Annotated in this window: 38 protein-coding genes; 15 read left to right on the top strand and 23 right to left on the bottom strand. The window is 65.4% G+C overall.

What is annotated here, in order from left to right; translation table 11 throughout:
- Positions 1-108: 108 nt before the first annotated feature.
- From F6X61_RS10345 to F6X61_RS10335, 3 genes are read right to left on the bottom strand one after another with little or no spacing between them, the layout of a single operon-like run.
- A complete protein-coding gene (locus F6X61_RS10345; protein WP_153786552.1) occupies positions 109-2517 on the bottom strand; it encodes a hybrid sensor histidine kinase/response regulator in 2409 nt (802 codons plus the stop codon).
- A gap of 10 nt (positions 2518-2527) precedes the next feature.
- The gene (locus tag F6X61_RS10340) at positions 2528-2977 is read right to left on the bottom strand and encodes a response regulator (RefSeq protein ID WP_153786551.1); all 450 of its coding nucleotides are present in this window, start codon (positions 2975-2977) and stop codon (positions 2528-2530) included.
- A 14-nt stretch (positions 2978-2991) separates the two neighbouring features.
- The gene (locus F6X61_RS10335; protein ID WP_153786556.1) at positions 2992-5232 is read right to left on the bottom strand and encodes an ATP-binding protein; all 2241 of its coding nucleotides are present in this window, start codon (positions 5230-5232) and stop codon (positions 2992-2994) included.
- 270 nt (positions 5233-5502) lie between these two features.
- On the opposite strand from F6X61_RS10335, the gene F6X61_RS10330 reads away from it, so the two are divergent.
- The 7 genes from F6X61_RS10330 (at position 5503) to F6X61_RS10300 (ending at position 11835) form a co-directional block, all read left to right on the top strand.
- Positions 5503-6027 carry a spore coat U domain-containing protein gene (locus F6X61_RS10330; RefSeq protein ID WP_371923683.1) on the top strand — a complete coding sequence of 175 codons (525 nt, stop codon included), beginning with the start codon at positions 5503-5505 and terminating at the stop codon, positions 6025-6027.
- A gap of 29 nt (positions 6028-6056) precedes the next feature.
- Positions 6057-6590: a spore coat U domain-containing protein gene (locus F6X61_RS10325; protein WP_153786555.1), complete on the top strand. Its 534-nt coding sequence runs from the start codon at positions 6057-6059 to the stop codon at positions 6588-6590.
- Positions 6591-6607: 17 nt separating this feature from the next.
- The gene (locus F6X61_RS10320) at positions 6608-7141 is read left to right on the top strand and encodes a spore coat U domain-containing protein (RefSeq protein WP_153786549.1); all 534 of its coding nucleotides are present in this window, start codon (positions 6608-6610) and stop codon (positions 7139-7141) included.
- 3 nt (positions 7142-7144) lie between these two features.
- Complete coding sequence (locus tag F6X61_RS10315) at positions 7145-7648, top strand: spore coat U domain-containing protein (RefSeq protein ID WP_153786548.1); 504 nt, start codon at positions 7145-7147, stop codon at positions 7646-7648.
- Between the two features lie 40 nt (positions 7649-7688).
- A complete protein-coding gene (locus tag F6X61_RS10310; protein ID WP_153786547.1) occupies positions 7689-8462 on the top strand; it encodes a molecular chaperone in 774 nt (257 codons plus the stop codon).
- A 74-nt stretch (positions 8463-8536) separates the two neighbouring features.
- Positions 8537-10864 carry a fimbria/pilus outer membrane usher protein gene (locus F6X61_RS10305; protein WP_371923684.1) on the top strand — a complete coding sequence of 776 codons (2328 nt, stop codon included), beginning with the start codon at positions 8537-8539 and terminating at the stop codon, positions 10862-10864.
- Entirely contained in the window at positions 10861-11835 is a 975-nt protein-coding gene (locus F6X61_RS10300) for a spore coat U domain-containing protein (RefSeq protein WP_256671346.1), read from the top strand. Before F6X61_RS10305 ends, F6X61_RS10300 begins: the two co-directional genes overlap by 4 nt.
- Positions 11836-11962: 127 nt before the next feature.
- Here F6X61_RS10300 and F6X61_RS10295 read toward each other — a convergent pair whose 3' ends face one another.
- The 3 genes from F6X61_RS10295 to F6X61_RS10285 form a co-directional block, all read right to left on the bottom strand.
- Positions 11963-13111, bottom strand: coding sequence for a M14-type cytosolic carboxypeptidase (locus F6X61_RS10295; RefSeq protein ID WP_153786545.1), 1149 nt, complete (start codon positions 13109-13111; stop codon positions 11963-11965).
- Between the two features lie 229 nt (positions 13112-13340).
- Complete coding sequence (locus F6X61_RS10290) at positions 13341-13856, bottom strand: DUF4880 domain-containing protein (RefSeq protein ID WP_153786544.1); 516 nt, start codon at positions 13854-13856, stop codon at positions 13341-13343.
- Positions 13857-14287: 431 nt separating this feature from the next.
- Positions 14288-14602 carry a DUF6124 family protein gene (locus tag F6X61_RS10285; RefSeq protein ID WP_153786543.1) on the bottom strand — a complete coding sequence of 105 codons (315 nt, stop codon included), beginning with the start codon at positions 14600-14602 and terminating at the stop codon, positions 14288-14290.
- A gap of 130 nt (positions 14603-14732) precedes the next feature.
- Between F6X61_RS10285 and F6X61_RS10280 the strand changes: the two genes are divergently transcribed.
- A complete protein-coding gene (locus F6X61_RS10280; protein WP_153786553.1) occupies positions 14733-15389 on the top strand; it encodes a LexA family transcriptional regulator in 657 nt (218 codons plus the stop codon).
- 140 nt (positions 15390-15529) lie between these two features.
- On the opposite strand, the gene F6X61_RS10275 is transcribed toward F6X61_RS10280, so the two are convergent.
- From F6X61_RS10275 to F6X61_RS10260, 4 genes are read right to left on the bottom strand one after another with little or no spacing between them, the layout of a single operon-like run.
- Positions 15530-17482 carry an acetyl/propionyl/methylcrotonyl-CoA carboxylase subunit alpha gene (locus tag F6X61_RS10275; RefSeq protein ID WP_153786542.1) on the bottom strand — a complete coding sequence of 651 codons (1953 nt, stop codon included), beginning with the start codon at positions 17480-17482 and terminating at the stop codon, positions 15530-15532.
- Positions 17479-18294: a gamma-carboxygeranoyl-CoA hydratase gene (locus F6X61_RS10270; RefSeq protein ID WP_153786541.1), complete on the bottom strand. Its 816-nt coding sequence runs from the start codon at positions 18292-18294 to the stop codon at positions 17479-17481. The genes F6X61_RS10275 and F6X61_RS10270 overlap by 4 nt, the downstream gene beginning before the upstream one ends.
- A 3-nt stretch (positions 18295-18297) precedes the next feature.
- The gene (locus F6X61_RS10265) at positions 18298-19905 is read right to left on the bottom strand and encodes a carboxyl transferase domain-containing protein (protein ID WP_153786540.1); all 1608 of its coding nucleotides are present in this window, start codon (positions 19903-19905) and stop codon (positions 18298-18300) included.
- Between the two features lie 19 nt (positions 19906-19924).
- Positions 19925-21088 carry an isovaleryl-CoA dehydrogenase gene (locus F6X61_RS10260; RefSeq protein ID WP_153786539.1) on the bottom strand — a complete coding sequence of 388 codons (1164 nt, stop codon included), beginning with the start codon at positions 21086-21088 and terminating at the stop codon, positions 19925-19927.
- Between the two features lie 310 nt (positions 21089-21398).
- Here F6X61_RS10260 and F6X61_RS10255 point away from each other — a divergent pair, with 310 nt between their 5' ends.
- Positions 21399-23102 carry an AMP-binding protein gene (locus tag F6X61_RS10255; protein ID WP_153786538.1) on the top strand — a complete coding sequence of 568 codons (1704 nt, stop codon included), beginning with the start codon at positions 21399-21401 and terminating at the stop codon, positions 23100-23102.
- Here the strand turns inward: F6X61_RS10255 and F6X61_RS10250 are convergent.
- Together F6X61_RS10250 and F6X61_RS26980 are read right to left on the bottom strand one after the other, a co-directional pair.
- Positions 23044-23319, bottom strand: coding sequence for a hypothetical protein (locus F6X61_RS10250; RefSeq protein WP_153786537.1), 276 nt, complete (start codon positions 23317-23319; stop codon positions 23044-23046). The genes F6X61_RS10255 and F6X61_RS10250 overlap by 59 nt on opposite strands.
- Before the next feature lie 112 nt (positions 23320-23431).
- The gene (locus F6X61_RS26980; protein WP_178125801.1) at positions 23432-23593 is read right to left on the bottom strand and encodes a hypothetical protein; all 162 of its coding nucleotides are present in this window, start codon (positions 23591-23593) and stop codon (positions 23432-23434) included.
- 140 nt (positions 23594-23733) lie between these two features.
- Between F6X61_RS26980 and F6X61_RS10245 the strand changes: the two genes are divergently transcribed.
- From F6X61_RS10245 to glgB, 3 genes are all read left to right on the top strand, one after another.
- Positions 23734-25752 (top strand): alpha-1,4-glucan--maltose-1-phosphate maltosyltransferase, encoded by a 2019-nt coding sequence (locus F6X61_RS10245; RefSeq protein WP_153786536.1) that lies wholly within the window; start codon positions 23734-23736, stop codon positions 25750-25752.
- Positions 25753-25852: 100 nt separating this feature from the next.
- Positions 25853-29170: a maltose alpha-D-glucosyltransferase gene (treS, locus tag F6X61_RS10240; protein ID WP_153786535.1), complete on the top strand. Its 3318-nt coding sequence runs from the start codon at positions 25853-25855 to the stop codon at positions 29168-29170.
- 141 nt (positions 29171-29311) lie between these two features.
- Positions 29312-31525, top strand: coding sequence for a 1,4-alpha-glucan branching protein GlgB (gene glgB / locus F6X61_RS10235; RefSeq protein WP_153786534.1), 2214 nt, complete (start codon positions 29312-29314; stop codon positions 31523-31525).
- Positions 31526-31595: 70 nt separating this feature from the next.
- Here glgB and F6X61_RS10230 read toward each other — a convergent pair whose 3' ends face one another.
- From F6X61_RS10230 to F6X61_RS26975, 11 genes are all read right to left on the bottom strand, one after another.
- The gene (locus F6X61_RS10230; RefSeq protein WP_153786533.1) at positions 31596-32555 is read right to left on the bottom strand and encodes a hypothetical protein; all 960 of its coding nucleotides are present in this window, start codon (positions 32553-32555) and stop codon (positions 31596-31598) included.
- Between the two features lie 481 nt (positions 32556-33036).
- Positions 33037-34113, bottom strand: coding sequence for an autotransporter outer membrane beta-barrel domain-containing protein (locus F6X61_RS10225; protein ID WP_153786532.1), 1077 nt, complete (start codon positions 34111-34113; stop codon positions 33037-33039).
- Positions 34114-34442: 329 nt separating this feature from the next.
- Positions 34443-35237 (bottom strand): endonuclease/exonuclease/phosphatase family protein, encoded by a 795-nt coding sequence (locus F6X61_RS10220; RefSeq protein WP_153786531.1) that lies wholly within the window; start codon positions 35235-35237, stop codon positions 34443-34445.
- A gap of 133 nt (positions 35238-35370) precedes the next feature.
- The gene (gene glgX / locus F6X61_RS10215; RefSeq protein ID WP_153786530.1) at positions 35371-37524 is read right to left on the bottom strand and encodes a glycogen debranching protein GlgX; all 2154 of its coding nucleotides are present in this window, start codon (positions 37522-37524) and stop codon (positions 35371-35373) included.
- 126 nt (positions 37525-37650) lie between these two features.
- On the bottom strand, positions 37651-37893 hold the full coding sequence (locus tag F6X61_RS10210) for a DUF2934 domain-containing protein (RefSeq protein WP_153786529.1): 243 nt from the start codon (positions 37891-37893) through the stop codon (positions 37651-37653).
- 17 nt (positions 37894-37910) lie between these two features.
- Positions 37911-40685, bottom strand: a complete 2775-nt coding sequence (locus tag F6X61_RS10205; RefSeq protein WP_153786528.1) for a malto-oligosyltrehalose synthase — start codon at positions 40683-40685, stop codon at positions 37911-37913.
- Positions 40682-42751, bottom strand: a complete 2070-nt coding sequence (gene malQ, locus F6X61_RS10200) for a 4-alpha-glucanotransferase (RefSeq protein ID WP_153786527.1) — start codon at positions 42749-42751, stop codon at positions 40682-40684. The genes F6X61_RS10205 and malQ overlap by 4 nt, the downstream gene beginning before the upstream one ends.
- Complete coding sequence (gene treZ / locus F6X61_RS10195) at positions 42748-44490, bottom strand: malto-oligosyltrehalose trehalohydrolase (RefSeq protein WP_153786526.1); 1743 nt, start codon at positions 44488-44490, stop codon at positions 42748-42750. The genes malQ and treZ overlap by 4 nt, the downstream gene beginning before the upstream one ends.
- A 14-nt stretch (positions 44491-44504) precedes the next feature.
- Entirely contained in the window at positions 44505-46064 is a 1560-nt protein-coding gene (gene glgA, locus F6X61_RS10190) for a glycogen synthase GlgA (protein ID WP_153786525.1), read from the bottom strand.
- 421 nt (positions 46065-46485) lie between these two features.
- Positions 46486-46944 (bottom strand): DUF4440 domain-containing protein, encoded by a 459-nt coding sequence (locus F6X61_RS10185; protein ID WP_153786524.1) that lies wholly within the window; start codon positions 46942-46944, stop codon positions 46486-46488.
- Between the two features lie 92 nt (positions 46945-47036).
- A complete protein-coding gene (locus tag F6X61_RS26975; protein WP_178125800.1) occupies positions 47037-47204 on the bottom strand; it encodes a DUF6026 family protein in 168 nt (55 codons plus the stop codon).
- A 201-nt stretch (positions 47205-47405) separates the two neighbouring features.
- Here F6X61_RS26975 and gnd point away from each other — a divergent pair, with 201 nt between their 5' ends.
- The 3 genes from gnd to F6X61_RS10170 all read left to right on the top strand — a co-directional run bounded on the left by gnd (position 47406) and on the right by F6X61_RS10170 (position 51909).
- Positions 47406-48389, top strand: a complete 984-nt coding sequence (gnd, locus tag F6X61_RS10180; protein ID WP_153786523.1) for a phosphogluconate dehydrogenase (NAD(+)-dependent, decarboxylating) — start codon at positions 47406-47408, stop codon at positions 48387-48389.
- Positions 48386-49894: a glucose-6-phosphate dehydrogenase gene (zwf, locus tag F6X61_RS10175; RefSeq protein WP_153786522.1), complete on the top strand. Its 1509-nt coding sequence runs from the start codon at positions 48386-48388 to the stop codon at positions 49892-49894. The genes gnd and zwf overlap by 4 nt, the downstream gene beginning before the upstream one ends.
- Positions 49895-50097: 203 nt before the next feature.
- A complete protein-coding gene (locus tag F6X61_RS10170; RefSeq protein ID WP_153786521.1) occupies positions 50098-51909 on the top strand; it encodes a glycoside hydrolase family 15 protein in 1812 nt (603 codons plus the stop codon).
- Positions 51910-51972 lie beyond the last annotated feature (63 nt).

Raw genomic sequence — 51972 nt, 5'->3', positions numbered from 1 at the left:
GGGCGTCGCCAAGCGGTAAGGCAGCAGGTTTTGATCCTGCCATGCGTTGGTTCGAATCCAGCCGCCCCTGCCATTTTCTCTATCTCTACGCAGTATCACGCTATCGCCTCAGGGCGATTTTTTCGTTTCTGTTCCCCGGTTTTTCAGCAGCTCGGCCAGTGCCAGGGCCAGCACGTGTTCGTGCACCGGTTTCTGGATCAACAGGCTGTTCGGCAGCTCCATGTTGTCCAGCTCGGCGTAGCCGGTGAGGAACACTACCGGCAGTTTCGGAAAACGTTCGCGGGCCGCCAGGGCCAGTTGCGCGCCATTGAACTCTGGCATGGCGAAGTCGGTGAGCAGCAGGTCGGTGCGTTCGTCGATCTGGGCCAGGGCTTGTTCGCCGCTGTGCGCCTCGCGTACCTGGTAGCCCAGGCGGCGCAACAGATCGCCAATCAATTCACGTACCAGATGGTCGTCATCCACCAGCAGGATGTGGCGGTTGCCGCCATCGGCCAGCAGGCTGCAGGCCCTGGACGGGTCCGGCTGCGCGGCGCTGGCCTGTACCCGGACGGCGGGCAGGTACACGCTGACCTGGGTGCCGCGCCCTGGTGTGCTCTGCAGGCTCACGCCGCCACCGGATTGCTTGGCGAAGCCGAATACCTGGGCCAGGCCCAGCCCCGAGCCCTTGCCGACGCCCTTGGTGGTAAAGAACGGCTCGAACACCTTGGCCGCGACCTCTTCGCTCATGCCGCAACCGCTGTCGCGAATGCTCAACATCACGTACTCACCGGGCTCCGGGTCTTGCGGGTTGCGCGGCGGGGCGCTGATACGGGTGTTGCGGGTGGCCAGGGTCAGTTGGCCGCCGCCGGGCATGGCATCGCGAGCGTTGATCGCCAGGTTGAGGATGGTCATCTCGGTCTGGGTCGGGTCGGTGAGCGCTTGCCACAGCTGGGTGTCGAGCTCCAGGCGTACCGAGATGCTGCCACCCAGGGTACGTCGCAGCAACTCCTCCAGCCCGGACAGGGTCCGGTTGAGGTCCAACGCCACAGGCTCCAGGCGCTGCTTGCGCGAGAATGCCAACAGTTGCGCGGTCAACTTGGCGCCGCGCTCGCCGGCCTCGCGAATGTTCTGCAGACGCTTGCCGGCGTTGTCCAGCCGGCCGTTATCCAGCTCGTTCTGCAGGAAACTGGCGCCGGTGAGAATGACCGTCAGCAGGTTGTTGAAATCGTGGGCCACCCCGGCGGTGAGCTGGCCGACCGCTTCCAGCCGTTGCATCTGCTGCAGCGCGGCCTCGACGCGCTCACGTTCGGCAATCTGCTCGCGCAGGCGTTCGTTGGCCTCGGCCAGCTCCAGGGCGGCTTCGCGCTCGCTGCTGATGTCGCGGGCTACTACGTGCAACAGCGTGTCGTCCGCCACCACCACCCAGGACAGCCAGCGCTGTTGGCCGCTGGCGTGCAGGATGCGACCGATGAAGCGTGCACTGCTGTGGCCGAGCGACAAGGTGGCGAGCTGTGCGAGCAAAGCATCCTGATCATCCTCAGGCAGCAACTGCAGCAGCGAGATCTGCCCCAGGCGTTCACGGCTGAAGCCCAGGCAGGCCTCCCAGGCCGGGTTCAGCGCCACGGGGGTGAGGTCCTTGTTCAGTACTGCCAGCAAGTCCTGGGACAACTCCCAGGCGCGGTCGCGCTCGCGGGTGCGGCGCTCGACGCGCTCACCGAGCATTTCATTGAGTTGCTCCAGGGCACGGGTGGCCTGGCGCTGGTTGTGGATGTCCTGCAGCACCCCGGAAAACCGTACGCAGCGGCCTTCGCTGAACTGGGTCTGGCCGCTGGACAGCAGCCAGCGTGGCTCCAGGCCGCCGGGCTGGGCGATGCGGAACTCAACCCGGTAACTGCCATCACTGTCCGGCTGCATGGCTTGATCGACCGCCTCGCGCACCCGCGGCAGGTCATCGGGGTAAACGCCGGCATAGAACAGGTCGAGGTTCATTGTGGTGTCGAGCGGCACGCCGAACAGCATCTTGCAGCGTTCATCCCAACGCATCAGGCCATCCTGCGGCTGATAGTCCCAGGTGCCCATGCCAGCGGCGTCGATGGCGAAGCGCGCGCGTGCCTGCACATCCGCCAGGGCTTGTTCGGCGTGGCGCCGGCGTTGACGCTCCTGCACTTCGCCCAAGGCCCGACGCACGGCCTTGGGCAGCAGTGGCAGGTTCTTCTTCAGCACATAGTCGGTGGCACCCAGGCGGATCATCTCTACTGCGTGTTCTTCGCCGTAGATACCGGAGAGGAAGATGAACGGTACGTCCGGTGCCAGGCGCTGGGCCGTGGCCAAGACGTCGGCGCCGGACGAACTCGGCAGCACGCAGTCGCAGAGGATCAGGTCGAAGCGGCCTTCGCGCAGGGCCTGCTCGGCACCGACATGCTCGAACACCCGCTGTGGCTGCACCTGCAGCCCGCTGCGCTCCAGGCGTAACAGGATCAGTTCGGCATCCATGCTGCTGTCTTCGACCATCAGCAGTTTCAACGGTGTTTGCTGCATCGTGCCGGCCTCAGTGGTTCAGGTGCTTCGCGCCGGGCGCGGGTTCGTCGAGCAGTGCCCAGAACACCTTGAGGCCGGCGATGGCGCTGACGAAGTCCTTGAACTCCACGGGTTTGACCAGATAAGCGCTGACGCCCAGTTCATGGGCGCGCTGCAGATCGGGCTGTTCCTGGGACGAGGTCAGCATGACGATCGCAATGCTGCGCAACTGCGGGTGGGCGCGCACCTGCGCCAGCACCTCCAGGCCATCGACCTTGGGCAGTTTGAGGTCGAGCAGCATCACGGCCGGGTTACCCTCGGCACGCCCGGCGTAAGTGTTGCGCCGCAACAGGTAGTCCAGGGCATCGGCACCGTCGCGCAGGACGATCACTTCGTTGGCCAGCTGGCTGCGCTCCAGTGCCAGCTGGGTCAGCTCCAGGTCCCTGGGATTGTCTTCGACCAGCAGGATGGGCTTGAGCATGATCGTCAGCGGCCTCAGGCAGTCGTCGGTTGGTGAGGGAGGGTGAAGTGGAAGCTGGCGCCCTGGCCGAGCCGGCCGGTGGCCCACACCCGGCCATCGTGGCGCTCGATGATCCGCCGCACGCTGGCCAGGCCGATACCGGTGCCTTCGAACTCCTCCATGCGGTGCAGACGCTGGAACACGCCGAACAGCTTGTCGACATAGGCCATGTCGAAGCCTACCCCGTTGTCGCGCACGTACACCTCGGTTTCGTGGCGGTGGCGCACGGCGCCGATCTCGATATGGGCGGATTCGCGGCCACGGCTGTACTTGATGGCGTTGGCGATCAGGTTGTGCAGGACCATGTTGATGAACGCCGGGTCGGCGATCACCCTGGGCAGTGGCGCCACCGTCCAGCTGATCGTTCGCCCGGCGTAGTCCGGTGCCAACTCCGTGCGGATCACCTCGACCAGCGCATTCAAGTCGACATCGCACAGGCGCAGCGCCGAGCGGCCCATCTGCGAGAAGTTGAGCAGGTTGTCGACCAGGGTGCCGGCAAACTGCGCGGCCTCCTCGATATGGCCGAGGAAGCGCTTGCCACGCTCGGTCAACTGCGCGCCTTCGACCTCGCCCAACAACTCGCTGTAGCCGGCGATGTGCCGCAGCGGTGCGCGCAAATCATGGGACACGCTGTAGGAGAACGCCTCAAGTTCCTGGTTCGAACGCTTCAGCTCGCCCGCCAGCTGCGCCAGTTCCTCGGCCTTGCGCAGGACAATGCCCAGCACCGCGCCGCGCAGTTTGGTCGCGGCTTCGATAATCAGCGGGTCCCAGGCGGCACTGAAATCACGGACTTCCTGCTGCCAGCAGTCGAAACTGTGCCGGGGATTGAGGTTGCCCAACGGGCCTGCCTGTTTTTCCGGGCGCCCGGCCCAGTTCACCGTGTGTGCCTGTTCGGGACGGAACCACAGCAGGTAGTGCGATTGCAGCTGCGAGATGGCCACCGCCAGCACGCCGGCGGCATGCTCGGCCAGCTCTGGTAGCGCTTCGACGTCGCGGCGTGCATTGTCGGTGTGGAACAGCGTCTCGTCGCCACGCTCGCCCAGCCAACGCACCAGGGCATTGACCTGCGCCGCCGGTGGCGTTTTGCCAATCAGGTCGCAGCGCTCGGCGCTGATGATCGCCGCGCCCGAAGCCCCGGCAAACTGCAGCATCACCTCGGGCAGGGCCAGCAAGCCTGCGCTGACGCTGTCGTGGTCGGCCATCGACGTGACCATGCGCACGATGTGCTGGCGCAGGTCGAGTAGCCGGCGCGTGCTGGCGTGCTGTTCGTGGGCTTCGATCTGCAGCGACAGCACATTGGCCAGCAGTTCGCAGGCGGTGCGGGTCTGCACGCCAGCCGCGCGGGGTTGGTCGTGGTGGCAGGAGATCAGCCCCCAGAGCTGGTCATCGACCACGATCGACAGCGACATCGAGGCCTGGGTGCCCATGTTGCGCATGTACTGCAGGTGCACCGGCGAGACGCTGCGCAACGTCGCGAAACTCATGTCCAGGGCCTTGCCGGTGCGCGGGTTGGTGGCAGGCAGCAGCGGGGAGGGCTGGTAGTCGGCGTCCTCGATCACCCGGATGCGGTTGATGCGGTAAAGCTCACGGGCCTGGCGCGGGATGTCCGAGGCCGGGAAGCACTGGCCCAGGTAGCGCGGGTAGCCGGGGTCGGCGTCCTCGGCGAGCACCGTGCCGGTGCCCTGGGCATCGAAACTGTAGGCCTTGACCCGGCCGAAGCCGGTGATGCGCTTGATCTGCCGCACCGCTCGCTGCAGCAGTTCTTCGATGCTGGTGGCCTGGTGCAAGGTGCTGATGAACGCACGTACCAGCGGGTAGTAGTCGCCTTGCTGGGCGTCCGTTTCGCGACAGGTTTCGAATTCGAGGATGAGCACCTGGTCGTGGCGGTGGGCCAGCACCCGCAGCGTGGCCTGGCAGGGCGCTTGCTCGTGCAGGCGCACATCACCGATATGAAAGGGGAAGACTTCGTCAACGGGCAGGCGGCCCAGCTGGCGACGCAGGTCGAAGGTACTGTCGAGTAGTGTGGGCAGGGCCTGGCCAAGCAGCTTGCTGGCTGACCTGCCCAACCATTGCTTGATGTTTTCGCTGGCCTGCAGGATGCGCAGGTCATGCTCGTCCAGTACCAGCAGGAAGCCTTGGGGCTGGATGCTGCCAGGCACCTGAATCGGTTCCTGGGCGCAACGCTCGATGGCTTGGTCGAGCGGGTCAGGGGTGATGCTCAAAGGTATCTCCTGCAGGTTCCGTCCATGCACGAAACATGAAGGTAACAGAAGGCTGGATGTTTTTGTCGGAACAAGGTGTTTTGGCGTGTGGGACGTACTGATGCACGCCCGGGGGCAGGGTGAAATTTCTCAGAGATTGACGCCTGTTTCCCACGCCTTGCCAGCCCTTTTCATTAATGCCAAAGAGGGGGATCCCGCGGCTGTTCGGATCCGATCGCGCTGCTACGCTCAAGCTCAACCCTTCCAGACAAGGATCGACCGCTGATGCAACGCTTGATGGCCGCGCTGTTGGGCCTGTGGTTGAGCGGCAGTGCCGTGGCTGCAGAGTTTCTCGTTGACGTGCAGGTACGCGTGCAGCGCGGCTGCATGCTGGTCGGCCAGCAGCGCGAGGCAGGTGCCCAGGCCCTCGGGGTGATCGACCTGGGCAGCGCAGCCCGGCTGGACGGACCGGACTCGCCCTTGAGTGGCGCATTGTTCAGCCAGCGCCCGCCGCGCCTGGAGTGCAACCCCGATACCCCCTATCAAGTGCGCGTCGATGGCGGCCAGCATGGCGGCACCGGTGCGCTGCGTTACCTGGCCAGTGACGACCGCCAGGCCAAGCCGATCCCGTACCGCCTGTACCGCGACGCCGCCTGGCGCGAGCCGCTCGAGGTGGGGGTGGCGCAGTCGGCGCGGGTGCCGGGCAGCGGTTCGGTGGAACTGCCCCTGTTCGCGCGGATCGACAGCCTGGCCTGGGTGCCGCGCGCAGGCCTGTACGCCGACCTGCTCAAAGTCACGGTCACCTGGTGAGGAGCCACGCCACCATGCACAAGGACGCGCTGCAACGCACTTCGCTACTGCTGCTCACCCTCGGCCCGCTGTTGTTGCCCAGTGGTGCCGCCCATGGCACCAGCACCGGCTTCATCCAGGCCCGCCTGGTGATCAGTGCTGCCTGCCAGATCGACAGCGGCCAGCAGCCGGCGTCGCTGGGCAACCCCGGGCTGATCGACTTCGGCGCCCGCGGGCCGACCTGGGACCAGCCGCTGACCAGCCGGGTGGACGAGGCAGGCGGCGAGGGCAGCCTGCAGATCAGTTGCTCGCCGCAGGTGCGTGCGTTCAGCGTGCGGATCAATGGCGGGCTCAATGGCAGCGACGGCGTGCGCCGGCTGAGCAATGGCCGTGAACTGATCCCCTATCAACTGGCGGTCGACCCCAGCGGCAACGGCCGCTATGTGGTCGGCCAGGCCCGTACCTTCACCATCAGCGGCACGCAACAGGTGCCTGTGCCTATCTACGGCGTGGTGGTCGCGCAACCGCGCGCGCTGCCTGCCGGGCTGTACCGCGACACCCTCAGGGTGACACTGGACTGGTAACACGCAAGGAGACCCTCATGCCCATGCACATGACTCGCTGCATCCTCGTCGGCCTTGGCCTGGCGCTGGCTGCCCAGGCCCAGGCGGCCACCGTCACCGGCACCATCAGCTCGACCCTGACGCTGACCGCCGCCTGCCAGGTCAACGGCGTTGGCGGCACTTCGGGGCTGAACTTCGGCAACCTCAATTTCGGCACCCAGGATTCACTGTTCACCACGGCCAACGGGCAAGTGCTCGGTGGTGGCGGCGGTGCCATGAGCATCCTCTGCTCTGCGGGCACGATACCGGTGATCAAGGTGCGGGCCGGATCCCACGACGGACAGTCAACCGGCGGTACCCGCGCGCTGGCCGATGGCTCCGGCAACTTCGTGCCCTATGACTTCTATACCGACGCGGGGCACACGACCCCGCTGGCGATCGACGGCACCATCACCCTGCCGACCAGCACCGGCGTGGCGCAGACCGTCAACCTGTATGGCCAGGCGCGCGGCAAGGCGGGCCTGCCGGCCGGGGTGTACACCGACACGGTGGCGGTCGAGCTGAGCTTCTGAGTCATGCCGAGCGCATGGCGGCTGGCGGGTGCAGGGCTGGGCCTGTTGTTGGCGCAAGGCGCGTTGGCCGCGACCGGCAGTACCTTCCAGGTGAGCGCGCAGATCGTTGCCGGCTGCCTGGTGGTCGGCGGGGTGACCACCTATGGCGTGCTGGACTTCGGCACCAGTTCGGCATTGTCCACGGCCACCTTGAGCACTTCGCTCGGCGGCACCACGGTGACCTTCCAGTGCACCCCCGGGGTGGCCATGAGCATGAGCCTGGACGGCGGCCAGAACAGCGCCAGCGGCACCCGCAACCTCAAGCGCAGCGGCGGCAGCCAGCTGCTGGCCTACCAGCTGTACCGCGACGCCGCCTTCAGCCAGAGCCTGGCCATCGGCAGCAGCGTCACCCTGAGCTACAGCGACCCGACGGCGATCAAGTTGCCGGTCTACGGTCGCACCACCTTGCCCGGCAGTCTGCCGGCGGGGACCTATACCGATGTGGTGCAAGTGACGGTGAGCTGGTGACGCCAGCGCCGTGAACCAAGGGATGCAGAAGGAGAGGGGCATGGGGGCAAGCGCGAAACTGGCGCAAACGCTATTCGGGATGCTGCTGGTCGGTACCCAGGCCATGGCGGCGACGTCGGTGCTGATCTGGCCGATCGACCCGGTGCTGGAGGCTGAACAGAAGGCCGGCGCGCTGTGGCTGGAAAACCGTGGTTCGGCGCCGGCCAGCCTGCAGGTGCGGGTGTTCGCCTGGCGCCAGGGTGAGTACCAGGAGCAGTTCCAGGCCCAGCGCGAAATCATCGGCAGCCCGCCGGTGGCCAACATCGCGCCGGGGCAGAAGCAACTGATTCGCCTGACCCGCACCGGCAGCTCGCCGGCCGGCCAGGAGCAGGCCTACCGCATCATCATCGACGAAATCCCGTCGCCGCTGCCGGCCGACACCGCCAGTGACGGGCCGAAGGCGGCAATCCGCCTGCAGATGCGCTATTCGGTGCCGTTGTTCGTCTATGGCGAAGGGTTGTGGGGCAAGCCCGACCCGGACGGCAAGCGCAGTGCCGAGGGCGTGGGCAAGCCACAGTTGAGCTGGCGCGCGGTAACGGTGCAGGGCAAGCCCTATGTCGAACTGCGTAATACCGGCCCGGTACACGCCCGGCTCACCGATGTGGTGTTGCAGCAAGGCGGGCAGGACAAACCCCTGGTCGAGGGGCTGCTGGGGTATGTGCTGCCGGGCGCGAGCATGCGCTGGCCGGTGCCGGCCGCACCCGGTGCGGCCAGTGTGCTCAAGGGGCGGGTCAACGGTCAGGAGGTTGCGCAAGCCATCCGGCAAGGGCAGTGACGCGGCATTGAACGAACGACAGGGGCCAGGGAGGACCCACCAATGGTTGGACATCGTGCGTGAATTGGGTGCGGGTGGCAGCGCACCGCGTGTGGCTGGGCCTGGCGGTACTGGTGCCCGGTGCGGGCGTGGCCGACGAATTGCCGCCGCCACCTACCGAGCAGGCCGCCATCACCGATGCCACGCTGTACCTCGACCTGTTGGTGAACCAGGTGGGCAAGGCTGAGCTGGTGCCGGTGCAGCAGCGCGCCGGGCGCCTGTACCTGGACAGCGACGTGTTGCGCGCGGCCGGCATCAAACTGCCCGGCGAGCCCCAGGGCGAGGTGGCGCTGGACGCCATTGCCGGCCTGCACACCGACTACGACAGCCAGAACCAGCGCCTGCTGCTGCAGGTGCCGGCGACCTGGCTGCCCGACCAGCAGGTGGGCGGGCGCAGTCTGTACCCGGCCAGCGATACCCGCACCAGCTTCGGTGCCTTGTTCAACTACGACGCCTACCTTAACGACACCGATGACGGTGGTACTTACCTGGCCGCCTGGAACGAGCTGCGGCTGTTCGACGATTGGGGCACGTTTTCCACCACCGGACAGTGGCGCCAGGCGTTCAACGGTGCGCAAAGCGATACCCGGCAGGGTTTCTTGCGCTACGACACCACCTTCCGCTACACCGACGAGCAGCGCCTGCTGACCTATGAAGCCGGCGACCTGGTCACCGGCGCCTTGCCCTGGAGCACCTCGGTGCGTATCGGTGGCTTGCAGCTGTCCCGCGACTTCGGGGCGCGTCCCGACCTGGTCACCTACCCGCTGCCGGCCTTCGCCGGTGAGGCGGCGGTGCCCACCTCGCTGGACCTGTTCATCAATGGCTACAAGAGCAGTACCACCGAGCTGCAGCCGGGCCCTTACACCCTGACCAATGTGCCGTTCATCAACGGTGCCGGCGAAGCGGTGGTGGTGACCACCGATGCCCTGGGCCGGCAGGTGTCGACCACCTTGCCGTTCTATGTCACCAGCAGCCTGTTGGCCAAAGGCCTGACCGATTACTCGGTGGCTGCCGGCAGCCTGCGCCGCGATTACGCCGTGCGCGATTTTGCCTATGGGCCGGGCGTCGCCTCGGCGAGCCTGCGCCATGGCCTGACCGACTACTTCACCGTCGAGACCCATGCCGAAACTGCCGAGTCGATGGTGCTGGGCGGCCTGGGCGGCAACCTGCAACTGGGCACCTTCGGGGTGCTCAACGCCGCCGTGGCCCAGAGCCGTTTCGACGGCGACACCGGCCAGCAGGTGGCGCTGGGCTACCAGTACAACAGCCGCCGGCTGGGCTTCAACTACCAGCGCATCGAGCGCCATGGCGACTATGCCGACCTGTCGCTGGTGGACAATCCCTACACCCGGCTGAGCCGGCGCAGCGAACAGGCCACCGTGAGCCTCAACCTGGACAGCTACGGCAGCCTGGGCGCCGGCTATTTCGACGTACGGGCCGGCGATGGCACGCGCACCCGGCTGATCAACCTGAGCTGGAGCAAGCCGTTGTGGGGCAACAGCAGCCTGTACCTGTCGGCCAACCGCGATGTCGGCGACAGCCAGTGGGCAGTGCAGGCGCAACTGGTGATCCCCTTCGACCTGCACGGCACCCTGGCCTTCAGCGCCGAACGCAGCAAGGACGGCCAGGACCTGCAACGGGTCAACTACAGCCACGCGGTGCCGGTGGGCGGCGGCGTCGGCTACAACCTCGGCTATGCCACGGGCGGCACCAGCGGTGACTATCGCCAGGCCGACCTGACCTGGCGGCTGCAGTCGGTGCAGCTGCAGGCCGGGCTGTATGGCAACCCCGAGCAGATGACCCGTTGGGCGGACGCCAGCGGCTCGGTGGTGCTGATGGACGCCGGGCTGTTCGCCGCCAACCGCATCGATGACGCGTTCGTGGTGGTCAGCACCAACGGTTATGCCGATGTGCCGGTGCGCTACGAAAACCAACAGATCGGCCGCACCGACCGCAACGGCCACCTGCTGGTGCCTTACAGCAGCGGCTACTACCGCGGCAAATACGAGATCGACCCGATGGAGCTGCCGGCCGATGTGCTGGCGCCGGAGGTGGAGCAGCGCGTGGCGGTACGCCGCGGCAGCGGCTATCTGCTGGAGTTCCCGCTCAAGCGCGTGCTGGCGGCGAGCCTGGTGCTGGTCGACGGCAACCAGCAGGAGCTCAAGCTGGGCAGCCGGGTGTTGCACCGGGAAAGTGGCGCCGAAGCGGTGGTGGGCTGGGATGGCCTGGTGTACCTGGAGAACCTGTCGCCAAACAATCATCTGCAGGTGGACAAGGCCGATGGCGGGCAATGCCAGGTCGCGTTCGAACTGCCCGACGGGGAGGGGCCGATCCCGCTGATCGGCCCACTGGTGTGCCAGTGAGGGCGGCGGCGCGTTGCGGATGGTTGCTGGCCGGCTGGATACTGCCGGGCGCGGCCTGGGCGCTGTGCTCCTCGGTGGCGACGGCGCCGGCGGCGTTCGGCACGATCAATTCGACCCTGGTGCGCACCACGGTGCAGAGCGCCTCGAGCACCAATGCGGGGCTGCAGTGCACGGGCTCGTTGCTGTCGCTGCTGGCCGCCAACGATCACTTCTATGCCACCATCACCTCCAGCACCAGCGGGCTGGTGGGGCCCACGGGTGACGTGATCCCCTACACGCTGTACGCCAACGCCACCACCAGCTACCCGATCAGTCGTGGCGTGCAGTTCGATTTCGCCCGCAACGGCATCATCGACGCCTTGGGGCTACTCAACGGCACCGTGCCCAAGAGCGTGCCGCTGTACCTCAAGACCGTGATTGGCGCCAACGTGGCGGCAGGCCTGTACCAGGAGACGCTGAACATCGCCTGGAGCTGGAACTACTGCGCGGGTGTCGGCGCCTTGGGCGTCTGTGTGCTGGGGCGGGATATCGGCAGCGGCAACCAGACCCTCACCGTCAGCCTCACGGTCAGCAACGACTGCCAGATCACCAGCCCCAACATCAACTTCGCCAGCGCGCCGGTGGTGGCCGGGTTCGGCACGGTGAACCAGAACATCAGCCTGTCGTGCACCAAGGGCAGCGCCTACACGGTGGGGCTGGATGACGGGCAGAACGTGGCGGGCGGGCGACGGCGGATGAAATCCAGCGCCGGCAACTACCTGGCCTACGACATCTTCAAGAGTGGGGGCAGCGTGCGCTGGGGGGTACTGTCGTCGGCGCGGCGCTCAAGCAGCGATGCCGATGTGAACCCCGGCAATGGCACCGGCACGGGGAGCCAGACGTTCAACTACAACGCCAAGGTGTACACCGACCAGGCCACGCCGCCAGCGGGAAGCTATCTCGACAATGTGATCCTGGATGTGCAGTTCTGAGCCGGGTGTGATCGTGGTTGTGGGAGCGGGCTTGCCCCGCGATTGGCGTCAGATCAGGCAACGATGCCAGGCATTCCGACGCCAATCGCGGGGCAAGTCGCAGCGGCGCACCGCCGCTCCCACGGTATCAGCGCAGGTCGTCGACCATCTTCAGCAGCGTCTCCAGCACCGCCCCCGCCAGCGCCTTCGAGCGCTCGCCGGACCAGCCGGTACGCGGATTCGGCGCATCGTCATGGTCCTTGAACGGCATCTCCAGGGTCAGCGACAGGCAGTCATGGGCTTGGCCCACGGCGTTGCAAGCCAGGGTCATGTTGGCCTGGCCGGGTTCGTCGCGGGTGTAGCCATACGTGGTCTGGAAGTCCTTGGTCAGGCTGCACAGCGTGCTGCGGAATTGCTCTTCCAGTTTGGCGATGCGCGGCGTGTAACCCGGGTTGCCCTCGCAGGCAGCGGTGAACACGTGGGGGATTTCCTCGTCGCCATGGGCATCGACGAAGGCGTCCACGCCATGCAGTTTCATCTGGCTCTGGGCGAAGAACACCTCGGGGCTCAGCTCGACACTGGCGTCCTGCCAGGCGCGATTGAGGTCTTTGCCCTTGAAGTTGGTGCGCAGGTGGCCGAGGAAGGCGCCGTCCGGGTTCATGTTGGGGATCAGGTACAGGTCGGCCTTGGCCAGCAGTTGCTGGATGACTTTATCGTTGGCCTGCAGGCGATCGATCACGCCCTCGATGAACCATTCGGCCATGTGCTCGCCCGGGTGCTGCTGAGCGATGATCCACAGCTTGCGCTTGCCGGCGGCGCCGTCGCCTGCACGCAGCAGCGGGATGTCACGGCCCTGCACGCTGCGCCCGTTGGCCAGCAGCGTTACGCCGGGGATCTGCCGGGCACGTTCGATCAGCTGGTTGTGGCGGGCGCGGGGGTAGGGTTCGAAGTAGGCGAACCACACCTGACCTTGCTCAGCTTTCAATTCGAAGCTCAGCGCCTTGCCGTCGAACTGGCTGGGCACGCGGAACCATGTCTGCTGGTCGTAGGAGGCCACGGCGTGGTAACCGGTCCAGGCATTCTTGTAGGAAGACTCGGCAGCGTTATCCAGGCTGAAGCGATGGACCTGGCCAGGGGTGAGGCCACTGACCTTGAAGTGGAACCACTGGAAGTGGCCACTGTTGGTGTCCGGGCGGATGTTCAGGTGAACCTGCGCGGGGTTGCTGGCGTCCAGCACCAGGATGTTGCCGGAATCGAAGTCGCAGTCGATGTGCAGCGGGGACAGCGTCACGGTCATTGCCAGTCTCCTGTCTTGGCGTTGTTGTGACGGTACTGTACACCGCATGGTGGCGGCGTTGTGCAGCGAATGCTCTCAAGGGCTGACGCGATCCCTTTGTAGGAGCGGCCTTGCGTCGCGAAAGGGGCGCGTAGCGGCCCCAGCAATCTACGCGGTGACGCTGAGATCCTGGGGCCGCGTTGCGGCCCTATCGCGACACAAGGCCGCTCCTACAAGGATCGCGAAGGCTTCAGGCCCACAAACCCAATGCCACCAGTGCGGCTACACCCAGCCCGAGCGCAATCGAACAGCCGCCCAACGACAATGCGGCGCGCCCTTGCCGATACCAGCCGTCGTCACCCAGCTGGCGTGCCGGCGCGAGCAGGCTGCGCCAGCGCAATTCGGTTTGCTGGAAAGCGCGCAGATGTTCGGGGGCCGCATCCAGCCAGCGGCGGAAGTCGATGCGTTCGCTGGCGGTCACTTCAGGGCTTTGCAGACGCACATACCATTGCCCGGCAATGCTGGCCACGGCGTCGCCTTGCGCGCGGGTGGTCTGCAGGGCCTGGTTCATGTGGCGTTCGATGCTGATCAAGGGCAGGTCGAGGCGTTCGGCGATGGCGGCGAAGCCCAGCTGGTCGAGGCGGTTGAGCAGAAAGACTTGCTGCACCCGGCGCGGCAGGCGTTTGAGCGCATGCATCAGGTTATCCTGAGCATGCTGCTCGGCGATTTGGGGTTCATGCTCAAGGGGCAGTAGCAAGCGGGTCATGAACAGCTCCTTGCTCATTGGGGGAGGAGTGGGGGCATCTTCCTTGACGCGAGATCAGCTTAAGCTTAACGAGATTGATTCTCAAGTGCTGATTCGGCAAAGATTTGTAATGAGCGTTCACGTCCTGACACAGTTTTGCTATCATCGCCGGCATCAACGATCTTCATTAGCCTGAAGAGCCAAAAAAAATGACCCGGCAAAAAGCCGGGTCAAAAACCGTGATTAGCCTGATGAGGAGATAATCTGAGCGTCCGACCTGAGGACGTTGCAGGTTATCCAGCCGGTCTCGCGACCTGCTAAGCGCAATAATAATGGTTATCATTTGCCAGTCAAATGATTTTTCCTGTTATCGGTAAAAAAATCTTCCTGACGCGCTCCTCGTCCCCGGCAGACGGGGTTTTTGCCGTTCGTCGGCTATCACGTTCTCCCTTCTATACCGTCCCTTGTTCCGTGGTTTGGCGCTGCTCCAGCAGGGCCCGCGCCATGTTGACCATGTGCATCAGGGCAAATATCACATCCCGTGTCGTGCCCTGCAGATGGGCGCCTGTTTCCTGAGCGGTGGATGCTGCGCAGCGCAGCAGGGCCAGGGCGTGTTCGTTCGCCTGAGCCCCAGTGACGCCTTCGCGCAGCGTCCACAGTGGGCGCTGCAGTTCTGACGGGTTGGGGGTGGGGTTGAGGTAGAAGTCGAGGGCGCGGCGGGCGGCCTCTTCGTCGAGATCTGTTTCTTCTTTTTTCGAATTGCTCATGACTGCACCTATGAAATCCGTTCCAGGACAATGAGCGAATGATGTTAGGTCATTCTGTATTATTGGCATCTGCTAAGATAATTCAGGATGTGTATTGAAGCCATTCATCCAGTCCGTATCGTTCACAGCCATGGAAAACTGGATCGAATTTCTCTCGCGCTACAAGCACGAGCACAACCTCAAGCAATACCAACTGGCCGAACGCTTAGGGATGACCCAAGGCGGTCTCGGCCATTGGTTGCGTGGCACGCGCCGGCCCACCCTGGAGACCGTCAACGAAAAGCTGGAGCAGCTTGGGCTGGTGTATCTGGAGGCGCGGGTGATGGTGGTCGAGCGCGACATCATGGCGCGCGAGGACCGGGGTGTTTACGCGGTGGACCGGCCGCTTTCGGTCAATGCCATGCGCCATGCCAGTTTCCGCTTCCCGGTGTTGAGCTGGGCCGACTTGCAGGGCGCGCTGCCCGAGTCCAGTGAAACCCAGGAACTGACTGGCTATATGCCTGCCGGCAATGCGTTCTGGTTACCGGTGGAGAATGACTCGATGAACGCCGCCAGTGGCAGAAGCCTGCCGCAGGGCGTGCTGGTGTTGGTGGATGCCGGGATCGAGGTTGCGCCAGGCCGGCTGGTGGTGGCCCGGCAACCGGGCAAGCCAGCGGTGCTGAGGGAGTTGATCGAGGAGGGTGGGCAGCGGATGCTCAGGCCGCTCAATACCTTGTATCCCACCGTGCTGTGCGAGGAGGGGTGCGAGTTTCTGGGGGTTGTGGTGCGGATGCACGGGGTGCTGTAGAGGCTTGGGCGGGCCTCATCGCGGGGCAAGTCGCGTCGGCGCACCGCCGCTCCCACGCTGCACCAGTTCTTGCGGGCACTTCAGAGCGTGGGAGCGGCGGTGCGCCGATGCGACTTGCCCCGCGATAAGGTCCTGGCGACCTATTCCTCTAGTTCGACCAGCACTGTCCCCTCGCTGACCATATCCCCCTCCTGACAGAACAGCGCCTTCACCGTCCCGCCATGTGGTGCCCGAATGCTGTGCTCCATCTTCATCGCCTCCAGCACCACCAACGCGGTGCCTGCCTCCACCACCTGCCCCGGCTCCACCAGCACCCGCACGATACTGCCGTTCATCGGCGCACCGAGCCCGCCCTGATGGCTGTGGCTGGCCTCAGCGGCAGCAATCGGGTCATGCACGCTGACGGCATGCAACTCACCCTGCCACTGCAGGTACAGGGTACCGCCCCGGCGCACGGCCAGATGGCGACGACGGATGCCGCCCTGGTCGTGGCACAGCTGTTCCCCAACAAGCTGGTAGTTAGACGGCGCAGTGCGCTCCAGGGCGACCGCCTGCTCATGCCCCTCACACTGCAAATGCAGGCTGCTACGCGCTGGCAGCCCCAGGCGCAGCCCCTCGCGGGCAGCCCACGGCGAGGCCGGGTCGTCCTGGCGTTGCAGGGCCGGCGCGCTTTGCAGCCAGGCTTCGGCGGCAGCTTCCCAGAACGGCGCGGGCAAGGCTTCAACCGCCGGCAGCAGAACTTCCTGATGACGTGGAATGAACCCCGTATCCAGCTCTGCCGCAGCAAACGCCGGGTGCGCAAGGATACGGCGCAGGAAGGCGATGTTGGTCTTCAAGCCACCGATGGCGAACTCATCGAGCATCGCCAGCAGCCGCAGGCGCGCCTGCTCGCGGTCCTGGCCCCAGGCAATCAGCTTGCCCAGCATCGGGTCGTAGAACGGCGACACCACATCGCCCTCGCTGACCCCGCTGTCTACCCGCCGCCCTTCACCCGGCGCCGACTCGCGGTACAGCGCCAGGGTGCCGGTGGCCGGCAGGAATTCGTTGGCCGGATCCTCGGCATACAGCCGCACTTCGATCGCATGGCCGATCAGCGGTACCTGCTCCTGGGTGATCGGCAGCGCTTCGCCACAGGCGACGCGAATCTGCCAGGCCACCAGATCCAGGCCGGTGATGGCCTCGGTGACCGGGTGCTCCACCTGCAGGCGGGTGTTCATCTCCATGAAGAAGAACTCGCCACGGGCGTCGAGCAGGAACTCCACGGTACCAGCACCCACGTAGCCGATGGCCTGGGCCGCGCGCACCGCCGCCTGGCCCATGGCCTGGCGCAGTTGCGGGGACAGGCCCGGGGCTGGCGCTTCCTCCACGACTTTCTGGTGGCGGCGCTGGATCGAGCAGTCGCGCTCGTTCAGGTACAGGCAATTGCCGTGCTGGTCGGCGAACACCTGGATTTCCACATGGCGTGGCTTGAGCACATATTTTTCCACCAGCATGCGCGCATCGCCGAACGACGACTGTGCTTCACGCTGGGCCGAGGCCAGGGCGTCGGCCAGCTGGCTTTCTTCCTCGACCACCTTCATGCCCTTGCCGCCACCGCCGGCGCTGGCCTTGAGCAGCACCGGGTAGCCGATGCGTTCGGCGGCGGCGCGGAAGGTGTCGATATCCTGCGCTTCACCGTGGTAACCCGGTACCAGCGGCACGCCGGCAGCCTCCATCAGCGCCTTGGCCGCCGACTTGCTGCCCATGGCGTCGATGGCGCTGGCCGGTGGGCCGAGGAAGATCAGCCCGGCCTGTTCGATGGCGCGGGCGAAGCCGGCGTTCTCCGACAAGAAACCGTAGCCCGGGTGGATGGCCTGGGCGCCGCTGGCCTTGGCCGCGGCGATCAGCTTGTCGATCACCAGGTAGCTGTCGGCGGCCTTGCTGCCGCCCAGGTCGACGCGGATATCGGCTTCGCGGCTGTGGCGGGCGTCGCGGTCGGTGGCGCTGTGCACGGCCACGGTGGTCAGGCCCAGGGCCTTGGCGGTGCGCATCACCCGGCAGGCGATCTCGCCGCGGTTGGCGACCAGCAGGGTGGTCAACGTGGGACGGCTCATGGGCGCGGTTCCTTCTTCTGTTCGGTTTGCCAGGCGGGGCGGCGTTTTTCCAGGAAGGCGCGCAGGCCCTCCTGGCCTTCGGCGCTGACGCGGATGCGGGCGATGGTGTTTTCGCAATAGCGACGCAGGGCCGGGCTCAGCTCGCCGTCGTCCACTTCGCGCAGCAGGTCCTTGGTGGCGCGCAGGGCCTGGGGGCTGTTGTGCAGCAGGTTGTCCACCCAGGCTTCGACCTGGGCGTCCAGCTCGCCGGCCGGGTACACCTCGGCCAGCAGGCCCAGTTCACGGGCACGTACCCCGCTGAAGCGTTCGGCGGTGAGGGCGTAGCGGCGTGCGGCGCGCTCGCCGATGGCCTTGACCACGAACGGGCTGATCACCGCCGGGGCCAGGCCGATGCGCACTTCCGACAGGCACAGCTGCGCGTCTTCGGCGCCGATGGCCATGTCGCAGCAACTGATCAAGCCCAGCGCGCCACCAAAGGCCGCGCCTTGCACCACGGCCAGGGTCGGGGCCTTGAGGCGGTGCAGGGCATACATCAGCTCGCCCAGTTCGTGGGCGTCGTCGAGATTGGTATTGAAGTCCAGTTGCGCCGACTGCTGCATCCAGGCCAGGTCGGCGCCGGCGCTGAAATGCCGGCCACGGCCACGCAGCAGCAAAAAGCGCAGGCTGCTGTCTTCGGCCAGCCTGTCCAGCGCGACGATCAGCTCGCGGATCATCTGCGCGTTGAAGGCGTTGTTCTTGTCTTCCCGGCTCAGCCACAGGGTGGTGAAGCCGCGGGGGTCGTGTTCCAGCTCGATAGTGGCGAAATCGGTCATGGGTCACATCCGGAAAATGCCGAAGCGGCTCTGTTCGATCGGGGCGTTCAGCGCGGCGGACAGCGCCAGGCCGAGCACGTCGCGGGTCTGCGCCGGGTCGATGACGCCGTCGTCCCACAGCCGGGCGCTGGAGTAGTAGGGGTGCCCCTGGTGCTCGTACTGGTCGAGGATCGGCTGCTTGAGCTTCTTCTCGTCCTCCAGGCTGAACACTTCGCCGCTGCGCTCGCTCTGCTCGCGCTTGACCTGGGCCAGCACGCCGGCCGCCTGTTCGGCACCCATCACGCCGATGCGCGCATTGGGCCACATCCACAAAAAGCGCGGGTCGTAGGCGCGACCGCACATGCCATAGTTGCCGGCACCGAAGCTGCCGCCGATGATCACCGTGAACTTCGGCACCTGGGCGCAGGCTACCGCGGTCACCAGTTTGGCGCCGTGCTTGGCGATACCGCCTTCTTCGTACTTCTTGCCGACCATGAAACCGGTGATGTTCTGCAGGAACAGCAACGGGATGCCGCGCTGGCAGGCCAGCTCGATGAAGTGCGCGCCTTTTTGCGCAGCTTCGGCGAACAGGATGCCGTTGTTGGCCAGGATCGCCACCGGGTAGCCGTGCAGGTGGGCGAAGCCACATACCAAAGTAGTGCCGAACAGCGCCTTGAACTCATCGAACACCGAGCCGTCGACCAGGCGCGCAATCACCTCGCGCACATCGAATGGCTGCTTGGCATCGGCCGGCACCACGCCATACAACTCTTCGGCGCCATACAGCGGTGCAATCGGTGCCTGGCATTGCAGTTTGCCGAGCTTGTGCCAGTTGAGGTTGGCCACGCTGCGTCGGGCGATGGCCAGGGCGTGTTCATCGTTGTCGGCATAGTGGTCGGCCACGCCGCTGGTGCGGCAGTGCACGTCGGCGCCGCCGAGGTCCTCGGCGCTGACCACTTCACCGGTCGCCGCTTTTACCAAGGGCGGGCCGGCCAGGAAGATGGTCGCCTGCTGGCGCACCATGATCGCCTCGTCGGCCATGGCCGGCACATAGGCGCCACCGGCGGTGCACGAGCCCATCACCACGGCGATCTGCGGGATGCCCAGCGCACTCATGTTGGCCTGGTTGAAGAAGATCCGCCCGAAGTGCTCGCGGTCCGGGAACACCTCGTCCTGGCGTGGCAGGTTGGCGCCGCCGGAGTCCACCAGGTAGATGCACGGCAGGCGGTTCTGCAGGGCGATGGTCTGGGCGCGCAGGTGCTTCTTCACCGTCAGCGGGTAATAGGAGCCGCCTTTGACCGTGGCATCGTTGGCCACGATCATGCACTCCACGCCCTCGACCCGGCCGATACCGGCGATCACGCCAGCGGCGGGTACGTCTTCGCCGTACACCTCATGGGCGGCCAGCTGGCCGATCTCGAGGAACGCCGAACCCGGGTCGAGCAGGCGGTCGATGCGCTCGCGCGGCAGCAGCTTGCCCCGTGAGGTGTGCCGCTGCTGGGCCTTGGGCCCGCCGCCCTGCGCGATGTGGGTGATCAGGCCGCGCAGTTTCGTGACCTGCTCGAGCATGGCCGCGCTGTTGCCGGCGAACTCCGCCGAGCGCGGGTTGATCTGGGTGTGCAAGGTAGCCATGTGCGCCCGTTCCTTATGCTCAGCGGGTTTCGTTGAACAGTTCGCGACCGATCAGCATCCGGCGGATTTCGCTGGTGCCGGCGCCGATCTCGTACAGCTTGGCATCGCGCAGCAGGCGCCCGGCCGGGAACTCATTGATGTAGCCGTTGCCACCGAGGATCTGGATCGCCTCCAGGGCCATCTGCGTGGCGCGCTCGGCGGTGTACAGGATCACCCCGGCGGCGTCCTTGCGGGTGGTCTCGGCGCGGTCGCAGGCCTGGGCCACGGCGTACAGGTAGGCGCGGCTGGCGTTGAGCTGGGTGTACATGTCGGCGATCTTGCCCTGGATCAGCTGGAATTCGCCGATGCTCTGGCCGAACTGCTTGCGGTCGTGAATGTAGGGGACGACCAGGTCCATGCAGCTCTGCATGATGCCGGTCGGGCCGCCAGAGAGCACCACGCGCTCGTAGTCCAGGCCGCTCATCAGTACCCGCACGCCGCCGTTGAGCTGGCCGAGGATGTTCTCTTCTGGCACTTCGACGTCATCGAAGAACAGCTCGCAGGTGTTGGAGCCGCGCATGCCCAGCTTGTCGAACTTGTTGCTGCGGCTGAAGCCCTTCCAGTCGCGCTCGACGATGAACGCGGTGATGCCGTGGGGGCCCTTGTCCAGGTCGGTCTTGGCGTAGATCACATAGGTGTTGGCGTCGGGGCCGTTGGTGATCCAGGTCTTGCTGCCGTTGAGCACGTAGCGGTCGCCGCGTTTTTCGGCGCGCAGCTTCATCGACACCACGTCGGAGCCGGCGTTGGGTTCGCTCATGGCCAGGGCGCCGATGTGCTCGCCGCTGATCAGCTTGGGCAGGTACTTGAGTTTCTGCTCGTGGGTGCCGTTGCGGTTGATCTGGTTGACGCACAGGTTGGAGTGGGCGCCATAGGACAGGGCCACCGAGGCCGACCCGCGGCTGATCTCTTCCATCGCCACCACGTGGGCCAGGTAGCCCAGGCCGGCGCCGCCGTACTCCTCCGAAACGGTGATGCCCAGCAGGCCCATATCGCCAAATTTGCGCCACATGTCGGCGGGGAACAGGTTGTCGTGGTCGATCTGCGCGGCGCGCGGGGCCAGCTCGGCGGCGACGAAGGTGCGCACCTGGTCGCGGAGCATGTCGATGGTTTCGCCCAGGGCGAAGTTCAGGGTCGGGTAATGCATGTGGGCACCTTCTTGTTCTTGATATTCGGGTACCACGGCGACCTTGTGGAAACGGGGTTGTGGGAGCGGGCTTGCCCCGCGATGCCCGTCAGAACGGCCAGCTGTGTTGCCTGGTCCGGCCTCATCGCGGGGCAAGCCCGCTCCCACAACCTCGTTCCTCTTCGCCGCCGTGATGCGTGGTTGACGTTAACGTAAACCTGCCTCCCGGCACTGTCAATCGATTCATCACCTTTACGTAAACGTAAATCTGCGCCAGAGTAATTGCCGCTTGCTTCAGTCGTGCCCAGAACAACCACAAGAAGGGACACCCATGAGTCAACCAAGCTATACCCGCGGCCGCCAGGACCATCCGTTACTGACCCTGACCATCGGCCAGGCCTTCGACGCCACTGTGGCCCGGTATGCCGAACGCGAGGCATTGGTAGTAAAGCATCAAGGCCTGCGCTACAGCTGGCGCGAACTGGCCGCACAGGTCGAGCTGCACGCCCGGGCGCTCATGGCGCTGGGCGTGGCCGGCGGTGAGCGGGTCGGCATCTGGTCGCCCAACTGCGCCCAGTGGTGCATCCTGCAGCTGGCCACGGCCAAGGTCGGCGCGATCCTGGTCAACATCAACCCGGCCTATCGGGTGGGGGAGCTTGAGTATGTGCTGCGCCAGTCCGGCTGCCGCTGGCTGGTGTGCGCCGATGCGTTCAAGACCTCCGACTACCACGCCATGGTGCAAGAGCTGGTGCCGGAGCTGGCGAGCCACGCGATTGGCCAATTGAACAGCGATCGCCTGCCCGAGCTGCGCGGGGTGATCAGCCTGGCCGCCGAGCCGCCCGCAGGCTTCCTGCCCTGGGCCGCGCTGGCCGGGCGGGCAGGGGAGACCGATCCTGCCACCTTCGAGCAGCGCCAGAACAGCCTGCAGTTCGACCAGCCGGTGAACATCCAGTACACCTCCGGCACCACCGGCGCGCCCAAAGGCGCGACCCTGAGCCACTACAATATCCTCAACAACGGCTACATGGTCGGCGCAAGCCTTGGCCTCACCGAACACGACCGCATGGTCATCCCGGTGCCGCTGTACCACTGCTTCGGCATGGTCATGGCCAACCTCGGTTGCATCACCCACGGCAGCACCATGGTCTACCCCAACGACGCCTTCGACGCCGAGCTTACCCTGCGCGCCGTGGCCGAAGAGCGTGCCAGCATCCTCTATGGTGTGCCGACCATGTTCATCGCCATGCTCGACCACCCGTCGCGCCCGCAGCTGGACCTCTCGACCCTGCGCAGCGGCATCATGGCCGGCACCACCTGCCCGATCGAGGTGATGCGCAAGGTCATCGAGCAGATGCACATGGCCGAGGTGCAGATCGCCTACGGCATGACCGAGACCAGCCCGGTGTCGCTGCAGACCGGCCCGGATGATGAACTGGAACTGCGCGTGACCACGGTCGGTCGCACCCAGCCGCAGCTGGAAACCAAGCTGGTGGACGCCGACGGCTGCATCGTCCCGCGGGGCCAGATCGGCGAACTGTGCACTCGAGGCTACAGCGTGATGCTCGGCTACTGGGACAACCTGCAGGCCACCCATGACGCCATCGACCCGGCCCGCTGGATGCGCACCGGTGATCTGGCCGTGATGGACGATCAGGGTTACGTGCGCATCGTCGGGCGCAACAAGGACATGATCATTCGCGGCGGCGAGAACATCTATCCGCGTGAGCTGGAGGAGTTCTTCCACACCCACCCAGCGGTGGCCGAGGCCCAGGTGGTGGGGATTCCGTGCAGCAAGTACGGCGAGGAGGTGGTGGCGTGGATTCGCCTGCACCCTGGGCACAGCGCCACGGCCGATGAATTGCAGCAGTGGTGCAAGGCGCGCCTGGCGCATTTCAAGGCGCCTCGGCATTTCCGCTTTGTCGACGAGTTCCCGATGACGGTGACCGGGAAGGTGCAGAAGTTCAGGATGCGCGAGATCAGCGTCGCGGACCTGGGCGCCCAGGCTGGGCATCGATCGCCTGGCGCACCAGCTTGAGCAATTGATCGAAGGTGACGTCGACGGAAATCTCCGCTTCGATCAGGATGTGCAGCTCTTCCTCGACCCGCGCCTGCAGCTCGACCATGTCGAAGCTGTCGGCGCCCAGTTCGCCCATGCCATGGCCAGCCCTGAGCGCCTTGTGCCTGCCATTGAGTTCAAGGAAGTCGTCGATGATCCACAACAGGGTCGAGGTGACACGGTCTTCGGTGGGCATGAGGGCGGCTGGCGTCAGGGGGTGAGTGCTCTGTTTAACCAGCTTCGCCCGCCTGCGCTACTGGCAAAAATATCAGGTACCCCGCCAGCCTCGCCCGCAGCCTTGTCTATCCTCAAGCTTTCACCGGCGGCTCCTCGCTCGGCGGGTCGCCCACGGTCGGCGGCACGCTCGGCTTGATCGGCAGCTCGTCCGGCTCTTGCTCGGGCACCGGCGGCGGCAATGTCGGGTCGTCGATGTTCGGGTCGGGTGTCTCCGGTGGAATGGGAATACTCATGGGCCTGACCTCGCGTGGTGAATGAAGCGGTGTTGCAGGCTTGGACTCACGCCTCGCGCCATTCGCTCAGTTTTTTTGAACCCCCGCGCCCGATCACGGCTCAGAACCCTTACCGCCACAAGCCCAATGGAGTGAGTGCGATGTCAGGTAACGAGCCCTTCGAAAGCGTGCCCATGGCCAACGACCACCCGGAGCAGGCCATCAGCCTGGCCCAGGCCTTGTTGGCGCCGCGCATCGTCATCGAGGATGCAAGCCCGGTGCTCGACGGCGGCACCTTTGCCGCCAAGGCGGTGCGCGGGCACAAGGTCGAGGTCAGTGCCAAGGTGTACGCCGACGGCCACGACCGCCTGGCAGTGACCCTGTTCTGGCGCCAGGCCCACAATGCCCGCTGGCACGCCGTGCCCATGCACTCGCCGGGCAACGACCTGTGGCTGGCCGCGTTCACCCCGACCGAACTGGGCCTGCACCTGTATAGCATCGAGGCCTGGATCGACCCGTTCGCCACCTATTCCCACGACCTGGAAAAGAAATACGCCGCAGGCCAGGACGTGCAGCTCGAGCTGGAGGAGGGCAGGCTGCTGCTGGGCAAGGGCATCGAGCGCAGCGACGGTCTGGTGCGCGAGCAGCTGCAACACCTGCAGCAGCGCCTGCCGGGCCTGCCGTTGGACGAGCAGGTGGCGCAGCTGCTGCACCCCGATGTCACCCGGTTGATGAGCGAGGCCGAGCACCGCAGCTACCTTGCCCGCAGCGCCGAGTTCCCCGTGGACGTGGACCGCGAAGCCGCGTTGTTCGCCAGCTGGTACGAGCTGTTCCCACGCTCGATAACCGACAGCCCCGAGCGCCACGGCACTTTCAACGACGTGCACCAACGCCTGCCGATGATCCGCGACATGGGCTTCGACGTGCTCTACTTCCCGCCCATTCACCCCATCGGCATGCAACACCGCAAGGGCCGCAACAACGCGTTGCAGGCCGAGCCCGGCGACCCCGGCAGCCCTTACGCCATCGGCAGTGCCGAGGGCGGCCACGACGCCATCCACCCTCAGCTGGGCAGCCGCGAAGACTTCCGCCGGCTGGTGGCGGCTGCCGCCGAACACGGCCTCGAGATCGCCCTGGACTTCGCCATCCAGTGCTCCCAGGACCACCCCTGGCTGAAGGAGCACCCCGGCTGGTTCAGCTGGCGCCCCGACGGCACCATCCGCTATGCCGAGAACCCGCCGAAAAAGTACCAGGACATCGTCAACGTCGATTTCTACGCCCCCGAGGCGGTGCCCGGCCTGTGGCTGGCGCTGCGCGACGTGGTGGTCGGCTGGGTCGAGGAGGGGGTCAAGACCTTCCGCGTCGACAACCCGCACACCAAGCCGCTGCCGTTCTGGCAATGGCTGATCGCCAATGTGCGCAGCCAGCATCCCGAGGTGATCTTCCTCGCCGAAGCCTTCACCCGCCCGGCGATGATGGCGCGGCTGGGCAAGGTGGGGTACGCCCAGAGCTACACCTACTTCACCTGGCGCAACAGCAAGCAGGAGCTGCGCGAGTACTTCGAAGAACTCAACCAGCCGCCGTGGAGCCTGTGTTATCGGCCCAACTTCTTCGTCAACACGCCGGACATCAACCCGTTCTTCCTGCACACCTCTGGCCGGGCAGGCTTTCTGATCCGAGCCGCGCTGGCGACCATGGGCTCAGGGCTATGGGGCATGTATTCGGGCTTCGAGCTGTGCGAAGGCACGCCGCTGCCCGGCAAGGAGGAATACCTGGACTCGGAGAAATATGAGATCCGCCCGCGCGACTTCAACCAGCCCGGCAACATCGTCGCCGAAATCGCCCAGCTCAACCGCATCCGCCGGCAGAACCGCGCCCTGCAGAGCCACCTGGGCGTGATCTTCCTCAACTGCTGGAACGACCAGATCCTGTACTTCGCCAAACGCACCGCCGAGCGCGACAACTACATCCTCGTCGCCATCAGCCTCGACCCGCACAACGCCCAGGAGGCCAACTTCGAGCTGCCATTGTGGGAACTGGGCCTGGACGACAACGCCGACACCCAGGGCGAAGACCTGATGAACGGCCAGCGCTGGACCTGGCACGGCAAGACCCAGTGGATGCGCATCGAGCCCTGGCACCAGCCGTTTGGGATCTGGCGGATAGAGAAAATGCGCTAGGCCAATCGCGGGGCAAGCCCGCTCCCACGATCTACCACGTGGGAGCGGGCTTGCCCCGCGATCAACCTCGTGCACAAAACCGAACAGAAAGGAGTCGCACATGGCCAAGCGTTCCCGCCCGGCAGCCTTCATCGACGATCCCCTCTGGTACAAGGACGCGGTGATCTACCAGCTGCACGTAAAATCGTTCTTCGACGCGAACAACGACGGCATCGGCGATTTCGCCGGCTTGATCAGCAAGCTCGACTACATCGCCGAACTTGGCGTCAACACCCTCTGGCTGTTGCCGTTCTACCCCTCGCCACGGCGCGACGACGGTTACGACATCGGCGAATACAAAGCCGTGCATCCGGACTACGGCAGCATGGCCGACGCCAAACGCTTCATCGCCGAAGCCCACAAGCGCGGCCTGCGGGTAATCACCGAACTGGTCATCAACCACACCTCCGACCAGCACCCCTGGTTCCAGCGCGCCCGCCACGCCAAGCGCGGCAGCAAGGCCCGGGACTTCTACGTGTGGTCGGACGACGACCAGAAATACGACGGCACCCGGATCATCTTCCTCGACACCGAAAAGTCCAACTGGACCTGGGACCCGGTGGCCGGCCAGTATTTCTGGCACCGCTTCTACTCCCACCAGCCGGACCTGAACTTCGACAACCCGCAGGTGCTCAAGGCCGTGATCGGGGTGATGCGCTTCTGGCTCGACATCGGTGTCGACGGCCTGCGCCTGGACGCCATCCCCTACCTGATCGAACGCGACGGCACCAACAACGAAAACCTGCCCGAGACCCACGTGGTGCTCAAGGCGATCCGCGCCGAGATCGACGCCAACTACCCCGACCGCATGCTGCTGGCCGAGGCCAACCAGTGGCCGGAGGACACCCGGCCGTACTTCGGCGAAGGCGAGGGCGACGAATGCCACATGGCCTTCCACTTCCCGCTGATGCCGCGCATGTACATGGCCCTGGCCATGGAAGACCGTTTTCCGATCACCGATATCCTGCGCCAGACCCCGGAGATCCCCGCCAACTGCCAGTGGGCGATCTTCCTGCGCAACCACGATGAGCTGACCCTGGAGATGGTCACCGACCGCGAGCGCGACTACCTGTGGAACTACTATGCCGAAGACCGTCGCGCGCGCATCAACCTGGGGATTCGCCGACGCCTGGCGCCCTTGCTGCAGCGCGACCGGCGGCGCATCGAGCTGCTGACCAGCCTGCTGCTATCGATGCCTGGCACGCCCACGCTGTACTACGGCGACGAACTGGGCATGGGCGACAACATCTACCTGGGCGACCGCGACGGCGTGCGCACCCCCATGCAGTGGTCGCCGGACCGCAACGGCGGTTTCTCCAAGGCCGACCCGCAGCGCCTGGTGCTGCCACCGATCATGGACCCGCTGTACGGCTACCAGACCATTAATGTCGAAGCCCAGGCCCACGACCCGCACTCGCTGCTCAACTGGAACCGCCGCCTGCTGTCGGTGCGCAACCAGCAGAAGGCCTTTGGCCGTGGCACCTTGAAAATGCTCACCCCGAGCAACCGACGCATCCTCGCCTATATCCGCGAATACACCGATGCCGAGGGCAGCAGTGAAGTGGTGTTGTGCGTGGCCAACGTTTCACGCGCCGCCCAGGCCGCGGAGCTGGAGCTTTCGCAGTACGCCGAACGGGTGCCGGTGGAGATGCTCGGTGGCAGCGCGTTCCCGCCCATCGGCCAGTTGCCGTTCCTGCTTACCCTGGCGCCATACGGCTTCTACTGGTTCCTGCTGGCCGCCCACGATCGCATGCCCAGCTGGCATGTGCAGCCCGCCGAAGGCCTGCCCGAGCTGACCACCCTGGTGCTGCGCAAGCGCATGGAAGAGCTGCTTGAAGCGCCGTCCCGGGACACCCTGGAAAGCGCGATCCTGCCCCAGTACCTGCCCAAGCGCCGCTGGTTCGCCGGCAAGGAAGGGCCGATCGACCAGGTGCGCCTGCGTTACGGCGTACGCGTCGCCACCGCGACGTTGCCGGCATTGCTCGGCGAGCTGGAGGTGCACAGCAAAGGGGTGGTGAGCCACTACCAGCTGCCGTTCGGGCTGTTGCCCGAGGAGCAGATCAACGCCGCGCTGCCCCAGCAACTGGCGCTGTCGCGGGTGCGCCGTGGTCGTCAGGTAGGGCTTATCACCGATGCCTTCGTCCTCGAGCCTTTCATCCGCGCGGTGCTGTGCGGCTGCCAGGACGGCCTGCGCCTGCCCTGCGGCGACGGCCTGGGCGAACTGCGTTTCCAGTGCACCGAGCAGCTCGCCGCGCTGGCACTCGATGAACAGAGCGAAGTGCGCTACCTGGGCGCGGAGCAGTCCAACAGCTCGGTGGTGGTGGGCGGCAGCCTGGTGCTCAAGCTGATCCGCCGGGTCAACCCCGGCACCCACCCGGAGCTGGAGATGAGCGCCTACCTGACTGCGGCGGGCTTCGCCAATATTTCCCCCTTGCTGGCCTGGGTAAGCCGCGTCGATGAACGCGAGCAGCCGCACCTGCTGATGATCGCCCAAGGCTATTTGAGCAACCAGGGCGATGCCTGGGACTGGACCCAGAACACCCTGGAGCGGGCGATTCGCGACGAGATGGAACCGACCCGCAGCGAGCAGGAGGCGCACACCGACGCCTTGGCCGAACTCACCGGCTTCGCCGCCTTGCTGGGCCAGCGCCTGGGCGAGATGCACCTGCTGCTGGCGGCGCCCACCACTGATCAAGCATTCCAACCACGGCCCAGCGATGCCCGCGACAGCGAGCGCTGGAGCCGGCAAATCAGCGCCGAGCTCGAGCATGCCCTGGACCTGCTGGCCCAGCACCGCAACAGCCTGGACAACGACAGCCAGGCCCTGGTCGACGACCTGCAGCAACAACGCCAAGGCTTGCGCCAGCACATCGACAACCTGGCCCGCCAGGCCCAGGGCGGCTTGTTGATGCGTGTGCACGGCGACCTGCACCTGGGCCAGGTGCTGGTGGTGCAGGGCGATGCCTACCTGATCGATTTCGAGGGCGAACCGGCGCGGCCGCTCGACGAGCGCCGGGCCAAGCACAGCCCTTACAAGGATGTCAGCGGCGTATTGCGCTCCTTCGACTATGCTGCTGCCATGATCCTGCGCAGCGCCTCGGCGGTAGACCTCTCCGACGCGGCGCGCCAGGCCCGTCAGCGGGTTGCCCGGCAGTACCTGCACCAGTCGCGTCACGCCTTCGTCGAAGCCTATGGCCTGGCCACCGCCGCCATGCCCCATGCCTGGCAGCAGGCCGAGGGCGAGCGCGCCGCACTGGAACTGTTCTGCCTGGAAAAAGCCGCCTACGAAATCAGCTACGAAGCCGAGAACCGGCCGAGCTGGCTGGCCGTGCCTTTGCATGGCCTGCATGGGTTGATCAGTACCTGGGGGGAGTCATGAACGTTTTTCTGATTGTGGCGGCGTGGGAGCGAGCTTGCCTCGCGATGAGGGTAGAGGCCCAATCGCGGGTCAAGCCCGCTCCCACGCCGCTCTCAAAAGGTCGTCAAGCAATCGTGTAAACACATGGAAAGGGGCAGTGAGATGAATGCAACCACGCGTGACAACGGCAGCCTTCGGCAACGGGACCTGGACGCCCTTGCCAGCGCCACGCACGCCGACCCGTTCGCCGTGCTCGGCCCGCACCCCGATGGTGCAGGCGGTCAGTTTATCCGGGCCTTCCTGCCCAACGCCCTGAATGTGCGCGTGCTGGCGCGCGATGGCGGGCGCGTGCTCGCTGACATGGAGCAACAGCGCCTGCCAGGGTTGTTCACCGCGCACATCAACGATGCACAGCCCTACCTGCTGCAGATCGGCTGGGCCGGGGGCGAGCAGGTCACCGAAGACCCCTACAGCTTCGGCCCGCAACTGGGCGACATGGACATGTACTTGTTCTCCGAGGGCAACCACCGCGACCTGTCCGGTCGCTTCGGTGCGCAACCGACCCAGGCCGACGGCATCGACGGCGTGTGCTTCTCGGTGTGGGCGCCCAACGCCAGGCGGGTTTCGGTGGTGGGCGATTTCAACAACTGGGACGGCCGCCGCCACCCCATGCGCCTGCGCCACAGCGCCGGGGTGTGGGAGTTGTTCGTGCCGCGCCTGGGTGTCGGCGAGACCTACAAGTTCGAAGTGCTCGGCGCCGACGGTGTGCTGCCGCTCAAGGCCGACCCGCTGGCCCGCGCCACCGAGTTGCCACCGAGTACCGCCTCGAAGGTGGCCGGCGCCCTGGCCCACCATTGGCACGATGAGCAATGGATGGCGCAGCGCGCCCAGCGCCACGCCTATAACGCACCGCTGTCGATCTACGAGCTGCACGCCGGCTCCTGGCGCTGCGAGCTGGACGATACCGGCGAGGTCGCGCGCTTCTACAACTGGCGCGAACTGGCCGAACGCCTGGTGCCCTACGTGCAGGAACTGGGATTCACCCATATCGAGCTGATGCCGATCATGGAGCACCCGTTCGGCGGCTCCTGGGGCTACCAGCCGCTGTCGCTGTTCGCCCCGACCTCGCGCTACGGCACGGCGGAAGATTTCGCCTTCTTCATCGACGCCTGCCACCAGGGCGGCATCGGCGTGATTCTCGATTGGGTACCGGCGCATTTCCCCACCGATGAACACGGCCTGGCGCGCTTCGACGGCACCGCGTTGTACGAGTACGACAATCCGCTGGAAGGCTTCCACCAGGATTGGAACACACTGATCTACAACCTCGGCCGCAACGAGGTGCGCGGCTTCATGCTGGCCTCGGCGCTGCACTGGCTCAAGCATTTCCACATCGACGGCCTGCGCGTCGATGCCGTGGCTTCGATGCTCTACCGCGACTACTCGCGCAAGGCCGGCGAGTGGGTGCCCAACCGCCATGGCGGGCGCGAGAACCTCGAAGCCATCGACTTCATCCGCCACCTCAACGGCGTCGCCGCTCACGAAGCACCGGGCGCGTTGATCATCGCCGAGGAATCCACCGCCTGGCCGGGCGTCAGCCAGCCGACCCAGCAGGGCGGGCTGGGCTTTGCCTACAAGTGGAACATGGGCTGGATGCACGACACCCTGCACTACATGCAGAACGACCCGATCCACCGCACCTACCACCACAACGAGATGAGCTTCGGGCTGATCTATGCCTACTCCGAGCATTTCATCCTGCCCATCTCCCACGACGAGGTAGTGCACGGCAAGCACTCGCTGATCGACAAGATGCCCGGCGATCGCTGGCAGAAGTTCGCCAACCTGCGCGCCTACCTCGCGTTCATGTGGGCCCACCCGGGCAAGAAGCTGCTGTTCATGGGCTGCGAGTTCGGCCAGTGGCGCGAGTGGAACCACGACAGCGAACTGGACTGGTACCTGCTGCAATACCCCGAGCACCAAGGGGTGCAGCGCCTGGTCGGCGATCTCAACCGGCTGTACCGTGAGGAGCCGGCACTGCACGAACAGGACTGCCAGCCCCAGGGCTTCCAGTGGCTGATCGGCGACGATGCGCACAACAGCGTGTACGCCTGGTTGCGCTGGAGCAGCCAGGGCGAGCCGTTGCTGGTGGTGGCCAACTTCACCCCGGTGCCGCGCGAGGGGTACCGGATCGGCGTGCCGTTCGGTGAGCGTTGGCAAGAGTTGCTCAACAGCGATGCCGGGCTGTATGCAGGGTCGAACGTGGGTAACCTGGGGGCGGTGGCCAGCGATGACATCGCCAGCCATGGGCAGCCCTTGTCGCTGGCGCTGAACCTGCCGCCGTTGGGGGTGTTGGTGATGAAGCCGGCTGGTTAACGAGTGGAACGACTTCTTGGCGGGTTCTCCCGCCAAGAAGTTGCTGAGTTACCGCGTTGAAGAGAAGCGGCTAGCCTCGTCGCGCTGTGTCTTCGATAAAATCCCGTTTGACAATGACTTGCATTGCGACTTGGCCATTGGAGACCACGCCTTCTCGGGTGGCGGTTCTTTCATCTTGTATATTGTTTATGAGTTCATTGAAAGATTTAGACTCTAGATCTGGTGGTGGGTCAATCGGTGTCGCTGAAATTGAGAATACATAGGTTCCGCCATGAGCTAGTTTTTCAGTGCGGCGTTTGATTTGGAATCCGATTGCTTTATTTGAGGTGTGTAAGAGTGTGGCGCAATGCACGGCATCGTTGAATATAGTGGCGTAAAGTCCATGTAAGTCATCGCTGTTGTCGGCTTCCAACCCTGCAAAGGAGTCTGGGGAAGATAGGTGCGATAAGCTGCGATATTCTTCTAGGAATGATTTTGTTTTGCTGGCTGCGAAGATTTTCAGTGCCTGTATGAATGTGCAGAGCTCGGCGTCTGATATACTTAATTTGTATATTTCGTCATCGGGAATATCAATGCTTGTTATTGATTTCCGAACTCTTATCATGAAAAATGGCAGCTCTTTGTTGGAGACTAAGGTCTCTCTGACTTCACTGAATGGGAGATAAAACTCGTGAAGTATATTCATGAAATGAGAGCTTGTTACAGGTTTGGTTGCTTTAACTCCGGCTAGGTCGAGGTCCGCTTTAGTTTCAGTGCTTGGGTCTGACAAGGCGATTCTGAGAGCAGCCCTCATCAAAGAGGGGCGGTTGCCTTTGGTGAGTTCTTCTGGCGCGTGTTGCGAAGCTAGAGCGGCGATTTCAGCATAGATTAATTTTTGGATTTCATCTATAAATTCCCATGGCTTGTACTCGTCGATGTCGTAAAATTCAGCTAATAGCTCGATGTTAATATTTAGATGATTGTCGTCTGGTAAGGGGGCGGTTGTCATAACGTTCTTCTCAGCGCAGTGTGCAATTTTGAGGGTGTCCACCTGCAGTCGATATCGGTATTAAGTTGGCTCTTACGATTAAAGCCGATCGACCTATAGGGATTTTCCCTGGCACCGTAAAGCATGGCAACTGATAGAAATGCCAGGTGCGACCTAGCACTGGAGGCTTTACTCTGGATTTTTTAGGCCGCCATGCAGTGGGCGAAAACTGAATGCGCGTTGCTTGTAAGGATCGATGTCGACGTTTAAGTGATCCGATGGGAATCAGCCGCTGAGCTCTGTAAGTTCGAAAGTGGCTCTATTTTCACACGCCTCGCATGCTTGGTATCCAGCAGCGTGATCAATCAGCAAGCCAGAAATTAGGGCCTGTATGCGCGAAGGCCAGACAAGGCGAAACGAGGGAGGAAGCAGAGTGTACTGGAGTACATGAGCATTCCGAGCCTCGTTTCAACGCAGTATGGGCGAGTGCAGATACATTTCGTACAGAGCGTGGTATGCCTGGGCAATGGGTGCATTCGTTTGTCTACCAGCGCATCCGCACGCCCAGGCTGCCAATCAGCCCATTCAGATCATTGTCATCCACATCGCTGCTGTAATCGGCACTGACAAACAGCGCCACGTTCGGCGTGACCCGCGCCACCAACCCCAACCCCAGGTCCACCGAGGTCGAACTGCGCGAACTGGAGATCTTGTCGACCTGGTCCAGCTTCACCGAGTCGCTGTTGCTGAAGTCATACCAGACGTTGGTGCGCACATAGGGCTCGATCGGCATGCCTTTCACTTCATAGCGCGCCGACAGCTTGGCACCGACCCGACCGCTCCAGCTTGGCTGGCTGTCGAACGCCTGCAAGGTTTCCTCCTGCACCTGGCTGCCGGGGAAGAACTGCTGGTTGATCAACTGCGCCTGGGGCTCGATCACCCACCCGCCGCCCAGGCCGATGGGGAAGCCACCTTCAACCGAGAAGGTCATCGCATGGCCGCTGTCGTCCACCCGCTGGCCGGCCTGGGAGCGGCCATTGACGTCGATGCGCGTGCCCATGGCCACGGCGTCCACGTGCCAGCCCTGCTCATGGGTCATGCTCCAGTACACGCCCAGGCTCTCGCCGCTCAGGTTCACCGCATTGCGTTGTTTGTCACCGAGCAAGGGGCGCATGCCGTTGAAGCTGCTCTGCAGGTTGTTGTGGCCGACGAAGATCCCGGCGCGGTGCACGTTGCCTGCGCTGGTTTCGCGCACGAACAGGTCGGGGCCGATCATCAATTGCTGGCTGGGCGCCTCCAACTGCGCCGGCGCCTGGGCCGTAGGCCGTGGTGCGCCGGGGAAGAACTGCGCCCACTGGCTGGCGATCATGTCGCTGGCCAACGGGCCGTGGCGCTCGCTCATCTGCGTGGAGAACGCCGAGAGCATCCCCTGGTTGAGGCCATTGACGCTCAGCGGGTCGAGAGAGAGTTGGGGGACCTCGGGCTGTTCCAGGAACCGGGCGAAGGTTTCGCCCTCCTGCAGTTCGAAGGCGAAGGTTTCCACCGGGGTTGCCAAGAGCAGCGACGTGGAAACCGCGCAGAAAAGAGCTTCGAAACGCAGGGGGTTCGAGGTGCTTTTCATGGCGGATCTCCTGTTTTTGGGTGTTGGACAGCACGTTGAACAGCCGAGCAATCTGGCCTGATGTCACGGGCTGTACGACAAAACAGGGGCGACCCAAACCAGCGCGCCAGCCTCTTTGAGCGCGCACAAAGGCGCGAGCTAGAGGCCCGGCACGAATCTTTACGTCTGTTGGTTCTGTTCAGCTAAGGAGAGGACAGGGCTTGCGTCAAGAATGTGTGAAGGCTTTGGTAATGGTTCGTTGAGTAATTCAAGCCATTGAATTTGTGCAGAATTGGCGATGCCATATCGACAAAGGCGATTTCTCGCTGCGCGGCTATGCCGAATCGTTGCTACAGGCGCACTTCCACCGCCAGCGGTAGATGATCGGACAGGTGTGTCCAGGGCTTGTTGCCAAGGATCTTCGGCCCATGGCTGTCGGCGTTGCGCAGGTAGATACGGTCCAGGCGCAGCAGTGGCAGGCGCGCGGGATAAGTGCGAGCGAGCAGGCCGTGATGGCGTTCGAAGGCTTCGTGCAGGCCCCGTTGCCGGCCCAGGGTGCGATTGCCGTGCAACTGCCAGTCGTTGAAGTCACCGGCGATGATCACCGGGGCATCGGCGGGCAGTGCGTCGAGCAGCCTGCCCAACAGTTGCAGTTGTTTTTGCCGATGGCTTTCCAGCAGCGACAGGTGCACGCAAATGGCATGCAGCGGTGGTTGCCCGGGCACGTCGAGCACGCAGTGCAGCAGGCCGCGTCGTTCGGGGCCGGTGATCGACACGTCGAGGTTGCGGTGTTCGATGATCGGGTACTTGGACAGCAGCGCGTTGCCGTGGTGGCCGTCCGGGTACACCGCGTTGCGCCCGTAGGCGAAGTCGCTCCACATGCTGTCGGCGAGGAATTCGTACTGCGAGGTCTGCGGCCAGCCGGGGTAGCGGGAGGCATGGCGGTCGTGGCTGCCGAGCACTTCCTGCAGGAACACGATATCGGCCTGGGTGCTGCGCACCGCCTCGCGCAGCTCCGGCAGGATGAAGCGCCGGTTGAAGGCGGTGAAGCCCTTGTGGGTATTGACCGTCAGCACCTTGACCCGGTGCACGGCCGGGGCTTGGCTGACGCTGGCGAAACCTGGGCTGCCGGCTTCGGGGTTCACGGGGGCTCCTTTGGGACGATGGGAATCCCGTGGGAGCGGGCTTGCCCCGCGATACCGGCACGGCCGGTGCCATCCATCGCGGGGCAAGCCCGCTCCCACGCTACAATCTAGGACCGATTCACCAGGTTCAGGTTCAGTCCTCCTCGCGCTGCAACACCATCAACAGCAACGACCGCCCCTGCACCTCGAACACCGTGTCGAACGGCAGATGCTGCGGCTTGCGCAGCTCCGGCCGGTCGGTGTCGACCAGGCAACTCCAGTACTCGCCCTGGGGCACCGCCGGCAGCTTGAACGGCACCACGTCGTGGTAGGCATTTACGACCAGCAGCAGGGTCGCCTCGGCCCCGGGCCGGGCAATGCCGCTTTCCTGGGCACGGCCGTCCATCAGCATGCCCAGGCAACGCCCATGCGGGTCTTCCCACTGCTCCACGGTCATCTCGCTGCCGTCCGGGGCCAGCCAAGTGACGTCCTTGACCCCGATCGCTTCGTTGTAGTCGCCCACCAGAAAGCGCGAGCGGCGCAGGATCGGGTAGGCCAGGCGCAGCCGGGTCAGGCGCTTGACGAAGGCCAGCAAGGCCTTGCCGTCCTCGTCCAGCTCCCAGTTGACCCAGCCGATCTCGCTGTCCTGGCAATACGCGTTGTTGTTGCCGTGCTGGGTGCGGCTGAACTCGTCGCCGGCGACGATCATCGGCGTGCCCTGGGCCAGCAGTAGAGTGGCGAAGTAGTTGCGCATCTGGCGCATGCGCAGGGCATTGATCGCCGGGTCGTCGGTCGGGCCTTCGACGCCGCAGTTCCACGACAGGTTGTTGTTGGTGCCGTCCTGGTTGTTCTCGTCGTTGTCCTCGTTGTGCTTGTCGTTGTACGACACCAGGTCGCGCAGGGTGAAACCGTCGTGGGCGGTGACGAAGTTGACCGAGGCGTAGGGCCGCCGGCCACGGTTGTTGAACAGATCGCCCGAGGCTGTGATGCGCGCGGCGAAGTCGGCGAGCATGCCTTCGTCGCCTTTCCAGAAACTGCGCACGGTGTCGCGGAAACGGTCGTTCCACTCCGCCCAGCCGGGGGCGAAGTTGCCCACCTGGTAGCCGCCGGGGCCGCAATCCCAGGGTTCGGCGATCAGCTTGACCTGGCTGAGCATCGGGTCCTGGCGGCAGGCCACGAGGAAGCCGTGGCGCTCGCTGTAGCCGTCGTGGTAACGGCCGAGGATGGTCGCAAGATCAAAGCGAAAGCCGTCCACGTGCATTTCGCCGGCCCAGTAGCGCAGCGAGTCGGTGACCAGTTGCAGCACGCACGGGTGGCTCAGGTCGAGGGTGTTGCCGGTGCCGGAATCGTTGATGTAGAAGCGCTTGTCGTCGGGCTTGAGGCGGTAGTACGAGGCGTTGTCGATGCCGCGCATCGACAGGGTCGGGCCGCGCTCGTTGCCTTCGGCGGTGTGGTTGTAGACCACGTCCAGAATCACTTCCAGCCCGGCGTCGTGCAGGTGCGCGACCATTTCCTTGAATTCGGCGATCTTGCCGCTGGCCAGGTAGCGCGGGTGCGGGGCGAAGAAGGCGATGCTGTTGTAGCCCCAGTAGTTGTTCAGGCCCTTGTCGAGCAGATGCTGGTCGTTGACGAAGGCATGGATCGGCAGCAGTTCGATGCTCGATACCCCAAGCGCCTTGATGTGCCCGAGCAGTTCGTCGTTGGCCAGGCCCGCGAAAGTGCCGCGCAGCGCCTCGGGCACCGCCGGGTGGCGCATGCTGATGCCGCGGGCATGGGCCTCGTAGATGATGGTGCGCTCCCAGGGGATCTGCACACGTTGGTCACGGCCCCAGGTGAAGGCCGGGTCGATGACCTTGCATTTGGGCACGAAGGGCGCGCTGTCGCGCTCGTCGAACGACAGGTCGCCGTCGGGGTGGCCGATGGTGTAGCCAAACAGCGCCTCGGACCATTTCAAAGTGCCCACCAGTTGCTTGGCATAGGGGTCGATCAGCAGTTTGTTGGGGTTGAAGCGGTGGCCGTTCTGCGGCTCATACGGGCCGTACACGCGGTAGCCGTAGACCAGGCCAGGGTGGGCGTCGGGCAGGTAACCGTGGTAGATCTCGTCGGTGTACTCTGGCAGCTCGATGCGCTCGAGCTCCTGTTCGCCGGTTGAATCGAACAGGCACAGTTCGACTTTGCTGGCGTTAGCCGAGAACAGGGCGAAGTTGACCCCCAGGCCGTCCCAGGTGGCACCCAGCGGGAAGGGCATGCCTTCGCGGATGCGCGACGGGGCGACGGAGCGGGTTTTCTTCGGGGTGCGGGGGCTCATGGCGGTCCTCGTGGTCCGTGGAGAGAGGGATCGCGGGGCAAGCCCGCTCCCACAATGGAATGTGACGCGATCAGAACGTGGGAGCGGGCTTGCCCCGCGATGAGGCCGGTAAGGCTTACCTGAGGCTCAGCTAGCAGCAGGCTTCTTCACGGTCTTCGGCTTCTTCGCCGCCACCGGCTTCTCCACGGCCGTCACCTTCGGCTTGGCCGCCGCCTTCTTGCGCGGCGCGGCCTTAGGCGCTAACGCTTCAGCCTCGGCCAGCTTGCGGGCCATCTCCCAGTGGCGGATTTCCTGGCCCGCCGGCTTGCCCTCCGATTCCCAGATTTGATAGGCGAATTCGCGAACACGTTTCTCTTCGACACTCATCACGACGCTCCTGAATGCAGTTAGGCATGATCAATCAACACATTGACCGGAAACTCCGCCAGTACGGTGCTCAATTTCAGCTCCTTTGAAGGGCTGACAGCACCGCCACCGAAAAGTCCCGAGCAGTTGGCAGGCGACAAGGCAAACGGCAGGATCAGCCGCGTATCGTCCCAGTTCTGTGCCGGGATCAATGGGGTTGTGGCATTACCCAGCAAGCTGCCGGCAAGCCGTGGTGCGACAACGATGGCGCGCTGCGCCTCGCCCAGTCGGGCGAAGGCCAGCACCTTGTCGGCGTGGCGCCCCTGCACGTCGAGCGGCAGGTAGGCGCCACGCCGGAACAGTTCGGGGTGGCTCATGCGACAGTCCAGCAGCCGGGCGATCAGTGCCTGCTTGATGCGCCCGTCCTGCCAGTGGCCGAGCAGTTCGGCCAGGGGCGTGCTGGCGTCCAGGCTGGCACGCCTTGCAGCGTAGTCCACCGGGCGCCGGTTGTCCGGGTCGACCAGGCTCAAGTCCCAGTACTCGTTGCCCTGGTACAGGTCGGGCACGCCCGGCGTGGTCATGCGCAGCAGGCATTGCACCAGGCTGTTCAGCGCGCCGGGGCCGGCGATCTGCCGCGCCGCCTCGTGCAGTGACTGGCGCAGCTGCTGGTTCTGCTCGTCCAGCAGCAGGCCGTTCACATAGGCGGCGCAGGCCTGTTCATAAGCCTCGTTCGGCGCCGCCCAACTGCTGCGCAGCTTGGCCTCGCGCAGGGCCTTTTGTTGCCAACGGCCGATGCGCTCGGCGTAGTGGCGCAGGGCGTTGCCGTCATGCAGGTCGAGCGCCAGCGGCCAGCTGCCGAGCAGGGTCTGCCACAGCAGCAGCTCATCGCCCGGGCTGGGCGCGGCGCCATCGTCCAACGCCTCGCGCAGCGGCGCCGCCAGCTCGCGCCAGTGTTCCACCCGGCTGGCCAGCCAGGGCCCGCGCTCACTGAGCACCGCCAGGCGTGCCCGGCAGTCTTCGCCACGCTTGTGATCGTGGGTGGCGGTGGTCAGCAGGTTGTCGGGGAAGTCGCGCAGGCGGCGCTGGGCCTGGGTGTGAAACCAATCAGGGTCGGCACTGAAGCGCTCGGCCTCGAAGCCCACATCGTTGCGCGACAACAGCCGGGCGCTGCGGTAGAACGCGGTGTCTTCCACGGCCTTGGCGGCGGTGGGCGCGGTCAATTGCTGGAAGCGCACGCAAGCGTGACGCAGGTGCTTGCGCGGTCGGCCCGGGGGCAGGCGTCGCCAGGGCTGGCCGCCGAGCCATTGCGCCAGGTACTCGAGCAGCGGCCAGTCGGCTTCGCCCAGTGACTGACGGGCGTCACCGAGTGCTTGCTGGAAGAACCCCTCGTCCTCGGCCGGGCGGCCACAGGCGTTGATATAGGTGCGGTACACCGGGTAGTGCTCGGCCAGCGCCTGCAGCGCGCGGCGTATGGCACCGAGGGTGAGGTCACGGCTCATCAGGTCGTCGCGGGCCACCTGCAGCAAGGCCAGGGCCACCGACTCGCAGTCGCCGGCCAGGCTGGCATTGAGCACCAGGTGGCGCGCCTGGCGCACTTCCTCGGCAAACGCTGGCCGTTCACTGACGGTGCTCCACAGCTCGGTCAGCGGCGTTTCGCCCGCCGGGTCGTGTTGCAGCAGCGAAACCTGGTTCATGAACTCGTAGCCGGTGGTGCCGTCGGTGAGCCAGTCGCGGTGCAGGTGTTCATCGGCGCCGAGGATCTTTTCCACGTAGATCGGGAAGTGCTCCACGGCCGCCTGCAGCGGCCGGCGCGCCAGCAACCCGTCGACCCGCCGGCGCAGGTTACGGCAGTAGCGCCGCGGGTCGGCCAGGCCGTCGATATGGTCGATGCGCAAGCCATCCACCAGCCCGCGTTCGATCAGTTCGAACAGCTTGGCGTGGGTGGCCTCGAACACCACTGCACGCTCCACCCGCAGGCCACCCAGCTCGTTGATGTCGAAGAACCGCCGCCAGTTGATGTCGTCGGCAGCGGTGCGCCAGCTGGCCAGGCGGTAGGTCTGGCGCTCCAGCAACAGGTGCAGGCGCTTGAAGCCGGCTTCGCTGCTGCTGTCGAAGGCGGCCAGGGTGCCTTCGAGGCTGGCCCCGGCGTCGACCACCAGGGCCAGGTCGCGGTGCAGCGCTATGGCGTCGGCCAGCGGTTCGGCGGCCTCGTGCAGGGTGCTGAAGTGCTGGGCCAGGGCCTGCAGCCGTGGGTCTTCGGCATGGCCGAGGATGCGTCCGTAGTCCAGCGGGCAGATCGGGAAACGATGCTCGTGATGGGCGACCTCGAACCGGCCATGCTCGGCGTCGAAGGTCAGGGGGATTTCACCGCTGAGCAGCGCCGCGCCATAGTCGCTGCCGAGGAACGGCAACAGCAGTTGACCGGCCAACAACGGGTCGCTGGAGTGCCACTGGATATCGAAGAACTCGGCATAGGGGCTGCGCCGACCCCAGGCCAGCAAGCTCTGCCACCAAGGGTTGTCGGCGCCGCCCACGGCCATGTGGTTGGACACGGTGTCGAGGATCAGGCCCATGCCGTGCTGGCGCAACGCAGCCACCAGGCGCTCCAGCGCGGCCTCGCCGCCCAGCTCGGGGTTGACCCGGGTCGGGTCGACCACGTCGTAGCCGTGGCGCGAGCCTGCACGGGCAGTGAGGATCGGCGAGGCATACACATGGCTGATGCCGAGCTGGGCGAAGTAGGGCACCAACGGCGTCGCGTCATCCAGGGTGAAGTCGCTGTGCAGCTGCAGGCGCAGGGTGGCGGTCAGCGGCTTCATCGATCACGCTCCCAGGCTTGTTCGCGGGCCTGGGCCAGCAGCTCCAGGCGCCGCGCCGCGTCCTCGTCGTCGAGCAGCTCGAGGGCCGTGGCCTTGAAGCGGCGCCGCCAGTTGGGGTGGCCAGCGGTGGTGCCGGGCAGGTTGGGTTGCTCGTCGCAGCCCAGCAGGTCCTCCAGCGGCACCAGCACCAAGGGGGCGCGGGTATGGCCGACGTAACGGATCGCCGCGTCAACCAGCGCCCTGTCGTCCGCCAACGGGCCGTAGTTGTGCTCGAGGGTGCGGCGCAGGCCGTTGCGCTCCAGCGCCCGGGTGTCGCGCCACTGCCCTTCGGTGCTGGCGTCGATCAGTTGCAGGCGGTTGTGCCAGTCGATGTCACGGGCTTGCAGCCAGCCGGCCAGTGGCGCCAGGTCATGGGTGCCGGTGGTGGCCAGGGCGTTGTCCGGCCAGTCGAGGATCGGTTTGAAGCGGCCGGGCGAATCCTGCTCGAAGGGCAGCACGCGCATGCCCAGCACGGCCTTGGCCGCCAGGCGCTCGCGCAGGCCTTCAGGCACGGTGCCCAGGTCTTCGCCGAGGATGATCGCCTGGTGCCGGGCCGATTCCAGGGCCAGCAGGCGCAGCAGGTCGTCGAGCGGGTAGTTGAGGTAGGCGCCCTCGCGGGCAGTGGCTCCACGGGGGATCAGCCACAGCCGGCGCAGGCCCATCACATGGTCGATGCGCAGGCCGCCGGCATGGGCCAGGTTGGCCCGCAGCATCTCGATGAAGGCGCGGTAGCCGTTGCGCTTGAGGCCTTCGGGAGAGAAGGCGCAGATGCCCCAGTCCTGCCCCGCGCGGTTGAGGATGTCGGGCGGTGCGCCGACCTTGAGGTCGGCCAGCAGCTCGTCCTGGCGGCTCCAGGCCTGGCTGCCGGCGCCGTCGGCGCCCACCGCCAGGTCGGCGATCAGGCCGATCGCCATGCCATTGCTGCGCGCCGCGTCCTGGGCGCGTTGCAGGCTGCGTTCGCTGAGCCACTGGCAGAACGCATGGAACTCGACACGGGCCGGGTAGGCGGCGGCGAAGGCTTCGACTTCGGGGTGATAGGGGTCGTGCCAGGCCTTTGGCCAGTGGCGCCAGTCGGCGCCCAGGCCCTGGTCCACCGCCTCGCCTTGCAGCACCTCGAAGCGGCAATGGTGTTCGAGCCGTTCGCCGCCGGCCTCGCGGAAACTGGCGAAGTCTGCGCGCAGCGGGTGGTCGCCCTGGCTGAAGTCCTGGTACAGCGCTTCGAGCAAACGGTGTTGGGCCTTGGCGGCGCGTGGCCAGTCCACCAGCGGCTGTTGCTGAAGGTCTTCCAGTGTCTGCGCAAGCCCGCAGGCCTCGATGGCCATGCGCACGGCGCGTTCGCCCAGCAGGGCTGCGGGGCTGGCGTACAGCGCGTTGAGCAACAGCCGGCTGGACGGTGAATAGGGGCTGAAGTGCTGTTGGTCGAAGGCCGACAGCGCGTGCATCGGGCTGATCGCCAGGGCATCGGCGCCGCGCTCGGCGGCACTGCGCGCCAGCTGTTCCAGCGCCAGGCAATCGCCATAGCCGCCATCGTCGGGGCGGCGCAGGCTGTACAGCTGCACCGCCAGGCCCCAGCAGCGCGGTGGCGGTTCGGCAATGGCATCTTTGAGTGCATGGCAGCGCGACGGCGCCACGGCCACGGTGAAAGTGCGACCGTCGATGGCCAACTGGTGGTAGCCGATCGGCAACCCGCCTGGGAGGTTTGCCTGGGCATCCAGCACCAGCGTGCGTTGGCTGGCGTCCTCCAGGGTGCAGTGCGCCTGGCTGCCGGCGCTGAACCAGCGTTGCAGGGCAAGCGGCTGGTCGACATCGGCGGTCAGCAGCGGTGGCAGGTGTTCGCTGTCTTCGGCCTGCTCGACCAGGCGCAGGCTGCCGGCGATTGCCTGATCGTCGCCAGCGGGGTGGCCAAGGGCCTGCAACACATTGCGCAGCACCTCGTCGCTGACCTGCTGCGGGCGGTTGTTGGCGTCGATCCAGTCGCGGGCCAGGCCGACGCGGGCGGCCAGGCGGTGCAGGGGCTGTTCGCTCATGGCGTCTCCGGTTCGGGGGGCAGCAGGCTGACCACGCAGCTGTGCGCGGCCAGCGTCGAGTCGGGGTGGGCGTTGTCGCTGCTGTCGTACAGGCGCAGCGCCTGGGCCGGCAGTTGGGCGGCCTGGGGTTGGGCATCGAGGTTGAGGTCGATACGCAACTGCTGGCCGTTGCCCAGGCGCCAGCGTGCGGTGAGCGCCTTGTCGCCCAGCACCTCGCTGCCGAGCGCACGGGTGCCGGGCAGGTGCGGGATCAGGTGGCGTTTGCGCAGGTCGAGCAACTGCTGATAGAGGCCGTGCCAGCCGGCCAGCACGTCCTTTGGCTGCGGCCGGGAGTTTTCGAAGGTGGTTTCGGCGTTGGGGTCGGGGATCTGTTTGCGTCTGGCGGGGTCGGCGAAGGCGTCGAAGTGGGCGAACTCGCCGCGCCGACCCTCGCGCACGGCATCGGCCAGATCGTCGTGGAAGTCGGTGAAAAACAGGAACGGCTTGCGGCTGCCGTCGTCGTCGCCCATGAACAGCAGCGGGATCATCGGCGCCAGCAGCAACAGCGCGGTGGCCGCCCGCAAGGCCTGCGGTGGGCACAGGCGGGTAAGGCGCTCGCCCAGGGCGCGGTTGCCGACCTGGTCGTGGTTCTGCAGGAACAGCACGAACGCTGTCGGCGGCAGATGTGCCGACGGCTCGCCCCGTGGCGTGCCATGGCGGTCGGCCTGGCCCTGGAACACGAAGCCTTCGGCCAGGCAGCGTGCCAGTTGGTCGACGGGCCGCTGTTTGAAGTCGGCGTAGTAGCCTTCGGTTTCGCCAGTCAGCAGCACGTGCAAGGCGTTGTGGCCGTCGTCGTTCCACTGGGCGTCGAAGCCCTGCTGCAACAGCGCGGCCTGGTTGTGTTCGTTTTCCAGCACCAGCCAGATCTGCCGGCCCGGCGCTACCGCTGCGCGCACCCGCTGCGCCAGTTCGACGAGGAAGTCCGGCTGGTCGATGGCGTGCACCGCATCCAGGCGCAGGCCGTCGCAGCGGTAGTCGCACAGCCACATCAGCGCGTTCTGGATGAAGTATTCGCGCACCTCGGGCCGGCGAAAGTCGATGGCCGCGCCCCAGGGCGTCTGCCGGTCCTGGCGAAAGAACGGGCTGGCGTACTGGTGCAGGTAGTTGCCGTCCGGGCCGAAGTGGTTGTAGACCACGTCCACCAGCACCATCAGGCGGTGGCCGTGGGCCTGGTCGATCAGCGCGCACAGCGCCTGCGGGGTGCCGTAGCTGTGCTGTGGGGCGAACGGCAGCACGCCGTCATAGCCCCAGTTGCGCTCACCGGGGAACTGGCCCAGCGGCATCAGCTCGATGGCGCTGATGCCCAGCGCGGCCAGGCGTGGCAGCGCCTCGGCCACGCCGCTGTAGCCGCCGAACAGACCCACGTGCAGCTCCTGGATCACCGCTTCGTGCCACGGGCGGCCCAGCCAGCTGTGTTGCCACGGGTAGGCGGCAAGGTCCACCAGCTCACTCGGCCCCTGCACACCCTCGGGCTGATAGCGCGAAGCCGGGTCGGCGACCTTGAGCTGCCGGTCGATGCATAGCTGATACCGCTCACCTGCCTGGCACGGGGCAACGCCGACGTACCAACCGTCATCGACAGGCAACAGCTCGACGGGGCGCTGCCGCTCGACTTCCACGCTCACGCTGCGCGCATCCGGCGCCCAGAGGGCAAAGCGCGCCGACGTGGCGTCCATTACCTGCGCGCCATGCCTGTGCATCGTCCGCTCCCCGCTCAGTAGTGGGCGATCTGGGTCTGTTTGACCAGGTCCTCGTACAGCCGCGCGTAGGGTTCCACCGCCTGGCACCAGTTGAAGGGCTGGGTCATAGACAGGCAGCGCATGGCGTTGAGCAGGTGCTTCTTGCCGTACACATAGAAGGCGCGGCCCAGCGCCTCGCGGTAGCTGTCCAGGGTCGAGTCGTCGAACAGGAACCCGGTGACGCCGTTCTCGATGGTGTCGGCCAGCCCGCCGGTATTGCGCGCCACCGGCAGCGAGCCGAAGCGTTGCGCGTACATCTGGCTCAGCCCGCACGGCTCGTAGCGCGATGGCATCAGCAAGAAGTCGCTGCCGGCGAACATGCGCCGGGCGTCGGTTTCGTTGAAGCCGATGCGCACGCCGATGCGGCCCGGGTGACGCAGGGCCAGCTCGCGCATGGCCTGTTCTTCCTCGGGCTCGCCACGGCCGATGATGGCGATCTGGCCGCCTTGCTCGACGATGTAGTCGGCCACGCCCAGGGTCAGGTCCAGGCCTTTCTGGTAGACCAGCCGCGAGACCACGGCGAACAGCGGCCCCTTGGACGCGTCCAGGCCGAACAACTCGCGCACCTGCTGGGTGTTGCGCGCCTTGCCGTCCCAGTCGTTGAGGCTGAAGTTGTGCACCAGGTGCCCGTCGGTGGCCGAATCCCAGCTCTCGTCGATGCCGTTGGGGATGCCGCCGAGCAAGCCTTGCTGGGCCTTGCTGGCGAGGAAACCGTCCAGGCCGCAGCCGAACTCGGGGGTGGTGATTTCCCGGGCGTAGGTGGCGCTCACCGTGGTGATGTGGCTGGAGTAGGCAAGGCCCGCCTTGAGGAACGACAGCTTGCCGTAGAACTCCATGCCTTCCTGTTGCATGGCGTGGTCGGGGATCGCCAGCTCCGGGCTGCAGCCGCGGCTGTACACGCCCTGGTAGGCCAGGTTGTGGATGGTGAACAGGGTCGGGATGCTCAGGCCGCGCCAGTGCATGTAGGCCGGGGCCAGGCCGGCCGGCCAGTCGTGGGCGTGCACCAGGTCGGGGCGCCAGTGGGCCATGCCTTCACCGGCGGCAATTTCTGCGGCGGCCAGGCCCAGGCGGGCGAAGCGGATATGGTTATCGGGCCAGTCGCGGCCGTTGTTGGCGCCGTAGGGGGTGCCTTCGCGCTGGTACAACTCGGGGCAGATCAGCACATAGATCACCAGGCCGTCGGCCAGGTCCATGCGGCCTATCTTGCACGGTGGCAGTGCCGCGTGGCCGCCCAGTTCGCCGACGATATGGATGGGGTTGTCGCTCTCCATCACCTGGGGGTAGCCGGGGATCAGCACCCGCACATCGTGCAGGTGTGCCAACGCCCGTGGCAGGGCGGCGGACACATCGCCCAGGCCGCCGGTCTTGACCAGGTCGGCGATTTCCGAGGTGACGAACAGGACCTTGCGCTTGTTGGGATTGTGCTGGCGCTGGGCGCCGGGTGCCTTGACTGTCGGGGCGAGGCTGGGTGGCAGCGGCTCGCGGCTATCCGAATTGAATGCATCTACGTGAGGTTCGACAGCGGCACTGATCATACTTCTCTCCGTCCCTTGTTTTTGCGGGTGTGGGCACCCGTTGCGTTATTTCGTGCTGGTTCTCTCTGATCGTTGTTGCATCTTCGTAGTGCGGTCCTTGCCCGATATCGGTGCGCGCAGGCACGGCACGCTCGGCAATCCGGCCGAAAAGCGTGTGGACGGGTGGGGGTGGGTGGGCCTGGCGTGAGGAAGTCCTTTTGCGTTGGCCTACTTAGCTCCTGACCTGCCCGCATTTCGGAAAGTTCGACTTTTTTACGTCACTTTTTCCGAGCAAAACGCGGGCCGAACCTGGAGTGTAGGGGACGAAAGGACATTCTTGTGACTTGCTGGTCATTTTTCTGATGACCGTTCGTCCCCGCAAACGTTGGCGGTTGTAACAACTTGTGCAAAGGGCATCGCGGGCTGGCCCGCGATGCAGGGGTCAGCCTTGCGGCAGCAGCGAGGAGTGGTGCTGGGTGATCAGCCAGCGCTGGCCGTCCCAGCGATAGGTGAAGGTATACCGTGCTGCCACGCGCTTGCCTGTTGCGGCAAAGTCGAAGGTATACAGCCCGGCCAGCGTCGCTTCATTGCAGCCTAGTTGCACCTGATGGCTGTCGAGCGTGCCGCGCGGGCGTTCGCTGAGGAAATGCGCGAAATAGTCGATGCGGCTTTCCCGGCTCAGGCGTGGGGTTGCGGAAAGCGTGGGCAGCAGCACGGCGGTGTCGCTGTACAGGTCGGCGACCTGCTTGGCGTCGCTGGTTTGCAGGCGGGCGTTCCAGTGATTGAACTGCTCGAGGATTTCGCTTTCGCTGGCGGCGTGGCATTGCACGGACTGCGCCTGGGCGTTGGCTGCACAAAGGGTAAGCAGGGAGAGGGTGAAGCAGGCAGTGAGGCGTTTCATCAGGGGCCTTGTGATCCAGGCAGGCACCGGGATGGGCCTGCGGCGCGGGTCACTCTAGGAACGGCGCCGCCCCTGACGTATCAGAAATTTCTTCAGCGGCTGACGGTTTTTTCGCCTTTGCCGGTTTGCTCGAGCAGGCTGTTCAAGTAGGCCACTTGCTGGCGCAACTGGTCACGCTCGTCCTTCAACTGGCGCAGTTCATCGCGGCGGACGGACACGTAGAGGGTCTGGGTGGGAGTGGCAGGCATCAGGGTACCCATGAGCACACCTCGCAGGGCTGGCTGGTGACAAATCAAAGCGTAGTCGCTTCACGCGGCGCGCATTCTGAATTCTTTCCCTGGCCATGGGAACTTTTTTGTTTATCGTGGTCTCGCCGTTCGTCGGTGAACCCTCGGCGGGTCCGCTGGACTAATCTGAAATCCTTAACGGCTGTAATCCATTTCTAACGGGAGCGTCACCACATGCAACTTGGAATCGTCGGGCTGGGCCGCATGGGCGGCAATATCGCAAGGCGGCTGATGCGCGCCGGCCACCGCACCGTGGTGCATGACCGCAACCGTGAAGCGATCACCGGGCTGGAAGGCGAGGGTGCGCAAGGGGCCCACGACCTCGGTGCACTGGTGCAGAAGCTCAAGGCTCCGCGCGCGGTGTGGGTCATGCTGCCGGCGGGTGAGCCCACCGAGCAGACCATCGCCCAACTGGCCGAACTGCTGGAGCCGGGCGATGCGATCATCGACGGCGGCAACACCTTCTACAAGGACGACATGCGCCGTGCTACCGACCTGGCCAAGCGTGGCCTGCATTACCTGGACGTGGGCACCTCCGGCGGCGTATGGGGCCTGGACCGCGGTTACTGCATGATGATCGGTGGCGAGAAGGACGTGTTCGAGCGCCTGGAACCGCTGTTCAAGGCCCTGGCCCCCGGCGTCGGCGACATCCCCCGCACCCACGGGCGCAGCGGTGAGCACGAGCGCGCCGAGCACGGCTACATCCACGCCGGCCCACCCGGCGCCGGCCACTACGTGAAGATGGTGCACAACGGCATCGAGTACGGCCTGATGCAGGCTTACGCGGAAGGCTTCGACCTGCTGCGCAGCAAGGGCGGCGACGCACTGCCCGAAGACCAGCGCTTCGACCTCAACCTGACCGAGATCGCCGAGGTGTGGCGCCGTGGCAGCGTGGTCACCTCCTGGCTGCTGGACCTGACCGCCGACGCCCTGGTCGCCGACCCACAGCTGTCCGCGTTCAGCGGTTCGGTGTCCGACAGCGGCGAAGGGCGCTGGACCATCGATGCCGCCGTGGAGCAGGCAGTGCCGGTGCCGGTGCTGTCCAGCGCGCTGTTCGCCCGCTTTCGCTCGCGCCAGCAGCAGGGCACTTACGGTGACAAGGTCCTCTCGGCCATGCGCCTGGGCTTCGGTGGCCACGTCGAGAAGAAAGGCGAATGACCAAACAAAACATCCCTGCCGCTCCGCCCTGTACCCTGTTCCTGTTCGGCGCCAACGGCGACCTGGTCAAGCGCCTGCTGATGCCGGCGCTGTACAACCTCAGCCGTGATGGCCTGCTGGACCGCAACCTGCGCATCGTCGGGGTCGATCACAATGCGGCTACCGCCGAAGCGTTCGCCGAGCGCTTGCATGCCTTCATGCTGGAGCGTGACCAGGGCCGCGAAGGCAGCGAGCGCTGCCTGGACGACAAGCTCTGGACGCGACTGGCCAAGCGCCTGGACTACCAGACCGGCGACTTCCTCGACCCCGCGACTTACCAGGCCCTGGCCAAACGCATCGACAAGACCAGCCACGGCAATGCCATCTTCTACCTGGCCACCTCGCCGCGCTTCTTCCCGGAAGTGGCCCAGCGCCTGGGCGATGCCGGCCTGCTCGACGAGTCCGCCGGGGGCTTCCGGCGGGTGGTGGTGGAGAAACCCTTCGGCACCGACCTGGCCAGCGCCGAAGCGCTGAACGCCCGACTGCTGAAGGTGATGAACGAGCGGCAGATCTACCGCATCGACCATTACCTGGGCAAGGAGACGGTGCAGAACATCCTGGTCAGCCGTTTTTCCAACGGCCTGTTCGAGTCGTTCTGGAACAACCATTACATCGACCACGTGCAGATCACGGCGGCCGAGACCGTCGGCGTCGAGACCCGCGGCGCCTTCTACGACAGCACCGGCGCCCTGCGCGACATGGTGCCCAACCACCTGTTCCAGCTGCTGGCGATGGTTGCGATGGAGCCGCCGGCCGCCTTTGGCGCCGATGCGGTGCGCGGCGAGAAGGCCAAGGTGATCGGCGCCATCCGCCCGTGGTCGGCGAAGATGGCGTTGAAGAACTCGGTGCGCGGCCAGTACACCAGCGGCAAACAGGGGCGCAAGCCGCTGGCCGGTTACCGCGACGAAGCCAATGTCGACAAAGGCAGCCAGACCGAGACCTACGTCGCCCTTAAAGTGATGATCGACAACTGGCGCTGGGCCGGGGTGCCGTTCTACCTGCGCACCGGCAAGCGCATGAGTGTGCGCGACACCGAGATCGCCATCTGCTTCAAGCCCGCGCCTTATGCGCAGTTCCGCGAAAGCGAGCTGGAGCGGCCCAAGCCCAACTACCTGAAGATCCAGATCCAGCCCAACGAGGGCATGTGGTTCGACCTGCAGGCCAAGCGGCCCGGGCCGGAGTTGGTGATGGAAAACGTCGAGCTGGGGTTTGCCTACAAGGACTTCTTCAAGATGACCCCGGCGACCGGTTACGAGACCTTGATCTACGACTGCCTGACGGGTGACCAGACCCTGTTCCAGCGTGCCGATAACATCGAGAACGGCTGGCGCGCGGTGCAGCCGTTTCTCGATGCGTGGGCCAATGAGGCGGGTGAGGTGCATGGGTATGCGGCCGGGGAGGATGGCCCGGAGGCTGGCAACGAGCTGCTGACCCGCGACAAGCGTGAGTGGCACAACTTGGGTTGATGGTTGCCTGCATCGGCCTCATCGCGGGGCAAGCCCGCTCCCACGCTTTGGACTAACCCCAAGGCTTGGATTGGTGTCCAATCTCTTGGGGGCAGCTCACTTTCGTGGGAGCGGGCTTGCCCCGCGATAGCGCTCTCAATCCAGCGGAACGACCACCCTCAACCAGGCATCCAACCTCAGGCCCACCCGCCAAAGGAGCCCGGATGCCTGCCCCCATCGAAGACTACGCACTCATCGGCAACTGCCGCAGCGCCGCCCTGGTCAGCCGCGACGGCGCCATCGACTGGCTGTGCCTGCCACGTTTCGACGCCCCGGCCGTGTTCGCGGCATTGCTGGGCAACGAAGAAAACGGCCGCTGGCGCATCGCCCCCAGTGACCCGGTGGAACACTGCACACGTCGCTACCTCGACGACACCCTGGTGCTGGAAACCCTTTGGACCACCGCCAGCGGCCGTGCCCGGGTGCTCGACTGCATGCCCCTGGGGGACAGCAACGCCATCGTGCGCATCGTCGAGGGCCTGGCGGGCGCAACCGCGTTCGAGATGGACCTGGTGCTGCGTTTCGATTACGGCCGCAGCGTGCCTTGGGTGGAAAAAATCGACCCGCTGACCCTCAGCGCGGTGGCCGGCCCCGACCGGCTGATACTGCGCAGCAGTGTCGAAGCCCATGGCCAGGACCATCACAGCGTTGCGCGTTTTCGCGTGCGCGCAGGCGAGCGCCAGGTGTTCAGCCTTTGCCACCAGCCCTCGCACCTGCCCGTGCAGCCTGGCTGCGATGTCGACCATGACCTGGAACAGACCATCGCCCAATGGCAGGCCTTCGCTGCCCGCTGCCCGGACGTCGGCCCCTACACCCATCTGGTGCGCCGCTCGCTGCTGACGCTCAAGGCCATGACCTACGTGCCCACCGGCGGCATGGTCGCCGCCGTCACCACCTCGTTGCCCGAGCGCGTGGGTGGTGAACGCAATTGGGACTACCGCTACTGCTGGCTGCGTGACGCCACCATGACCTTGCTGGCCCTGATGAACCTCGGTTACTTCGACGAAGCCCAGGCCTGGCGCGAATGGTTGCTGCGCTCGGTGGCCGGCAACCCCGAGCAGATGCAGATCATGTACGGCCTGGCGGGGGAGCGTGACCTGCCCGAGTTCAGCTTGCCCTGGCTGGCGGGCTACGAGCACTCCCAGCCGGTGCGCGTCGGCAATGCCGCTTCCGAGCAACGGCAGCTCGATATCTATGGCGAACTTGCCGACGCCATGACCCAGGCCATCAAAGGTGGCCTGCCGCGTCATCCGCGCAGCTCTGCCATTGCCCGACTGATCCTGCCCTACCTGGAAAGCATCTGGCGCGAGCCCGACGAAGGGCTGTGGGAGGTGCGCGGCGGCCGCCAGCATTTCGTGCATTCCAAGGTCATGGCCTGGGTCGCCTTCGACCGCGCCGCCAGCCTGGCCGAGACCACCGAGGAAGACCGCGAGCGTGGCAGGCACTACCGGCGTGTTGCCGAACAGATCCGCGCTGAGGTCTGTGCGCGTGGCCTGGACCCTTCCGGGCAGCACTTCGTGCAGGCCTATGGCTCGACCGAGTTGGACGCCAGCTTGCTGCAGATTGCCCTGACCGGTTTTTTGCCGGCGGATGATCCGCGCTTTCTGCGCACTCTGGAGCAGGTCGAACAGCGCCTGCTGCGCAACGGCCTGCTATTGCGCTACGACAGCGACAGCTGCAGCGATGGCCTGACGCCGGGGGAGGGCACGTTCCTGGTGTGTTCGTTCTGGCTGGCGGATGTGTATGTGCTGCTCGGGCGTCAGCAGGATGCGCAAACGCTGTATGAGCGGCTGACCGGGTTGTGCAACGACGTTGGGTTGCTGGCCGAGCAGTACGACCCGGCGGGCAAGCGGATGCTGGGGAATTTTCCGCAGGCGTTTAGCCATATCGGGATTATCAATACGGCGTTGAATCTGTACCGGGCGCGGTGTCCGGTGCGGGATAGGGCGCAAGGGGCTGGTCGGGAGGGGGGGTGAGAGCTGCCAGGGGCATGGCGGGGGAGAGGGTGAAGGCCACCAGGTGTTCGCCGGTGTTTTTGC

Origin of the sequence: Pseudomonas sp. EMN2, from assembly GCF_009650555.1 — a bacterium.
Classification (GTDB): domain Bacteria; phylum Pseudomonadota; class Gammaproteobacteria; order Pseudomonadales; family Pseudomonadaceae; genus Aquipseudomonas; species Aquipseudomonas sichuanensis.
Note: the sequence above shows the minus strand (reverse complement) of the source record. Positions and strands in the feature narration are given on the sequence as shown.

Bases quoted from the DNA above. Each gene is read 5' to 3' on its own strand.
- F6X61_RS10345 (WP_153786552.1), bottom strand. From the start codon at position 2,517: ATGCAGCAAACACCGTTGAAACTGCTGATGGTCGAAGACAGCAGCATG.
- F6X61_RS10250 (WP_153786537.1), bottom strand. From the start codon at position 23,319: ATGCCCACCGAAGACCGTGTCACCTCGACCCTGTTGTGGATCATCGAC.
- F6X61_RS26975 (WP_178125800.1), bottom strand. From the start codon at position 47,204: ATGGGTACCCTGATGCCTGCCACTCCCACCCAGACCCTCTACGTGTCC.
- gnd (WP_153786523.1), top strand. From the start codon at position 47,406: ATGCAACTTGGAATCGTCGGGCTGGGCCGCATGGGCGGCAATATCGCA.
- glgX (WP_153786530.1), bottom strand. From the start codon at position 37,524: ATGAGCCCCCGCACCCCGAAGAAAACCCGCTCCGTCGCCCCGTCGCGC.
- F6X61_RS26980 (WP_178125801.1), bottom strand. From the start codon at position 23,593: ATGAGTATTCCCATTCCACCGGAGACACCCGACCCGAACATCGACGAC.
- F6X61_RS10330 (WP_371923683.1), top strand. From the start codon at position 5,503: ATGCAACGCTTGATGGCCGCGCTGTTGGGCCTGTGGTTGAGCGGCAGT.
- F6X61_RS10295 (WP_153786545.1), bottom strand. From the start codon at position 13,111: ATGACCGTGACGCTGTCCCCGCTGCACATCGACTGCGACTTCGATTCC.
- F6X61_RS10285 (WP_153786543.1), bottom strand. From the start codon at position 14,602: ATGAGCAATTCGAAAAAAGAAGAAACAGATCTCGACGAAGAGGCCGCC.
- zwf (WP_153786522.1), top strand. From the start codon at position 48,386: ATGACCAAACAAAACATCCCTGCCGCTCCGCCCTGTACCCTGTTCCTG.
- treZ (WP_153786526.1), bottom strand. From the start codon at position 44,490: ATGCACAGGCATGGCGCGCAGGTAATGGACGCCACGTCGGCGCGCTTT.
- F6X61_RS10320 (WP_153786549.1), top strand. From the start codon at position 6,608: ATGCCCATGCACATGACTCGCTGCATCCTCGTCGGCCTTGGCCTGGCG.
- F6X61_RS10315 (WP_153786548.1), top strand. From the start codon at position 7,145: ATGCCGAGCGCATGGCGGCTGGCGGGTGCAGGGCTGGGCCTGTTGTTG.
- F6X61_RS10310 (WP_153786547.1), top strand. From the start codon at position 7,689: ATGGGGGCAAGCGCGAAACTGGCGCAAACGCTATTCGGGATGCTGCTG.
- glgB (WP_153786534.1), top strand. From the start codon at position 29,312: ATGAATGCAACCACGCGTGACAACGGCAGCCTTCGGCAACGGGACCTG.
- F6X61_RS10340 (WP_153786551.1), bottom strand. From the start codon at position 2,977: ATGCTCAAGCCCATCCTGCTGGTCGAAGACAATCCCAGGGACCTGGAG.
- malQ (WP_153786527.1), bottom strand. From the start codon at position 42,751: ATGAGCGAACAGCCCCTGCACCGCCTGGCCGCCCGCGTCGGCCTGGCC.
- F6X61_RS10255 (WP_153786538.1), top strand. From the start codon at position 21,399: ATGAGTCAACCAAGCTATACCCGCGGCCGCCAGGACCATCCGTTACTG.
- F6X61_RS10205 (WP_153786528.1), bottom strand. From the start codon at position 40,685: ATGAAGCCGCTGACCGCCACCCTGCGCCTGCAGCTGCACAGCGACTTC.
- F6X61_RS10245 (WP_153786536.1), top strand. From the start codon at position 23,734: ATGTCAGGTAACGAGCCCTTCGAAAGCGTGCCCATGGCCAACGACCAC.
- treS (WP_153786535.1), top strand. From the start codon at position 25,853: ATGGCCAAGCGTTCCCGCCCGGCAGCCTTCATCGACGATCCCCTCTGG.
- F6X61_RS10270 (WP_153786541.1), bottom strand. From the start codon at position 18,294: ATGACCGATTTCGCCACTATCGAGCTGGAACACGACCCCCGCGGCTTC.
- F6X61_RS10260 (WP_153786539.1), bottom strand. From the start codon at position 21,088: ATGCATTACCCGACCCTGAACTTCGCCCTGGGCGAAACCATCGACATG.
- F6X61_RS10265 (WP_153786540.1), bottom strand. From the start codon at position 19,905: ATGGCTACCTTGCACACCCAGATCAACCCGCGCTCGGCGGAGTTCGCC.
- F6X61_RS10185 (WP_153786524.1), bottom strand. From the start codon at position 46,944: ATGAAACGCCTCACTGCCTGCTTCACCCTCTCCCTGCTTACCCTTTGT.
- F6X61_RS10290 (WP_153786544.1), bottom strand. From the start codon at position 13,856: ATGACCCGCTTGCTACTGCCCCTTGAGCATGAACCCCAAATCGCCGAG.
- glgA (WP_153786525.1), bottom strand. From the start codon at position 46,064: ATGATCAGTGCCGCTGTCGAACCTCACGTAGATGCATTCAATTCGGAT.
- F6X61_RS10170 (WP_153786521.1), top strand. From the start codon at position 50,098: ATGCCTGCCCCCATCGAAGACTACGCACTCATCGGCAACTGCCGCAGC.
- F6X61_RS10280 (WP_153786553.1), top strand. From the start codon at position 14,733: ATGGAAAACTGGATCGAATTTCTCTCGCGCTACAAGCACGAGCACAAC.
- F6X61_RS10275 (WP_153786542.1), bottom strand. From the start codon at position 17,482: ATGAGCCGTCCCACGTTGACCACCCTGCTGGTCGCCAACCGCGGCGAG.
- F6X61_RS10225 (WP_153786532.1), bottom strand. From the start codon at position 34,113: ATGAAAAGCACCTCGAACCCCCTGCGTTTCGAAGCTCTTTTCTGCGCG.